The organism is Nitrosarchaeum sp. (assembly GCF_025699065.1).
GTDB lineage: Archaea > Thermoproteota > Nitrososphaeria > Nitrososphaerales > Nitrosopumilaceae > Nitrosarchaeum.
In genome coordinates this window covers 1-55,485 of record NZ_JAILWF010000003.1, presented here as the reverse complement: position 1 = coordinate 55,485, position 55,485 = coordinate 1, and the positions used below count along the sequence as shown (strand labels likewise).

General features: G+C 31.9%; 71 protein-coding genes and 2 tRNA genes (1 of these 73 only partly in view). 45 read left to right on the top strand and 28 right to left on the bottom strand.

What is annotated here, in order from left to right:
* On the top strand, positions 1–340 hold the 3' portion of the coding sequence (gene bcp, locus K5782_RS04090; protein ID WP_297464178.1) for a thioredoxin-dependent thiol peroxidase. Its footprint begins 125 nt before the window's first position; 340 of the gene's 465 nt are visible here — the last part of the coding sequence; its start codon lies off the left edge, out of view; its stop codon occupies positions 338–340.
* A 20-nt stretch (positions 341–360) separates the two neighbouring features.
* On the opposite strand, the gene K5782_RS04085 is transcribed toward bcp, so the two are convergent.
* Positions 361–1,281 carry a trans-sialidase gene (locus tag K5782_RS04085; protein WP_297464176.1) on the bottom strand — a complete coding sequence of 307 codons (921 nt, stop codon included), beginning with the start codon at positions 1,279–1,281 and terminating at the stop codon, positions 361–363.
* Between the two features lie 223 nt (positions 1,282–1,504).
* Positions 1,505–2,158 (bottom strand): trans-sialidase, encoded by a 654-nt coding sequence (locus K5782_RS04080; protein ID WP_297464174.1) that lies wholly within the window; start codon positions 2,156–2,158, stop codon positions 1,505–1,507.
* A 98-nt stretch (positions 2,159–2,256) separates the two neighbouring features.
* On the opposite strand from K5782_RS04080, the gene K5782_RS04075 reads away from it, so the two are divergent.
* A complete protein-coding gene (locus tag K5782_RS04075) occupies positions 2,257–2,631 on the top strand; it encodes a hypothetical protein (protein ID WP_179365999.1) in 375 nt (124 codons plus the stop codon).
* Between the two features lie 5 nt (positions 2,632–2,636).
* Here K5782_RS04075 and K5782_RS04070 read toward each other — a convergent pair whose 3' ends face one another.
* Positions 2,637–2,873, bottom strand: a complete 237-nt coding sequence (locus tag K5782_RS04070) for a hypothetical protein (protein WP_297464169.1) — start codon at positions 2,871–2,873, stop codon at positions 2,637–2,639.
* A 107-nt stretch (positions 2,874–2,980) separates the two neighbouring features.
* Between K5782_RS04070 and K5782_RS04065 the strand changes: the two genes are divergently transcribed.
* The gene (locus tag K5782_RS04065) at positions 2,981–4,423 is read left to right on the top strand and encodes a menaquinone biosynthesis decarboxylase (RefSeq protein ID WP_297464167.1); all 1,443 of its coding nucleotides are present in this window, start codon (positions 2,981–2,983) and stop codon (positions 4,421–4,423) included.
* Here the strand turns inward: K5782_RS04065 and K5782_RS04060 are convergent.
* Positions 4,418–5,536 (bottom strand): CofH family radical SAM protein, encoded by a 1,119-nt coding sequence (locus tag K5782_RS04060; RefSeq protein WP_297464165.1) that lies wholly within the window; start codon positions 5,534–5,536, stop codon positions 4,418–4,420. The genes K5782_RS04065 and K5782_RS04060 overlap by 6 nt on opposite strands.
* 150 nt (positions 5,537–5,686) lie before the next feature.
* On the opposite strand from K5782_RS04060, the gene K5782_RS04055 reads away from it, so the two are divergent.
* The 10 genes from K5782_RS04055 to K5782_RS04010 all read left to right on the top strand — a co-directional run bounded on the left by K5782_RS04055 (position 5,687) and on the right by K5782_RS04010 (position 15,308).
* Positions 5,687–6,475, top strand: coding sequence for a 2-amino-3,7-dideoxy-D-threo-hept-6-ulosonate synthase (locus K5782_RS04055; RefSeq protein ID WP_297464163.1), 789 nt, complete (start codon positions 5,687–5,689; stop codon positions 6,473–6,475).
* Positions 6,462–7,520 carry a 3-dehydroquinate synthase II gene (locus tag K5782_RS04050; protein ID WP_297464161.1) on the top strand — a complete coding sequence of 353 codons (1,059 nt, stop codon included), beginning with the start codon at positions 6,462–6,464 and terminating at the stop codon, positions 7,518–7,520. The genes K5782_RS04055 and K5782_RS04050 overlap by 14 nt, the downstream gene beginning before the upstream one ends.
* A gap of 2 nt (positions 7,521–7,522) precedes the next feature.
* Positions 7,523–8,197 carry a type I 3-dehydroquinate dehydratase gene (gene aroD / locus K5782_RS04045; protein WP_297464159.1) on the top strand — a complete coding sequence of 225 codons (675 nt, stop codon included), beginning with the start codon at positions 7,523–7,525 and terminating at the stop codon, positions 8,195–8,197.
* A gap of 120 nt (positions 8,198–8,317) precedes the next feature.
* On the top strand, positions 8,318–9,139 hold the full coding sequence (gene aroE, locus K5782_RS04040; RefSeq protein WP_297464157.1) for a shikimate dehydrogenase: 822 nt from the start codon (positions 8,318–8,320) through the stop codon (positions 9,137–9,139).
* A complete protein-coding gene (locus tag K5782_RS04035) occupies positions 9,139–9,993 on the top strand; it encodes a shikimate kinase (protein WP_297464154.1) in 855 nt (284 codons plus the stop codon). The genes aroE and K5782_RS04035 overlap by 1 nt, the downstream gene beginning before the upstream one ends.
* On the top strand, positions 9,983–11,251 hold the full coding sequence (gene aroA, locus K5782_RS04030) for a 3-phosphoshikimate 1-carboxyvinyltransferase (RefSeq protein WP_297464152.1): 1,269 nt from the start codon (positions 9,983–9,985) through the stop codon (positions 11,249–11,251). Before K5782_RS04035 ends, aroA begins: the two co-directional genes overlap by 11 nt.
* A gap of 323 nt (positions 11,252–11,574) precedes the next feature.
* The gene (gene aroC, locus K5782_RS04025) at positions 11,575–12,672 is read left to right on the top strand and encodes a chorismate synthase (RefSeq protein ID WP_297464150.1); all 1,098 of its coding nucleotides are present in this window, start codon (positions 11,575–11,577) and stop codon (positions 12,670–12,672) included.
* Positions 12,673–12,676: 4 nt separating this feature from the next.
* Positions 12,677–14,047 (top strand): aminotransferase class I/II-fold pyridoxal phosphate-dependent enzyme, encoded by a 1,371-nt coding sequence (locus K5782_RS04020; protein ID WP_297464148.1) that lies wholly within the window; start codon positions 12,677–12,679, stop codon positions 14,045–14,047.
* On the top strand, positions 14,044–14,898 hold the full coding sequence (locus K5782_RS04015) for a prephenate dehydrogenase (RefSeq protein ID WP_297464146.1): 855 nt from the start codon (positions 14,044–14,046) through the stop codon (positions 14,896–14,898). The genes K5782_RS04020 and K5782_RS04015 overlap by 4 nt, the downstream gene beginning before the upstream one ends.
* 5 nt (positions 14,899–14,903) lie before the next feature.
* A complete protein-coding gene (locus tag K5782_RS04010; RefSeq protein ID WP_297464144.1) occupies positions 14,904–15,308 on the top strand; it encodes an NUDIX domain-containing protein in 405 nt (134 codons plus the stop codon).
* Here the strand turns inward: K5782_RS04010 and thiC are convergent.
* A complete protein-coding gene (gene thiC / locus K5782_RS04005) occupies positions 15,294–16,616 on the bottom strand; it encodes a phosphomethylpyrimidine synthase ThiC (RefSeq protein ID WP_297464142.1) in 1,323 nt (440 codons plus the stop codon). The two genes, K5782_RS04010 and thiC, sit on opposite strands and share 15 nt — an antisense overlap.
* Before the next feature lie 747 nt (positions 16,617–17,363).
* On the opposite strand from thiC, the gene thiD reads away from it, so the two are divergent.
* From thiD to K5782_RS03990, 3 genes are all read left to right on the top strand, one after another.
* Positions 17,364–18,668, top strand: a complete 1,305-nt coding sequence (gene thiD / locus K5782_RS04000) for a bifunctional hydroxymethylpyrimidine kinase/phosphomethylpyrimidine kinase (protein WP_297464140.1) — start codon at positions 17,364–17,366, stop codon at positions 18,666–18,668.
* Positions 18,669–18,729: 61 nt separating this feature from the next.
* Complete coding sequence (locus K5782_RS03995) at positions 18,730–19,431, top strand: nucleotidyltransferase family protein (RefSeq protein ID WP_297464138.1); 702 nt, start codon at positions 18,730–18,732, stop codon at positions 19,429–19,431.
* A gap of 10 nt (positions 19,432–19,441) precedes the next feature.
* Complete coding sequence (locus K5782_RS03990) at positions 19,442–19,879, top strand: GNAT family N-acetyltransferase (RefSeq protein ID WP_297464136.1); 438 nt, start codon at positions 19,442–19,444, stop codon at positions 19,877–19,879.
* On the opposite strand, the gene K5782_RS03985 is transcribed toward K5782_RS03990, so the two are convergent.
* Both K5782_RS03985 and K5782_RS03980 read right to left on the bottom strand, forming a co-directional pair.
* On the bottom strand, positions 19,876–20,316 hold the full coding sequence (locus K5782_RS03985; RefSeq protein WP_297464134.1) for a hypothetical protein: 441 nt from the start codon (positions 20,314–20,316) through the stop codon (positions 19,876–19,878). The genes K5782_RS03990 and K5782_RS03985 overlap by 4 nt on opposite strands.
* A 34-nt stretch (positions 20,317–20,350) precedes the next feature.
* Positions 20,351–21,367, bottom strand: coding sequence for a galactose-1-phosphate uridylyltransferase (locus tag K5782_RS03980; protein ID WP_048109531.1), 1,017 nt, complete (start codon positions 21,365–21,367; stop codon positions 20,351–20,353).
* 247 nt (positions 21,368–21,614) lie between these two features.
* Here K5782_RS03980 and K5782_RS03975 point away from each other — a divergent pair, with 247 nt between their 5' ends.
* Entirely contained in the window at positions 21,615–22,880 is a 1,266-nt protein-coding gene (locus K5782_RS03975) for an alkaline phosphatase family protein (protein WP_297464132.1), read from the top strand.
* Here K5782_RS03975 and K5782_RS03970 read toward each other — a convergent pair.
* Positions 22,864–23,424 carry a DUF309 domain-containing protein gene (locus K5782_RS03970; protein ID WP_297464130.1) on the bottom strand — a complete coding sequence of 187 codons (561 nt, stop codon included), beginning with the start codon at positions 23,422–23,424 and terminating at the stop codon, positions 22,864–22,866. The two genes, K5782_RS03975 and K5782_RS03970, sit on opposite strands and share 17 nt — an antisense overlap.
* An 83-nt stretch (positions 23,425–23,507) precedes the next feature.
* On the opposite strand from K5782_RS03970, the gene K5782_RS03965 reads away from it, so the two are divergent.
* The 3 genes from K5782_RS03965 to K5782_RS03955 all read left to right on the top strand — a co-directional run bounded on the left by K5782_RS03965 (position 23,508) and on the right by K5782_RS03955 (position 24,515).
* Complete coding sequence (locus K5782_RS03965; RefSeq protein WP_048109527.1) at positions 23,508–23,849, top strand: hypothetical protein; 342 nt, start codon at positions 23,508–23,510, stop codon at positions 23,847–23,849.
* Positions 23,849–24,040, top strand: a complete 192-nt coding sequence (locus K5782_RS03960) for a 30S ribosomal protein S27ae (protein WP_007549998.1) — start codon at positions 23,849–23,851, stop codon at positions 24,038–24,040. Before K5782_RS03965 ends, K5782_RS03960 begins: the two co-directional genes overlap by 1 nt.
* 118 nt (positions 24,041–24,158) lie before the next feature.
* Complete coding sequence (locus K5782_RS03955; RefSeq protein ID WP_297464127.1) at positions 24,159–24,515, top strand: DUF6659 family protein; 357 nt, start codon at positions 24,159–24,161, stop codon at positions 24,513–24,515.
* A 54-nt stretch (positions 24,516–24,569) separates the two neighbouring features.
* On the opposite strand, the gene K5782_RS03950 is transcribed toward K5782_RS03955, so the two are convergent.
* From K5782_RS03950 to K5782_RS03925, 6 genes are all read right to left on the bottom strand, one after another.
* A complete protein-coding gene (locus K5782_RS03950) occupies positions 24,570–25,277 on the bottom strand; it encodes a hypothetical protein (RefSeq protein WP_297464125.1) in 708 nt (235 codons plus the stop codon).
* 166 nt (positions 25,278–25,443) lie between these two features.
* Positions 25,444–26,604 carry a tRNA pseudouridine(54/55) synthase Pus10 gene (locus K5782_RS03945; protein WP_297464123.1) on the bottom strand — a complete coding sequence of 387 codons (1,161 nt, stop codon included), beginning with the start codon at positions 26,602–26,604 and terminating at the stop codon, positions 25,444–25,446.
* A 31-nt stretch (positions 26,605–26,635) separates the two neighbouring features.
* The gene (locus K5782_RS03940) at positions 26,636–27,961 is read right to left on the bottom strand and encodes a signal recognition particle receptor subunit alpha (RefSeq protein WP_297464122.1); all 1,326 of its coding nucleotides are present in this window, start codon (positions 27,959–27,961) and stop codon (positions 26,636–26,638) included.
* Positions 27,954–28,643: a diphthine--ammonia ligase gene (locus tag K5782_RS03935; RefSeq protein ID WP_297464121.1), complete on the bottom strand. Its 690-nt coding sequence runs from the start codon at positions 28,641–28,643 to the stop codon at positions 27,954–27,956. Before K5782_RS03935 ends, K5782_RS03940 begins: the two co-directional genes overlap by 8 nt.
* Before the next feature lie 254 nt (positions 28,644–28,897).
* Positions 28,898–29,611, bottom strand: coding sequence for a hypothetical protein (locus K5782_RS03930; protein ID WP_297464120.1), 714 nt, complete (start codon positions 29,609–29,611; stop codon positions 28,898–28,900).
* A gap of 83 nt (positions 29,612–29,694) precedes the next feature.
* A complete protein-coding gene (locus tag K5782_RS03925; protein WP_297464119.1) occupies positions 29,695–29,997 on the bottom strand; it encodes a hypothetical protein in 303 nt (100 codons plus the stop codon).
* Between the two features lie 110 nt (positions 29,998–30,107).
* On the opposite strand from K5782_RS03925, the gene K5782_RS03920 reads away from it, so the two are divergent.
* The gene (locus K5782_RS03920; protein ID WP_297464118.1) at positions 30,108–30,452 is read left to right on the top strand and encodes a hypothetical protein; all 345 of its coding nucleotides are present in this window, start codon (positions 30,108–30,110) and stop codon (positions 30,450–30,452) included.
* Positions 30,453–30,513: 61 nt separating this feature from the next.
* Here K5782_RS03920 and K5782_RS03915 read toward each other — a convergent pair whose 3' ends face one another.
* On the bottom strand, positions 30,514–30,924 hold the full coding sequence (locus K5782_RS03915) for a translation initiation factor IF-5A (protein WP_007549986.1): 411 nt from the start codon (positions 30,922–30,924) through the stop codon (positions 30,514–30,516).
* A gap of 109 nt (positions 30,925–31,033) precedes the next feature.
* Positions 31,034–31,645 carry a hypothetical protein gene (locus K5782_RS03910; RefSeq protein ID WP_297464116.1) on the bottom strand — a complete coding sequence of 204 codons (612 nt, stop codon included), beginning with the start codon at positions 31,643–31,645 and terminating at the stop codon, positions 31,034–31,036.
* 115 nt (positions 31,646–31,760) lie between these two features.
* Here K5782_RS03910 and K5782_RS03905 point away from each other — a divergent pair.
* Positions 31,761–31,887: transfer RNA gene (locus tag K5782_RS03905), tRNA-Tyr, on the top strand.
* Between the two features lie 89 nt (positions 31,888–31,976).
* Here K5782_RS03905 and K5782_RS03900 read toward each other — a convergent pair.
* Both K5782_RS03900 and eif1A read right to left on the bottom strand, forming a co-directional pair.
* The gene (locus tag K5782_RS03900; RefSeq protein ID WP_007549969.1) at positions 31,977–32,168 is read right to left on the bottom strand and encodes a cold-shock protein; all 192 of its coding nucleotides are present in this window, start codon (positions 32,166–32,168) and stop codon (positions 31,977–31,979) included.
* 108 nt (positions 32,169–32,276) lie between these two features.
* Positions 32,277–32,588, bottom strand: coding sequence for a translation initiation factor eIF-1A (eif1A, locus tag K5782_RS03895; protein ID WP_048110302.1), 312 nt, complete (start codon positions 32,586–32,588; stop codon positions 32,277–32,279).
* Between the two features lie 118 nt (positions 32,589–32,706).
* Between eif1A and K5782_RS03890 the strand changes: the two genes are divergently transcribed.
* Both K5782_RS03890 and K5782_RS03885 read left to right on the top strand, forming a co-directional pair.
* The gene (locus K5782_RS03890) at positions 32,707–33,270 is read left to right on the top strand and encodes a YkgJ family cysteine cluster protein (RefSeq protein ID WP_297464114.1); all 564 of its coding nucleotides are present in this window, start codon (positions 32,707–32,709) and stop codon (positions 33,268–33,270) included.
* A gap of 69 nt (positions 33,271–33,339) precedes the next feature.
* Complete coding sequence (locus tag K5782_RS03885; RefSeq protein ID WP_297464113.1) at positions 33,340–33,840, top strand: AsnC family transcriptional regulator; 501 nt, start codon at positions 33,340–33,342, stop codon at positions 33,838–33,840.
* On the opposite strand, the gene K5782_RS03880 is transcribed toward K5782_RS03885, so the two are convergent.
* Complete coding sequence (locus K5782_RS03880; protein WP_297464112.1) at positions 33,829–34,581, bottom strand: response regulator; 753 nt, start codon at positions 34,579–34,581, stop codon at positions 33,829–33,831. The genes K5782_RS03885 and K5782_RS03880 overlap by 12 nt on opposite strands.
* Before the next feature lie 46 nt (positions 34,582–34,627).
* Positions 34,628–35,680, bottom strand: a complete 1,053-nt coding sequence (locus K5782_RS03875) for an alcohol dehydrogenase (protein WP_297464111.1) — start codon at positions 35,678–35,680, stop codon at positions 34,628–34,630.
* A 95-nt stretch (positions 35,681–35,775) separates the two neighbouring features.
* Between K5782_RS03875 and K5782_RS03870 the strand changes: the two genes are divergently transcribed.
* From K5782_RS03870 to K5782_RS03815, 12 genes are all read left to right on the top strand, one after another.
* Entirely contained in the window at positions 35,776–36,450 is a 675-nt protein-coding gene (locus tag K5782_RS03870; protein ID WP_297464110.1) for a chromosome segregation protein ScpA, read from the top strand.
* A gap of 53 nt (positions 36,451–36,503) precedes the next feature.
* Complete coding sequence (scpB, locus tag K5782_RS03865; protein WP_297464109.1) at positions 36,504–37,082, top strand: SMC-Scp complex subunit ScpB; 579 nt, start codon at positions 36,504–36,506, stop codon at positions 37,080–37,082.
* 61 nt (positions 37,083–37,143) lie between these two features.
* Positions 37,144–37,524 carry a 30S ribosomal protein S8e gene (locus K5782_RS03860; protein WP_297464107.1) on the top strand — a complete coding sequence of 127 codons (381 nt, stop codon included), beginning with the start codon at positions 37,144–37,146 and terminating at the stop codon, positions 37,522–37,524.
* Positions 37,525–37,528: 4 nt separating this feature from the next.
* Positions 37,529–37,828: a signal recognition particle subunit SRP19/SEC65 family protein gene (locus K5782_RS03855; protein WP_297464106.1), complete on the top strand. Its 300-nt coding sequence runs from the start codon at positions 37,529–37,531 to the stop codon at positions 37,826–37,828.
* A 74-nt stretch (positions 37,829–37,902) separates the two neighbouring features.
* Positions 37,903–38,169: a Gar1/Naf1 family protein gene (locus tag K5782_RS03850; RefSeq protein ID WP_297464105.1), complete on the top strand. Its 267-nt coding sequence runs from the start codon at positions 37,903–37,905 to the stop codon at positions 38,167–38,169.
* The gene (locus K5782_RS03845) at positions 38,166–39,122 is read left to right on the top strand and encodes a TFIIB-type zinc ribbon-containing protein (RefSeq protein WP_007549954.1); all 957 of its coding nucleotides are present in this window, start codon (positions 38,166–38,168) and stop codon (positions 39,120–39,122) included. Before K5782_RS03850 ends, K5782_RS03845 begins: the two co-directional genes overlap by 4 nt.
* Positions 39,123–39,222: 100 nt before the next feature.
* Entirely contained in the window at positions 39,223–39,993 is a 771-nt protein-coding gene (sufC, locus tag K5782_RS03840) for a Fe-S cluster assembly ATPase SufC (RefSeq protein ID WP_048109510.1), read from the top strand.
* Positions 39,994–40,048: 55 nt separating this feature from the next.
* A complete protein-coding gene (locus tag K5782_RS03835; protein ID WP_297464104.1) occupies positions 40,049–40,261 on the top strand; it encodes a DUF167 domain-containing protein in 213 nt (70 codons plus the stop codon).
* A gap of 44 nt (positions 40,262–40,305) precedes the next feature.
* Positions 40,306–40,983 carry a chlorite dismutase family protein gene (locus K5782_RS03830; RefSeq protein ID WP_048109508.1) on the top strand — a complete coding sequence of 226 codons (678 nt, stop codon included), beginning with the start codon at positions 40,306–40,308 and terminating at the stop codon, positions 40,981–40,983.
* Positions 40,983–41,528: a DUF1802 family protein gene (locus tag K5782_RS03825; protein WP_297464102.1), complete on the top strand. Its 546-nt coding sequence runs from the start codon at positions 40,983–40,985 to the stop codon at positions 41,526–41,528. Before K5782_RS03830 ends, K5782_RS03825 begins: the two co-directional genes overlap by 1 nt.
* Positions 41,525–42,520: an aldo/keto reductase gene (locus K5782_RS03820; protein ID WP_297464101.1), complete on the top strand. Its 996-nt coding sequence runs from the start codon at positions 41,525–41,527 to the stop codon at positions 42,518–42,520. The genes K5782_RS03825 and K5782_RS03820 overlap by 4 nt, the downstream gene beginning before the upstream one ends.
* Before the next feature lie 7 nt (positions 42,521–42,527).
* Positions 42,528–42,866 carry a hypothetical protein gene (locus K5782_RS03815; protein WP_297464100.1) on the top strand — a complete coding sequence of 113 codons (339 nt, stop codon included), beginning with the start codon at positions 42,528–42,530 and terminating at the stop codon, positions 42,864–42,866.
* On the opposite strand, the gene K5782_RS03810 is transcribed toward K5782_RS03815, so the two are convergent.
* Positions 42,863–43,879 carry an Lrp/AsnC family transcriptional regulator gene (locus tag K5782_RS03810; RefSeq protein WP_297464622.1) on the bottom strand — a complete coding sequence of 339 codons (1,017 nt, stop codon included), beginning with the start codon at positions 43,877–43,879 and terminating at the stop codon, positions 42,863–42,865. The genes K5782_RS03815 and K5782_RS03810 overlap by 4 nt on opposite strands.
* Before the next feature lie 106 nt (positions 43,880–43,985).
* Here K5782_RS03810 and K5782_RS03805 point away from each other — a divergent pair, with 106 nt between their 5' ends.
* From K5782_RS03805 to K5782_RS03790, 4 genes are read left to right on the top strand one after another with little or no spacing between them, the layout of a single operon-like run.
* Positions 43,986–44,639, top strand: a complete 654-nt coding sequence (locus K5782_RS03805) for an NAD(P)-dependent oxidoreductase (protein ID WP_297464099.1) — start codon at positions 43,986–43,988, stop codon at positions 44,637–44,639.
* Positions 44,636–45,901 (top strand): glutamyl-tRNA reductase, encoded by a 1,266-nt coding sequence (hemA, locus tag K5782_RS03800; RefSeq protein ID WP_297464097.1) that lies wholly within the window; start codon positions 44,636–44,638, stop codon positions 45,899–45,901. The genes K5782_RS03805 and hemA overlap by 4 nt, the downstream gene beginning before the upstream one ends.
* Positions 45,902–45,932: 31 nt before the next feature.
* Entirely contained in the window at positions 45,933–46,913 is a 981-nt protein-coding gene (gene hemB / locus K5782_RS03795) for a porphobilinogen synthase (RefSeq protein WP_297464096.1), read from the top strand.
* Complete coding sequence (locus K5782_RS03790) at positions 46,910–47,218, top strand: hypothetical protein (protein WP_297464095.1); 309 nt, start codon at positions 46,910–46,912, stop codon at positions 47,216–47,218. Before hemB ends, K5782_RS03790 begins: the two co-directional genes overlap by 4 nt.
* A 30-nt stretch (positions 47,219–47,248) precedes the next feature.
* On the opposite strand, the gene K5782_RS03785 is transcribed toward K5782_RS03790, so the two are convergent.
* Positions 47,249–48,148, bottom strand: a complete 900-nt coding sequence (locus tag K5782_RS03785) for a peptidase (RefSeq protein WP_297464094.1) — start codon at positions 48,146–48,148, stop codon at positions 47,249–47,251.
* Positions 48,149–48,291: 143 nt separating this feature from the next.
* Between K5782_RS03785 and K5782_RS03780 the strand changes: the two genes are divergently transcribed.
* Positions 48,292–48,837, top strand: coding sequence for a YbgA family protein (locus K5782_RS03780; protein ID WP_297464093.1), 546 nt, complete (start codon positions 48,292–48,294; stop codon positions 48,835–48,837).
* Between the two features lie 7 nt (positions 48,838–48,844).
* Here the strand turns inward: K5782_RS03780 and K5782_RS03775 are convergent, their stop codons facing one another.
* The gene (locus K5782_RS03775; protein WP_297464091.1) at positions 48,845–50,224 is read right to left on the bottom strand and encodes an NAD(P)H-binding protein; all 1,380 of its coding nucleotides are present in this window, start codon (positions 50,222–50,224) and stop codon (positions 48,845–48,847) included.
* Positions 50,225–50,478: 254 nt separating this feature from the next.
* Between K5782_RS03775 and K5782_RS03770 the strand changes: the two genes are divergently transcribed.
* Both K5782_RS03770 and K5782_RS03765 read left to right on the top strand, forming a co-directional pair.
* On the top strand, positions 50,479–51,321 hold the full coding sequence (locus K5782_RS03770; protein WP_297464090.1) for a cobalamin-dependent protein: 843 nt from the start codon (positions 50,479–50,481) through the stop codon (positions 51,319–51,321).
* 118 nt (positions 51,322–51,439) lie between these two features.
* On the top strand, positions 51,440–51,622 hold the full coding sequence (locus K5782_RS03765) for a hypothetical protein (protein ID WP_297464089.1): 183 nt from the start codon (positions 51,440–51,442) through the stop codon (positions 51,620–51,622).
* A gap of 5 nt (positions 51,623–51,627) precedes the next feature.
* Here the strand turns inward: K5782_RS03765 and K5782_RS03760 are convergent, their stop codons facing one another.
* Together K5782_RS03760 and K5782_RS03755 are read right to left on the bottom strand one after the other, a co-directional pair.
* Entirely contained in the window at positions 51,628–52,251 is a 624-nt protein-coding gene (locus K5782_RS03760; RefSeq protein ID WP_297464088.1) for an HD domain-containing protein, read from the bottom strand.
* Between the two features lies 1 nt (position 52,252).
* The gene (locus K5782_RS03755) at positions 52,253–52,870 is read right to left on the bottom strand and encodes a hypothetical protein (protein ID WP_297464086.1); all 618 of its coding nucleotides are present in this window, start codon (positions 52,868–52,870) and stop codon (positions 52,253–52,255) included.
* 187 nt (positions 52,871–53,057) lie between these two features.
* On the opposite strand from K5782_RS03755, the gene K5782_RS03750 reads away from it, so the two are divergent.
* Positions 53,058–53,180, top strand: a complete 123-nt coding sequence (locus K5782_RS03750; protein ID WP_007549928.1) for a hypothetical protein — start codon at positions 53,058–53,060, stop codon at positions 53,178–53,180.
* Positions 53,181–53,225: 45 nt separating this feature from the next.
* On the opposite strand, the gene K5782_RS03745 is transcribed toward K5782_RS03750, so the two are convergent.
* Positions 53,226–53,327, bottom strand: a tRNA-Leu gene (locus K5782_RS03745).
* 258 nt (positions 53,328–53,585) lie between these two features.
* Positions 53,586–54,014: a hypothetical protein gene (locus K5782_RS03740; RefSeq protein WP_297464085.1), complete on the bottom strand. Its 429-nt coding sequence runs from the start codon at positions 54,012–54,014 to the stop codon at positions 53,586–53,588.
* Between the two features lie 280 nt (positions 54,015–54,294).
* Here K5782_RS03740 and K5782_RS03735 point away from each other — a divergent pair, with 280 nt between their 5' ends.
* Positions 54,295–54,600, top strand: coding sequence for a DNA-binding protein (locus K5782_RS03735; RefSeq protein ID WP_297464084.1), 306 nt, complete (start codon positions 54,295–54,297; stop codon positions 54,598–54,600).
* Between the two features lie 65 nt (positions 54,601–54,665).
* Here K5782_RS03735 and K5782_RS03730 read toward each other — a convergent pair whose 3' ends face one another.
* Complete coding sequence (locus K5782_RS03730; RefSeq protein WP_297464083.1) at positions 54,666–55,271, bottom strand: hypothetical protein; 606 nt, start codon at positions 55,269–55,271, stop codon at positions 54,666–54,668.
* Between the last annotated feature and the right edge of the window lie 214 nt (positions 55,272–55,485).

The following is a 55,485-nucleotide window of genomic DNA, read 5'->3' as shown; positions in this document are numbered from 1 at the left end:
GGGTTGTACAACAGAAGCAGATGAGTTTTCCAAAGATTATAAAAAATTTCAAAAAGCTGGAATTGAGATCATAGGAGTCAGTCCAGATGATGTGGATTCACATAAGAAATTTTGTGATAAAATGGGAATAAAATATCCACTTCTTGCAGATGTAGATAAAACAATTTCAAAAGGATTTGGAGTTTGGGGTAAAAAGCAATTCATGGGGAGAGAATACATGGGAGTAGCAAGAAGCACATTTTTAGTTGATGAGAAAGGAAAAATTTTCAAAGTATATCCTAAAGTAAAACCGGCAGGACATTCAAAAGAAGTGTTAGATGATTTTTTAAAATTAAATTAAAAAGAAAAAAAGATTAAAAATTAGAATCCTTTTGGCAATGTGCCTTTAGAAGTTTTTGGTGGTTCAGGAGCTGCTTTTGCTTCAAATCCTTTTGGTAAAGCACCATGAGTTTTATTTGTTCTAGTTTTTACTTCTTCAACAACAGCTTCTTGGTATCTCTTCTCGTCTTCAATTCTTTGTTGTTCTATTCTTTGGAGATACTCTTGTTCATATTCTTCTAATTGTTCTTTTCTTGACTTTCCAGAACTTTCAGTTGTAGATGTCACTTTAGCTTGTTCTGTTCCTTTTGGCAAGGTACCTTTTGGTTTTGCAACCTCAGCTGGTTTTGGAGGTGCTTGTTGTGTTTGAGCTTGTGCAACTACTCCATCAACTGTCATTGTCACACCACTGAAACCTCCAAATGTTTTATCTGCTGGATGATATGCAAGTCTAGGTCTTGTTGCAAAGTACTGGTTTGATGGTTGTGTATATCCAGGAACTTTAGCTTTTTGATCATTCCAATTTCCTGATGGTACTTTACCTACAGGAGCAGTTCTTCTTACAAAGTATCTGTTTGGAGCTGGAGAATAACCCGTTACATGTGCCCTATACCAATGAAAATCGGTCATTTTGGCATTTTGATAAGCATTCTCTAAAGCTGCTTGTACAGTAGCTGGTGGTGATGCTTTTGTCTCAGATGGTTTTGGCACATCTGCTGGTTTTGGTTCAGAACCTTTTGGCAATACGCCTTTTGGTTTTGTAACCTCAGCAGGTTTTGCAACCTCAGCTGGTTTTGGTGCTGGTTTTGCAACCTCGGCTGGTTTTGTCTCAGCTGGTTTTGCAACCTCAGCTGGTTTTGGTGCTGGTTTTGCTTCAAGCTGTGTTGCCAATTTATCTAATTTAGCTTCTAATTCGGCAATCTTGTTTTCAAGATCTTGTTTTGTTTGCTTTTTAGTTGCCATTCCTTTCAGTAAATATTACATTGTTTATTTACATTTTGATCAGATAGAATATTTAGTTAAAATTAATTGGAAAAAATAAATCATAATATGTAAAAATTGCATAAATATAAAACGGATTATAAAATAAAAACAAATGAATTTTGAAATCAAATATCAATTAAGACAACAAATGTGGTCAGGATATTGATTTTTATCAAAAATAGAAAATAAAAGAATGATTGAATTAGAATCCTTTTGGCAATGTGCCTTTACTTGGTTTTGGAGGTGCTTGTTGTGTTTGAGCTTGTGCAACTACTCCATCAACTGTCATTGTCACACCACTGAAACCTCCAAATGTTTTATCTGCTGGATGATATGCAAGTCTAGGTCTTGTTGCAAAGTACTGGTTTGATGGTTGTGTATATCCAGGAACTTTAGCTTTTTGATCATTCCAATTTCCTGATGGTACTTTACCTACAGGAGCAGTTCTTCTTACAAAGTATCTGTTTGGAGCTGGAGAATAACCCGTTACATGTGCCCTATACCAATGAAAATCGGTCATTTTGGCATTTTGATAAGCATTCTCTAAAGCTGCTTGTACAGTAGCTGGTGGTGATGCTTTTGTCTCAGATGGTTTTGGCACATCTGCTGGTTTTGGTTCAGAACCTTTTGGCAATACGCCTTTTGGTTTTGTAACCTCAGCAGGTTTTGCAACCTCAGCTGGTTTTGGTGCTGGTTTTGCAACCTCGGCTAGTTTTGTCTCAGCTGGTTTTGCAACCTCAGCTGGTTTTGGTGCTGGTTTTGCTTCAAGCTGTGTTGCCAATTTATCTAATTTAGCTTCTAATTCGGCAATCTTGTTTTCAAGATCTTTTTTCGTTTGCTTTTTAGCAGCCGACATTTAGTTTGGATGAATTTTCGGGGTTTATTTACATTTGGGTCAAGTATCAAAGTAAAATTTGATCAAGTTTTATATGCACAATACACCTAACTGTAACCATGGATGATTTTGAAAAAGAGTATCCAGGATTTGATTGGAAAAATACTCCTGCATACAAACACCCTGGAGGAAAAGACTGTCCTTGTCCAAAACATGAATACATTAGAGAGCAGATCAATTTTACAAGACAGGTGAATCAGAAAGGCAAGGAGCCATCAAAAATAACTCTGAAATTCTGCCCCGATCATTACAGAGTATATACCCAAGAGGTAATTCCAGCTATGCCATTAAAATATAGAATTTTAACAAAAATTGCACTAAAGCTTGGAGCCATTCAAGTAGAGCAACTAAAATACATGGAATCAGAATTATGTTTCTATTGTAAATTTGGTTCTGGTGGACATGATAGAAAAAACGAACTTCCACCAATGTAAAATTTCTATTCAGGACTAAGTAAAATTTTTGGTTTGTTTGGGGTGTCATGATGACATCTCTTTCCACATAATGGACATCGTTTTCTATCAAGAAAAACACATTGACAGATATGTGAGTCAAGATAAGATTTGGCTAATTTGTTTGATTCACCAGTTCCATTGCAAAAAGGACATTGAGAACCTAATAGTTCTATAGTACCAGTTCCCTTACAGACTACGCATTTTTCATCAACCAATGACATAATTTCCCAGTGGTAGGAATTAAATGCCATGTGTTAAAATTATTTTTAAAGTATCAAGCATGCGTAAATCTAGTTAAGCTTATACTAGATTCATTTTTAGTAAAATTATGGCAATCGAAGACATCCATGAATTTGTAACAGAGTTAGAAAAAAAAGGTGAATTAAAAAGAGTCAAAACAGAAGTCGACTCGAATTTAGAAATTGCAGAAATTTTGAGAAGAGAGATGTACTCAAATGGTCCAGCTATACTTTTTGAAAATATAAAAAATTATGACATGCCAGTATTAGGTAATGCGTTTGGTTCAATGAAAAGATTAGAAATTGGACTAGAGATGACAGACTTTACAGAGATAGGACAAAGAATTGTAGATATGACAAAGATGGATATGCCATCAGGATTTCTAAACAAGATAAAAAAACTCCCCGAACTTTCAAAAATGGCAGATTCTTTTCCTAAACTAGAAAACAGTGGACCAGTGACTGAGATTACTTCAAGTGATGCATCTTTTGATAAATTACCTATTTTAAAATCATGGCCAAATGACGCAGGACGTTTTATCACATTAGGATTAGTTGCCACAAAACATCCAGAAACTGGAGTTAGAAATCTTGGGGTATATAGAATGCAAATCATAGATAGTACACATGCAATGATGCACTGGCAAAAACATAAACGTGGTGCACAACATGGAGAGATTTCAAAAGAGCGGGGAGAGAAAATACCTGTAGCTGTAATTATTGGATGTGAACCTGCAACTGTATTTTCATCAATTGCTCCAGTTCCAGAAGGACTAGACAAGTATTTGTTTGCGGGAATTACAAGAAAAAAAGGAATCAAAACTGTAAAATGCAAAACCATTGATTTGGAAGTTCCTGCAAATGCTGAAATTGTTTTGGAAGGATATGTTGACCCCCATGATATCAGAGATGAAGGACCATTTGGAGATCATACAGGATATTACACTCCAATTGAACCATATCCAACTTTCACATTAACTGGAATTATGAGAAGGAAAAATCCCATTTATGTCACAACAGTAGTAGGCAAACCAATCCTTGAAGATGCATATATTGGCAAAGTTATTGAGCAGTCATTTTTGCCATTGATACGAATGTTTCATCCAGAAGTTGTAGATTTCAGTATGCCAGCATCTGGATGGTTCCAAGGTTTTGCAATAATATCAATTAAAAAAAGATATCCAGGACAAGCAAAAAAAGTAATGATGGGATTATGGGGAATGGGACAATTGGCACTAACAAAGATGTTTGTTGTAGTAGATGAGGACGTCAATGTTCATGATATCAATGATGTAATATGGGCAATTACAACAAGAGCTGATGCTGCACGGGATACAACAATTATCAACAACACACCTACAGATACACTTGATCCTGCATCTCCAATGGTGAATTTGGGTTCAAAGTTAGGAATTGATGCCACTCAAAAAACTAGAGAAGAAGGATATCAAAGAGAAATTCAACAGTTAGTTAAGGTAGATAAAGAAACAAAAAATCTAGTAGATTCTAAATGGTCTAGTTACGGACTATAGCAAAGCAATAGAATTATAGAAATTATCTCGTTCTTCTGCCTGATAACCAATTTGATGAATCGCATCTACTATTAGTTTACCAGTTAGTTCAGTAGAACGTGAACCGGTACAAGATACAACCTCTTCACCAATCAATGTACCGCCAAAATCATTTGCACCATATTGAAGAGCAAGTTGCGCCATTCCAACTCCATTTGTAAGCCATGAAGACTGAATGTGTGGAATTAATCCATTAAAAACAAGTCTAGATATCGCTATCATTTTTAGCAGTTGTGTTCCACCGGTTCCATATTCCACTAATTTTTCTTCTTGCATCAAAGTATTATTTGGTTCAAAATTCCAAGGAATAAATGCCATAAATCCACTAGTCTTTTCTTGCAATTTTACAATTTTAAAAAAGTGATCTACAATATCATCATTATTTTCTACATGTCCATACATCATAGTTGCTGATGCTGGAATATCAAGGGAGTGAGCTTCATCCATTATCCTAATCCAATCTGCACTGGATATTTTTTTTGGACTAATCACATCTTTAACAGAGTCTACAAGAATTTCAGCTCCTGCTCCAGGAATTGATTGCAATCCAGATTCTTTTAATCTAGATAAAACTTCTTTTGTGGATGATTTTTCAATTCTAGAGATCATATCAATTTCAGATGCAGAAAGTCCATGGACGCCGACTTCTGGAAATTTTTTTCTAATCATTTTAAATGCATTTTCATAATATTCAATTTTCAGATTTGGATTGTGCCCACCTTGAATCAAGACTTGTCTAATCTTAAACATGTCCCATGCAGTCTTTACTCGAGATTCAATTTGATCCAGAGATAATGTGTAAGCATCCTCAGAACCAGGAGAGCGATAAAATGCACAGAATTTACAATCAGTAATGCAGACGTTAGTATAATTCAAAATAATATTATTTACAAAAGAAACCTTCTTTCCAAATTGCTTTCTTGTCAAATGGCCAGAAACTAGACCCATTAGATGCACATCGTCAGACTCTAATAATCTAAGACAATCTGTAGGACCAGGTCTATTACCATTTAGAGAATCTTCAAGAATATCTCCAATGTCACTTCGATTAATTTGTTCAGTAGTTTGACTCAATTAACTTGTTCAACAACATCTATGATTTCTATTTATTCTTTGAGAGGATGATAAAAAACAACACATCAGACACATTCATGCATAAATAATATAATTTTGAGTTAAAGATTCACGTTATTTTTAAGTAGGGCACTAAAAACAGATTCAGCCATGGTATCGGGTCACGAAATTCGACTAAGTCGAATTCTTAGAAAAGGAAAAATGTTATGCATTCCAATGGATCATGGAATTTCAAATGGTCCTATTGAAGGATTAGCAGATCCGGCATCGATGATTTACAGATGTGAAACACGTGGACTTACAAGTATCATAATTAATAAAGGAATTCTCAAAACATTACCAAAACCAACAAAGATTGGCGTATTAGTTCATTTTTCAAGTAGTACTTCTTTGTCAATGTCTCCTAATCGTAAAATGCTTACAGGTACAGTAGAAGAAGCTTTAAGACTAGGAGCAGATGGAGTATCACTTCACATCAACATCGGAGGTAAAGAAGAACCCGAGATGTTAGAACAGCTTGGAATGATTGCAGACCAGTGTCACAAATGGGATATGCCATTATTAGCAATGATGTACCCAAGAGGTGAAAATATCAAAGATCCACACGATCCAGAAATTGTAGGACATGTTGCAAGAATAGGAGCAGAGTGCGGAGCAGATATTGTTAAAACACTATACACAGGTGATGTGGATTCATTTGCAAAAATTGTAAAGAGTACTCCAGTTCCAATTGTTATTGCAGGAGGACCAAAAACAAAAACAGATTTAGATATTTTACAGATGACAGAAGATGCAATGACTGCAGGAGCTAAAGGTGTAACATATGGTAGAAATATTTTTGCACATAAAAACCCAGAAAAAATAGTAGAAGCATTAGCATCAATAATTTTCAGAAAAGAATCCGCAAAGGAAGCAATGAAAAAACTTGAGCAAAACTAGAGAATTAATAATTTCGCCCAAAGTTTCTCAAGCGCAATTAGCAAAATTTCTTCCACAGTTAGAAGAAGAAGGAATCAAGACAGTATATCTTGATCCAAAAAAACTAAATTCAAAGACAAAATTAGATACAATATATCCATCATCTGCTGCAAATTACATAATAATTGAAAAAGAAGGCTCAGCAAAACCAAAGGGGAAAAAAATAGGCAGGAAATTTGAGGTTTTGTCCAACAAGGACATTGAAGATATTTTGACGGTTGCAAAAAAAGGACTAGATTTTGTAATAGTTGAAGTAAAAGATTGGAAGATTATTCCGCTTGAAAACATAATTGCAAAACTTCACAAAATCAACACAAAAATTTTTGCCATAGCAAATACACCAGAGGAAGTAAGAAAGATGTTTTCAATACTTGAAGTTGGAGTAGACGGGGTTATTTTCAATACAGGATCAATTAATGAAGTAAGAGAAGCTATGGTATATTTAGGAACTAGAAGATTTGATTTGAAATCTGCAAAAATTATCGAGATTAAAGAAGTAGGAGACGGCGAAAGAGTTTGTGTCGATACAGCATCAATGTTACACAAGGGAGAAGGAATGCTTATTGGAAGTAGATCAAATTTTCTATTTCTAGTTCATAATGAATCAGTTGGTTCATCATTTACATCACCAAGACCATTTAGAGTAAACGCTGGAGCGGTTCATTGTTATACACTATCTCCTGATGGAACTACAAACTATCTTTCAGAAGTAGAAACAGGTTCTGAAGTATTAATAATAAATTCTAAAGGTAAAGCAAGAAGAGCTACGGTGGGAAGATCAAAGATAGAAAGACGCCCAATGTTGATGATTAAAGCATCTGTAGGAGTAGAAATTGGAGGAATAATTGCACAAGACGCTGAAACAATTCGCTTTGTAAAACCAAACGGTGAACTTGTATCAGTGACTCATCTCAAGAAAGGAGATTCAGTAATGGTTCATGCAAAATCTGCAACGGGCAGACATTTTGGAATGGAAGTATCAGACGAATATATTTTAGAAAAGTAAAAATGAAATACAAAACTTGTGTAACAATTGCAGAAAATTCTTCAAATAAGATCAAAAACAATCTAAAACAAGCACTAAAAAAATCAGATTATGCAGAAGTAAGATTTGATTTTTTAAAAACAGAAGACATACCACAAACATTAGAAAATATCAAAGAGGATTTAAAAAAAGTAGTATGCACGCTTAGACCAAAATCAGAAGGAGGAAAATTTGAAGGCAATGAAAAAGAAAGAGTGGCAATATTAAAATTAATTTCAGAGTATAATCCGTTTTTACTAGATGTTGAATTTAATACAATTAAAAAAAATAAAGAATTGGCAAAATATCTCAAATCAACAAAGACTAGACTGCTTATTTCATGGCATGATTTTAAAAAAACTCCAAAATTTTCTGAGTTAAAAAACAAAATGACTCAGATGAATAAATTTTCAAATAATGTAAAAATTGTCACTACAGCCAAATCAGCTAAAGATTCTACTACGACTCTTCAACTCTATAGCCAAAATAAAAAAAACAGTTTGATAGCATTTGCAATGGGAGATAATGGAAGATTATCAAGAATTTTATGCCTATATCTAGGAAGCCCATACACATACGTATCACTTGGAAAGCCAATAGCACCTGGACAATTCAGTGTTGATGAGGTAAAAAAAATCATCCGCCTAAAGATGAACTAAATATTAAGAGTCCAACCAAATAAAGAAGATAATTTTAGAATTTATAAAAAACATGCAATCAAAAAGATATCTAACACATAGTTGAGAGTTTAAATCAATCATAGTAATCTAGAAAATAAGATGTCAAAAACATTTGCAGTTATTGGAGATCCTATTGATCATTCATTATCGCCAAATATTCACAGTGCAGCATTTAGAGAATTGAATTTGGATTGCTCATATATTGCATATAAAATAGCAAAAGATGAATTAGAAGAAGGAATAGAATCACTTAAAAAAATTAAGATAGATGGATTTAATGTTACAATTCCACATAAAGTTGAAATGATGAAATACCTGAATAAATTAGACGAGTCTTGTAGTATTATAGGTGCAGTGAATACAGTTACAAACGATAATGGAATTTTAAAAGGATACAATACAGATATGGATGGATTTTTAGAACCATTTAAAAAAAGAAATTTGAACATAAAAGATTTGAAAGTGTTGTTATTAGGAGCAGGGGGTGCTGCAAGAGCTATTGTAGCAGGATTTGCAAAAGAACATGCAAAAAGTATCACCATAGCAAACAGAACTTTAGAAAATGCAGATAAGATCTCAGAGTTTTCAAATAAAATTGGATTAAAAGCAAATCCAATTAGAATAGAGGAGATAGGAGATACGACAAAAAATTATGATGTGATCGTAAATGCAACATCAGTGGGATTGAAAAATGAACCGAGTATTATTTCACTTGATGAAATTAACTCAAAAACAATTGTGTATGATATAGTTTATTCTCCAATAAATACAGATTTTATAAAAAAAGCAAAAGAAAAAGGTGCCATCATAATTTATGGCTATGAGATGCTATTGGGCCAAGCATCTAGAGCGTTTCAAATATGGCATGGCGTAGAAGCACCTTATAATGCCATGAAAAAAGCATTGTTAGGAGGAGTATAATGGCAAAAGCAATGGCTACAGTACACGGTGCAGTATCACTTGTAAATGCAATTGCTACCCACAAGGGTGCAACGTTAGGTATTGAATTGAAAGTAGATGCAATAATTGAAACCAGTCCAGGTAAAGGAATTTTCATTCAGTCAGAAAATAAGAGCCTAAGTTCAAGATTAATAAATAAAACTATAGAAAAAATACTTTCAAAAAAAGAGGTTGAAGAAAACAAGATTGACGTTACGCTAAATTCAGAAATACCTACAGGATATGGATTAAAAAGTTCAAGTGCAATTTCATCAGCAATCGCTCTTGCATGTGCAAAAATATTCAAACCAAAATTAACAGATAAACAAATTTTACTTGCAGGAGTTGAGGCATCATTAGAATCTAAAGTAAGCATAACTGGAGCATATGATGATGCATGTTCATGTTATTATGGAGGATTCAATGTAACTGATAATCTTAAAAAAAATAGAATTCATTTAGAAAAAGCACCTACAAATTTAATTGCAGTAATATTTATTCCTAAAAATAGAAAACGAGGAAATTTAAAAAATCTAAAGATTCTTTCAGATGTATTTAATGGTGCATGGGAGTTGGCAAAAAAAGCAGAATATTGGAACGCAATGAACATCAATGGATTAGCAACAGCTGCAATATTAAATTCAGATCCAAAAATAATCATTAATTTATTGGAGAAAGGAGCACTTGGAGCATCAGTTTCAGGAAACGGTCCTGCAATTGCAGCTGTAACAAAAAAAGAAAATGAATCAAACATAAAAAAAGTATTTTCAGTATTAGAAGGAAATGTAATAGTATCCAAAATCAATAACAAAAAGGCTGAAGTTCATGAATTGTAAAGTAGAAAAATCAAAAATAACAGGTCATGTCACATGCCCTGCAAATAAAAGTTATTCACACAGAGCAATCTTTCTTGCAGCACTTGCAGGCAATGATAGCAAAATTGACAATGTGTTGTTTTCAGACGATACAGTTGCAACAATAGACACATGTAAGAAATTCGGAGCTGAAATTGAAGAGTTAGATTCGTCAATAATTGTCAGAAAATCAATAAAATTTGACATAAATGTACCTGAAATCGATGCTAAAAACTCAGGAACGACCATAAGGATTGCATCAGGGATTGCAGGATTATTCACTAATGAAATTACATTGACAGGAGATGCTAGTCTTCAAAAAAGACCAATGCAACCACTACTTGATGCATTAAAAAGCATAGGAGCAAAATGTACTTCAATAAATGGAATGCCACCAATCAAAATCACAGGAAGAATTTCAGGTGGAGATATTTCAATTCCTGGAAATTTTTCAAGTCAATTTGTATCAGCACTACTAATTTGTGCACCATTAACTGAAAAAGGAATTAACTTAAACATAGATGGAAATTTAGTTTCAAAACCATATCTTGATGCAACTATTGCAACAATGAGAAACTTTGGGGTTACAGTACAAACATTAATTCCATATAGAAAATACAATATTTCACCCCAATTATACAAACCATCTACATTTACTGTGCCAATTGATTTTTCGAGTTTAGCATTACTACTTTCAGCTGCAGTATTAAATGGAGAAAATGTTGTAATCCATGGTAAAATTGGAAATCTACCTCAAGGAGATGAAGTGTTTATCGATATTTTAGAACAAATGGGAGTAAAAGTAACCATAACAGAAGAGCATATCACAATTAAAACACCAGATAAACTTAGTGGGGGAAGATTTGATTTAAACAATTCACCAGACCTGCTTCCTCCTTTAGCAATTCTAGCATTAAAAACAATAAATCCAATTGAAATTATAAATGTAAAACATGCAAGATTAAAAGAAACAGATAGAATCTCCATACTTTATAGAGAATTAGTTAAAATGGGAATTAAAGTACAAGAGAAAGAAGACGGTTTAATTTTAGAGTCATCAAATGAATTAAGAGGGACTTTATTAAATTCCGAAAATGATCACAGATTATTCATGGCATTTTGTATTGCTGGAATGTATGTTGGTAATTGTATCGTAACAGATTATGAGTCAGTATCAGTATCATATCCTAATTTTGTTAGTGAGATGAACAAATTAGGGGCAAAAATCACAGTAGAGTAAAATTTTAAAAAATTATCAAAAAGGGGTAAAAGGCGCGACCCTGTATAGAGTGAAAAGCATTCTCCTCACTCACTTCGTTTTTACGAAGATAACATGCATTTTTCGCAGAGCCGCGCAAATCATTTGTTAGATTTTACACGTTTTTGCACATATAATATACGTTATTTTAATATTTAAGTATTAATTGTAATAATTATAATTATTTTAAAGAAAATATGTAATTTTTAAACACATGTAAATTGAAATAAAATTTGTTAAATTTGAGAAAATTTTTTGTGTTTTTTCATAATGAGGAATTATAAGCATCAATTTACCATCACAATATGTTGCCGGGAAGTTCAATTGGTCAGCGTCTTGTTTTAACCAGTTTTGGTGAGAGTCATGGAAAATCTATAGGAGCCGTTTTAGATGGATGCCCTGCAGGATTAGAAATTGATGAAAAAGAAATTCAACAAATGTTAGATCTTAGAAAACCTGGACAGTCACTGATTTCTACACAGCGAAAAGAAGGAGATATTGTAGAAATTATTTCGGGAGTTTTTAGAGGACATACCACAGGTGCACCAATTACAATGTTAGTTTGGAATAGTGATCAGAAATCAAAAGACTATGAAAATTTGAAAACAAAACTCAGACCTGGACATTCAGATTATCCAGCCATGGTAAAATATAATCATTTTAATGATTATAGAGGAGGAGGTAGATTTTCTGGAAGGTTAACTGCAACTCATGTAATGGGAGGAGCAATTGCAAGAAAATTATTAAAAGTCACACTAGGTGTAGAAACAAATTCATTTACAGCACAGATTGGAAAAATAAAAATGGAAAATAAATTTAATGAAAAAATGATTAACTCAATTTATAAAAATGAAGTAAGATGTCCTGAAGAAAAAACTGCAAAAAAAATGAGAGAGTCAATATTAGATGCAAGAAAAAAAGGAGATTCTCTTGGAGGAATAATAGAATCAATCACAACAAATGTACCAGTTGGAATTGGAGAACCTATCTTTGGATCATTAGAATCAGATTTAAGTAAAGCAATATTTTCAATCCCATCCGTTAAAGGAGTAGAATTTGGTTCAGGGTTTAAAGGCTCAGAATTATTTGGTTCAGAAAATAATGACTTGTACACAATAAAAAAAGGGAAAATAATTACAAAAACAAACAATTCAGGAGGGATTTTAGGTGGAATATCAAATGGTATGCCAATAACAATAAGAATTGCATTCAAACCTGCATCATCAATAGCACAAAAACAAAGTACTGTGGACATTAAAACCAAAAAAGACACCATACTACAAGTAAAAGGAAGGCACGATCCATGTGTAGTTCCTAGAGCCCCACCAGTAGTAGATTCGTTGGTTGCTTTAACTTTGGCAGATCATGCTCTTTTATCTGGAGCAATCAAGCCTGTATTGTAAAGATATGTCAGACATCAACCAACTTCGGAATAGAATCGACGAGATCACCATAGAAATGATCAAGATGCTAAAAATGCGAACAGATATTTCTAAAGAAATTGGAGAAATTAAAAAAAACATAGGAAAAGGAGTAACAGATGAAACTCGTGAAGATAATCTTCGCTCAAAAATAATCACATTATGTAACGAATTAAAATTTGATGAATCAATTGCAACAAAATTTTTAAACTTTTTACTTAATGAATCAATTAAGGTACAGTCAGATAGTAAACAAACACATCTATCAATTTTTCATAAAGCTAAAGCAATGGAACGTGATGGGAAAAAAATCATCCATATGGAAGTAGGTGAACCAGATTTTCCCCCTCCTCAAATTGTTAAAAAAGCTCTTGAAGAAGTTTTTGATAAAGGATTTTTAAAATACGGAAATGCAAAAGGATTACCTTCATTTAGAGAAGCGCTCGCTAAATATTCATCTGAGAAATTTGGAGTCGAAGTTTCACAAGACAACATAATGGTTAGTCCAGGTGCTCGCTTTTCAATCTATACTGCAATTAGTACTTTGTTAAATCCAGGAGATGAATTAATTGTAATTGAACCATCATGGCCAGCATACAAAGAGTGTGCGTTAAATTCCGGAATTAAAGTGAGAACCATAACCACTACATTGGAAGGAAAGTGGGAACCAACAATTGAACAAATTCAAAAAGTTATCAACAATAACACAAAAATGATCATACTAAATTATCCAAACAATCCAACGGGAAAAATTCTTCCCGAAGAATTACAAGATGAAATCGTAAGGTTAGCAATTAAAAATAATTTATACATTTTAAGTGATGAAATTTACTCTCAATATGCATACAAAAAATGGAAAAGCATACTATGTTATAATTATGATAAAAGTATCATCACTCAATCATTTTCAAAATCACATGCAATGACAGGATTTAGGATAGGATACACCATTTCAAGACCAGAAATTATAGAAAAATTATCAAAATTAGAAGCCCTTTGCCTGACAAATGTGTCTGAACCTATTCAATATATTGCCATGAAAGCCTTGGAGGCAGACATATCAGATAATACTAATACAGTACAAACCAGACTAAATGTATTGATTGAAAAGGCAAAAGATATGAATTTGGATTTTATTGCTCCAGATGGAGCAATGTATCTATTTGCTCGCATCAATCAAGATGGTTTTAGCGGAGTACAATTTGCAAACAATCTTTTAGAAAAAGGATTAGCTGTTGCACCTGGAGAAGGTTTTGGAGAATTCAAGAATTTCATTAGATTATCGGCGTGTCAAGACGAAAAAATACTAATGGAGGGAATGAATATACTTGGTAATATGTTGAGAGATAAGCAATGAAGAAGAAAATTACAATAATTGGAGTCGGGGGTCAAATGGGGCAATGGTTTGCAAAATATTTTCTAGCAAATGACTTTGAAGTTACAGGTTATGATAGTGAAAACAAGATACAAGGAAAAGGAATAATCCAATCAGATTCCCTAGTAGGGGGCATTTTAAAAGCAGATTACGTTGTGTTGTGTACTCCAACAAGAAGAACGCCAGAAATAATTAGATTAATTGCAAAAGAGATGAAAAGAGGAACATATCTAATTGAAATATCATCAGAAAAATCCAAAGTAGTAGCATCATTATCAAAAATGCCTGCAAAAATTAATCCCATATGCATTCATCCCATGTTTGGTCCTGGTGCAAAATCAATCAAAGGACAGAACATAATTTCAGTTCCAATAAAAGATGCAAAAAAAGAATTGACAGTTGTAAAAGAACTTTTTGAGGGTGCAAATTTTGTAACAATCGATGCAGTTGAGCATGATAAAAAAATTGCAGTTATTTTAGGATTAACTCATTTGATGAATCTTGTATTTGCAAATATTATTTCAAAAGATGAAAAAATGTCATTAACTGAAAAAATGTCAGGAACTACATTCAGAGTTCAAAAAATACTTGCGGAAAGTATAATGACAGAATCTCCAGAATTAATTGAAACGATTATAGCAAATCCTGAAATTAGAAGAGTTGCAGAAGAACTTTGGAAAGACATAGGCAGACTACTGACAGCAGTACAAGAATCAAAGACGGAAGAAGTAATAGATTACATTAAAAATTGTCAAGAGAAACTTTCTGCAAATACAAATCTGGAGGATTCTTATAAAAAATTGACAAAAATGGTACATGCAGTTGAAAAATAAGAAAAATGCGTGCAACCAAAATTGTTACATCTTTTATTAAAGATGAACAAAAAATACTCATTCTAAAAAGAAGCGATAAAGTAAAAACTATGAAAGGATTATGGGCAGGAATTAGCGGCATCATTGAAAAAAACGAATCTCCTTTAACACGAGCAAAAATAGAGATTTTTGAAGAAACTGGGATTGCAGAAGATAAAATAAAATTAATAAAATCTGCAGAAAAACTTAGGGTAAATTCACCACAATATGAAAATCATGAGTGGGAAATATTTCCATTCTTATTTGAAGCAAAAAATCCAGAAATAAAACTAAATTGGGAAAATTCAGAATATTTGTGGATAACTATTGATGAATTAAAAAATTACAATTCAGTTCCTAGTCTTGAAAAAGTATTACTAAATCTGTTGTAATTTTTCTTCTTTATCATATTTTCTTTGTTGAGGTAGCATAACATAGACACATGCTCCACCACACATTGTACAAGGAACATTATTTCCTGGACGTTGTCCAGTTCGACCATGAATCTTAGCTGCCTCTTCAGGATCAATAGATAACGCAATTTGTTTTTCCCAATCCAATGTTCGACGAGCTTCAGTCATTGCCATGTCCCATTTTATTGCCTTTTCTCGAAGTTTCACCAAATCAGCTGCATGTGCTGCAATTCTATATGCAATTAGACCTTCCTTTACTTCATCAGCATTAGGCAATGCAAGATGTTCAGAAGGAGTAAGATAACATAATAGATCAACACCTTCACTTGCAGAAACAGCAGCACCGATAGCACTTGCAATATGATCATGCCCTGAAGCAACATCAGTCACCAAAGGACCTAACACATAGTAAGGAACATCACCTATCAAAGATTTGGCTAATCGGACATTAGTAGCAACTTCATTTAATGGAACATGCCCTGGTCCTTCAACCATCACTTGAACATCTTGTTCATGAGCACGTTTTGTTAGTTGAGACATGTGTATCATCTCTTGAACCTGAAGTTCATCATGAGAATCAAGAATAGAGCCAGGTCGTAATGCGTCACCTAAGCTAAATGTAACATCGTATTTTTTAGCAATTTCAATGAGGTAATCATAATGAGTCAAATATGGATTTTCTTTATCATGTCGCAACATCCAAGCAGCAGTGATTGTTCCACCCTTGCTCACCACACCGCCATATCTTTTAACTTTTAGAATTTTTTTTGCAATATCTTTTGTAATTCCACAGTGGATAGTAGTATAATCAACACCATCTTTTGCATTATTTTCAAATGCGTTTAAAAAATCATCTTCAGTTAAATTTAAAGGATTTTTATGAACTTCAATGCCATAGTTGTATGCCTCATAGATGGGTACTGTTCCAAATGTAATAGGCGTAACTTCTAATAATGCACGTCGTATTTTTTTGACATCACCACCATCGCTTAAATCCATCAATGTGTCTGCATGGTATTTTACAGCAACCTTTGCTTTTTCAATCTCTTCTTCAAGGTTGACATTTAGTGTAGAAGTTCCAATGTTTACATTCACTTTAGTTTTTAGACCCTTTCCAATTCCAACATTGTGAATTTTTTGAGGTCTAACATTGTTGCTAGGAATTATAATAGAACCATTTGCAATTTTAGGAATAAGCCATTCTAATGTAACATCCTCGTCTTTTGCCACAATCTTCATTTCGTCTGTAGCAATACCCCTTCGGGCAGCAGTCATTTGAGTACCCATGCATAATCTATGTTTTTGCCTGATTTAAACAATCATGAGAGTATCAAACGATAAAAATATTCGAGAATGTTTTGTTACTATAAACGTAAAATTGATCGATCTTATATGCTTAAACCGATAATAGATAGTATGAGAATGGCAAAAGAATGTGTACATTGTGGGAAAGAATTTCAAAGTTTTAAAGATGAGTTTTGCTCATTTGAATGCGCTAACCAAACATCATAATGAATTAGCAATATCATCTGAAAATATCAAATTACATAGTTAAATGTAAAATTATGACAAAATATAGAAATCTAGGCACAACATCATCAGAGTAAAACTATTCATCCCATTTGACAGATTAATTTCAAATAAAAAATATCACATGGTTTTTCGTTTACATGTTAAGTCTACAAATATTAATTTTCATTTAGCAGAACTCCAAGTTTCAGATACACTATAATCAACAACAGAGTTTGAAACAAAATATTTTTTGCCACATTTAAAACATTGCCAAAGAAAAACATTGTTGATTTTCTTTTGATATTGCATCGGTAACAAACACACAGTACAGCTCAATTCAGAGGGAATATCATCAACCAAAGGAATTTTTTCAGTCAAATTAACAATTAAGAACTGAGTTAGATCTATAAATGCTCTATCATAATAGAAAAAAATTAAACAAGAAATACAAGCCCATAAAAATAGAAAAAATAAAAAACAAATGGAAAAACAGATTAGTGTAATCAATTTAGACAACACTAAATGAATTTACTTTCAATAGGGGGCTCTGATCCATCGTCTGGAGCTGGCATACAAAGCGATGTTAAAACATTTGATATGTTAAATGAGTACGGGTTGACTGTCATTACCGCAGTAACAGGACAAAATACATCTAATTTTGGAATGATTCAACCGGTGTCAAAAAAAATATTAAAAAATCAACTTGAATTATTGATTTCAGATTTTAAAATAGACGGGATAAAAATTGGAATGGTATACAATTCAAACATAATAAAAATAATACATAATGAATTAAAACAATTAAAGATTCCAATTGTATTAGATCCAATAATAAAATCAACCACAGGAGGTTTACTAATAGAAAAAAATGCCATTAAAGATTTTAAAAAATATTTAATTCCATTAGCGACAGTCATCACACCGAATAAATTCGAGGCAGAATTCTTATCTCAAATTAAAATAAATTCAAAAAAATCGCTTCTAAAAGCTGCTCTAAAAATTCAAAAGATGGGTGCAAAAAGCATCATAATTACAGGAATAGAAACAAAAAATAAGAAAATCTCAGATTTCATATTAGAAGAAAAAAGGAAATACTCCATATCAAGCAACATAATTCCAAAAACTAATCATGGTAGTGGTTGTAATTATTCATCTGCACTACTAGTTTCATTGGTAAATGAAAAATCATTAAAAGAATCAGCCAAGTTTTCAAAACAATTCACGTACAATTCAATAAAAAATGCCAAAAATATTGGACGTGGAATAGAAATTACACAAATAAAAAAAAGAGACAACATTCAAATTGAATTATCAAATTGGATTAACAAATTCATTGGAATCAAAAATATTTATAAAAATATTCCGGAATGCCAAACAAATTTTGTCTTTTCAAAAATAAATCCAAAATCAATTAAAGATGTAGTAGGAATTGCAGGGAGAATAGTTAAAACTGGGAATAAGGTCATGGTTGCAGGAGATTTGGAATATGGCGGTTCAAAACATGTTGCTACAGCGTTGATTGCTATGAATAAAAAATTTCCAGAAATACGCTCAGCAATTAATTTAAAATATAATGAAGAAAATATTTTAAAATTAAAAAAAACAAAATTAATTATTTCTAGCTATGATAGAAATTCAGAACCAAATAAAATTAAAACTAAAGAAGGATCATCCATAGAATGGGGAATAAAGTTAGCAATAAAAAAATTGGAAACAGCTCCAGATGTGATTTATCATAAAGGAGATTTCGGTAAAGAACCAATGATCATTATTTTTGCCAAAACTCCAGCATCCATTATTGAAAAAGTTTCAAAATTATTTAATTAATTTTAAACTATAAGAGAAATACATACTTGAACATAAATAGTCATATCTCAATTATAGATTTATGAAAGCCGTAATACTTGCAGGAGGTTTAGGTACAAGATTGCAACCATATACAACTTTTCTACCAAAACCGATGCTTCCTTTGGGTGAAAAACCTATTTTAGAACACCTAATAGAATGGACACAAAAAAATGGTGTAAAATCCATAGTATTATGTGTAAGTTACCTAAGAAAAACGATTGAAGATTATTTTGAAGATGGCAAGCGCTTTGGGGTAAATATTGAATATGCGGTATCTAACAAACCATTAGCAACCGCAGGTCAACTTAAAACAGCAGAAAAATTCATTGACGATACTTTTGTTTGCATGTATGGAGATTCTATATTTGATTTCAATTTACGAAATATGATAAAACATCATAAACAAAAAAAATCATTTGTAACAATGAATTTGTATGAATACAAAACAAATCTACCATACGGAGTAATAGAAACCACCAAAACAGGGAAAGTGGTTGCATGGAATGAAAAGCCAGAAATCACTGCAAATGTAAATACTGGATGCTATGTAATGGAGCCAGAAATAATGGAGTTAATTCCAAAAAATGTTCCTTATGGAATGGATGATGTAATTAGAAAAGCAATGTCAAAAAATAAACTAGTTAGCAGTGTTGTGTCTAAAAAAGGGTTTTTGGATATTGGAAACAAAGCAACCTATAGAAAAGCAAATCAAGAATATCTTCAAAAACTAGGAAAAATTTAAAATAATAAAAATGAACGATTTAACAATTAGAAAATTACAAAAAGAGGATCTAACAAATGGATTTTTACAAACATTAGATTCATTACGACAAACCAGCAACATAGATAAAAAAATTATAGAAAAAACATTTGAAAAAATAAATTCAAATCAAGATCAATTAACCATAGTAGCATTATTAGAGGGAAAAGTAGTAGGTGCAACTACATTATTAATTGAAACTAAATTTATCCACAATGGTGGCAAAGTTGGACATATTGAAGATGTAGTAGTAAATAAAAAATATCAAAAGAATGGAATTGGAGAAAAAATGATAAAATATCTCTTAAGATATGCAAAGGAACAAGGGTGCTATAAAACAATTTTAGATTGTGTAGATGATGTCAAACCATTTTATGAAAAATTAGGCTTCAAACATAATGCAAATGCACTAAGATTCGATCATGCTTAGAAATATTCTTTTTTTGGACGTTTCTTGTTTGTTTTAATTAAAATCAGTCCAACTATCATCACAGGTATAGAAACACCCATGAACAAAGGCGGAGTTATGATAACAGCATCAACCATATAAGAATCAGGAATTTTATCTAAAAGAGAATAACAATATGCCATTCCAATTAACAAAATAATTCCACCACTAAGGATCATAGAACCAATTTGCTTAGAACCATAACGTCTTGATAGTAAAAATGCAAGTCCAGATAAAACACATGCAGGAGCCACACCAATTGAGATGAATTGCAATATTTTTGGACTTGGTTCAAATGAAGTTCCAAATTCAAAATTAGCAGGCATATTAATTATAAAATTAAATACAGAAATAATTTCTCCAACAAACATCACATACAATCCAATACTTGCAATTGCTACCCATTTTTCTAGTGCCATTACAATAACAAAATCAAGTTAATAATTAAACTATTCAAACAATACCAACCAAATTGGCTAATTCTTTTCTACAGGACGCACCAAGTTTTTCAGCTGCCTGTTCTGGAGATATGTCATTAAGAAAAATGCCATAACCACGTTCAAGACCAGACCAGGGCTTAGTTATTGGATAAACTTCAATATGCCAATGAATTTGTCTGCTATTTTTCTTTTCAGGAGATAAATGAAATACCATATTATATGAAACATCTTTAACAGTTTTTGACAAACCACCAAGCGTAGCTCGTAAAATAAGCGAAAGATCATTAATTTCTTTTTGAGTTATTTTAGAAAAACTAGTCGTATGTTTTTTTGGAGAAATGCAAAATTCGTATGGATATGATGGAGACCAAGGACAAAATGCAATAAACCCTTCAGTTTGAAGAACTTGTCTTGGCCCACCCATTTCTTCATTGACAATTTGGCACATAGGGCATACACCTTTTTCATTAAGGATTTTGTAGGAAGCTTCTGCTTCTTCTTCAATAACAGGAGGAATTGTTGAAAATGTCAAAATATTCAAATGCGGATGGGGGTTTTTACTGCCTGCAGATTCTCCCTGATCAGCATAAATTGAAACGTATGTCACACCTTTTTGGGTATAGAGCCATCGTAATCTATCCTGTACAACCACAAGAATGTTGGACCATTGTTCAGAATCAATAGTAGCAAGAGTGTCTTTTTCTTTAGGAGATGCAACCACAATGTAATGATAACCGTAAGCTGGTTCACTATAATGAGGTCTATCACTGTATGAATTTTCAGTTTCAATAGAAACTATAGGATTTTTACTCTCAAATACTCTAATCGACCAGCCTTCAACATATTCATCTTCATTATCCTGAAGACGCTGTAGCATACCATCTTTTGCAACTAATGATAGAACAGAAGGATTTGTCATTGATTCATTTCCAGGAGCATAAGGAGATTTTTTTGGATCTACAACTTTGTCATCTTTTTTAGAGACGATCATAAAGCGTTCAGAAACATAATCTTTACGCATGTCCCCCATAATTCATAATTGAAGTTTAAGTATGTTAAAACGTTTTCCAATATACAAGAAATTAAAAATAAAAAACAAATGATGATAAAATATCATTTTGAGATTTTTCGTATTCTATAAACACTAACAAAAAACATAAACAACATCCCTTAAATCAAAACTAAAAATTTCATGATCGCATATTTTTATGTAAGATTTAAAGGAGAGCAACAAAAAATTTGGAAATACGGATAGAATCAACAATTCAGACATTCATATGATTTATGTTCTTTTAGATGGGGTAGGTGATCTTCCACATCCAGATCTAGATGGTAAAACACCACTCGAAGCGGCAACCACTCCTACTCTAGACAAATTAGCACAAAATGGTGTAATAGGAGAAGTCATTTCGGTAGGAAAAGGAATTGCACCAGAATCAGACATTGCAGTTTTCAACATGCTAGGATACAGATTTCACCATGTTGATTACGCAGGAAGAGGGGTAATAGAAGCAATAGGGGTAGGAATTGATTTTAAAGATGGAGATTTAGCGCTAAGAGGAAATTATGCAACATTAAATGATGAAGGAATTATTATCGATAGACGTGCAGGAAGACATATTGAAAAAAATGATGCAGAGGGAGTTGCAAAAGAAATCGAAAATAAAATTAAATTTTCGTTTCCAAATACATCGGTAGTAGTATCGCCTACTATAGGCCATAGAGTAACAGTAAGAATTAGAACTGAGAACGAAAAATTATCATCTCAAATCACTAACACTGATCCTGCATATGCCAGAGTAGAAGGTATGGGAATAGCAAAAGCGGTTGGAGATTTTTTACGAATTGAAAAATGTTTACCGTTAGATGAAACTGAGAGTGCTAAAAAAACTGCTAAATTAGTTAATGAGTTTACGGCACAGTCACTTCAAATTATGAAAGAAAGTCACATTAATAAAAAAAGAATTAATGAAAAAAAGAAAAGTTTGAGTTGCATTTTACTAAGAGATGCAGGAAACAAATATCCAGACGTAAAGCCCATCAATGAAATGTATTCTATGAATTTTTCATGTATTGTAGATATGCCAGTAGAACTTGGAATTTCAGAAGTGTTAAAGATGAAAGCGTTTGAAGCAGGAGGATTAACAGATTATGAAGAAAAAGCAATAGTAGCTGCAAAAGCAATGGAGACTCAAAATGCGATTTACGTTCATCTAAAAGGACCAGATGAATTTGGTCATGATGGAGATGCTATTGGAAAAATGAAAAATATTGAAGAGATTGACCGTAGATTTTTCAAAACACTACTTGAAAATATTGATTTTGATAAAGTTGCAATAGTTATTTCAGCAGATCACTCGACACCGTGTATCAATAAAGGACATAGTGATGATCCTGTCCCAATTTTAGTATCGGGGAATTTTATCAAAAACGATGGAACAACTAGAGTTACGGAAGATCAAGCTAAAAAAGGGAGCATTGGTTTAATTCAAGGAGCAGATGTTGTAACTACAGCTCTTAATTTAATCAAATCTCAAATATAGTTAATTCTTTAGTTTTTTGCATTTCTTTGATTTTATTTCTAATTCTATCGACATCAATTTCACCATAAGTTCCAGGAGAGTCACCCAATTTTTCTAATGCTCGCTGTAACATTCCAATACCTATACGAGCTTCGTTTTTTTGTGCATGAGCAAATGCAACTGCAAGAAGAATAATTCCCTGAACAAGTTCTTTTTCTCTGCCATAGCATTGCTTCCATACACCTTCTAAAGATTCATGACTCTCCCAAAATCGTTCATTGTTAAAATAAAAGACACCATCACGAGTTCCATCTTCTTTCCCAATCTTTTCTTCAAAGATATGTCTTGCATTATCCAAAGGTCCAATTAGAGATAATTTTTCAATTACAAGATCTAAATCGTCAGGATTTACAGAGACATCAAATTCCAAAAATTTACGTGCGACTCGAGCAACTCTTACTGAAGCTGGAATGGTGGAACATATTTTTCTTGCATGATTTACAAGATAAGAGGAATCTTTAGGACTGTAACCATTATTTTTTAAATGAATCATATATCGTTCCATGTGGGAATTAGACTGAATTTTCTTAAATTTGTTCTCTATTATCAATCAAGGTTTATATGAAATATCTTAAGGATTTTGGATACATGTCTATTATTCAGACCGTAACTGACGTAAATAACGCCTTCCTATCAAGAAGAGAACTGATCTGTAATTTTACAGGATTAGGCGGTAAACTCAAAAAACTTGAGGCAGTAGATATGATTACAAAAGAATTCAAACTTTCTGGAAAAATTGTGATTCCTATGAGATTGCAAACTCATGTTGGAAAAGCATTGGTTACAGGAACTTTCTTCATCTATGATGATGAAGGATTGGCAAAAAAACATGTCAATCCAATAATCTTCAAACGAATTGAAAAGACAAAAGCCAAACAAGCAGAAGCAGATAATGCAAATGCCGAAGCAACTGCGGAGAAAACCGAATAATGGCAGCAAAAAAAGCATCTGCAGGAAAAAAAGGCTCTAGTCCAAATGTCTATAAATATTTCAAAGTAGACAAAGACAAAATAACAAGAGGTAGAAAAAATTGTTCTAGATGCGGAAAAGGAGTTTTCATGTCTAAACATAAAGACAGAAACACTTGTGGAAAATGTGGATTAACAGAATTTAATCAATAAAGTATCAATCTAATTTAAATTAAAAATTGGTTTTAATTTTCATAAAATTCTTCATATCAAAATATTCTAAAAAAAATATAATAAGAAGACAGGGTGGAGTTAAAAGGACGGATGAGAAATGGATTTTGAAAAATTATGCAATAAAATATTAGAAATAGACCCACATGTTAGATTCACAGGAATTTTAGATTCAAAAGGTGATTTAATAATTGAAAAAAATCGTGACGATACAACATTACTTAATGAACAAGAAGTCAAAATGTCAGTTCATTATACTTTTGAAAGATGGACCCGTCTTCAAAATTTATCTTATAAATTTGGCAAAGAAAAATTATCAGTTACAGAATATGAAAATGTCATTTTAATTAGCATTCAATTTGGCAAAAATCTCTTTTTGTTAAGCACTGATCCCAACATTGATTATATGAATATAATTAATAAAACTAAATCAATTATTGTTGAATTACAAAATTAGTTCTATATACAATAAGTGTGCCTTAATATAAAAAAAATGCATGAATAAAAAACATCAATAAAGTTTTTTTGTTCTGATTTTAGCACTTTTTTGTTCAAGTTGTGCTATTTTATCTAAAAACAAAGGATCCAATTTTATTTTTGCTAGTGATTCAGCAGATAATTTAACGGTGTTAGAATCAAGTGAAATATTGATTTTTGGAAGATTTTTCTCTATCCAAAATTTCATCACTTTATCTTCTAATTTGTAATCCCTAAAACCTGCTGGAAATCGTTTAGTAATGTGATCTAACAAAGTTCTATCTTTAAACACAGCCTTAGGCTCAAACAATCTTCCCTCATCAGCATAAACACTTTCAAAGAGATTTCCAGTAATTTCATCTGAAAGTAAATCCATTTTAGAAATTTTTCTAGTCAATTCAAGAAAATGTAAAAACTCATGTGCCAGAATTGCATGAATTGTACCCTTTAGACCATATGCAACCAAAGGTGCAGAAATTTGAATCACTACATGAAATTTTTCATCAAAAAATACAGGGATTGTTCTAGCAAATAATATTCCAAACTCATAGGAATTAGGATTTGGAGATGAAACAACAATTGAGGGTTCTACGTAAGCAGTTGGGTAACGAATACCAGATGCTTTTTCAATTCTATTAATTCCCTCTACAGTTATAGGAAATCGTTTTACAATAAGATCATAAACATCATCTGGAATTAGTCCTTTAAGACGGGCTTCTTTTAGTCGTACTAACGGATCCAATGTATCACTTCGCGGAATTAGAATGTAAAAAGGTTGATTCTATCTAGATTTTGGCTTTCCAGATTTTGCAGTCTTTTTTCTACGTCTATCAGCTCGTTGATCGGCACGTCTAGCATGTTTACCTTTTTTTCTCATGGGCATGAATAATCTGAAAAACAGGGATTAGTTAATTGTTATCATTTAGGTTAATTTCAAGAAAATCAAATGCCACACAAGTGCACCTATCACTCATCATTTGAGTGATTCCAGGGGTCACATCATCACCATCAACAAATCGTTTTACAGGTAACCCGCCTTCAGCTTTAATAATTAGATTAAAGAGATTTTTGGATATTTTTTTATATTTTAAAATAGAAACATTCTTTTCAGAACGTTTTCCAGACTTTTCATAAACCACAACAGAATTTGAGAGCATATTTTTTAATTTCTTCAGATTCTCAGGAATGATTTCATGCTCCGTAGATATTTTTAATTCTATTAGTGAGTTGAATTTGATAGGAGTTTTTGGAGGGTCAGATATAATTTTCAAATTATGAATAGTAACTTTATCAGAAATTATTTTTTTGGGGAGTGAAATATTTCTTTTAAATGGGTTTTGAAGTTTGACAAAAAATGGACGACCTGAACCTAAAACTAGACTTGATTGATCTTCGCCTCCAACCCAAGTAAATTTTGTTGTAGTACCGCCAAATTTAGTAAAAAGAAATTCTGAGATTTTACCCTCAATACTGTCATATTCAGAAATGCCATGAAGGTTACAACTCTTACAACCTTTTCCATAACAATTAGTACAAGACTTTTGTTTTTGTGGAAGTCCTCGCTCAGACTTTGTATATCGTCCGTACAACATAATGGATTTTGAGCGTATTTGGCATGATTCATCTTTAAAGTTAATTGTAAATGTGAGATCAGGATTTAAAAAATCAATAATTTTCTTTGTTTTTTTTACAAATTGTTTTCCAAGTTCTTTTGTAATATCAGTTTTAACACTATCAATTCCACGTAGTTTGTATTTTGATTTTATATAATCATCTCTATCTACGATGGATGGTTTGATTAAGGCTCCAATAACTATTGAAGAGTAATTATATTTTGAAGAAGCATCTAACATCAATTTCAAATATGTAGAAAGATTATCCAATAAATTTTTACAAATAAAGCATTTTTTTGTGGATTGTTTTACATGTGCCTTTAATTTTTTTCCAAGTAGTTTATTTGAAGATAAATTTAGCTGTTTAGAAAAAAGCCTACCTAGACAACTATCGCATAGACCGTAATTTTTCATTAATTCATTTGATATAGGAATAATTTCTTTAAGAGTAGTCATTTTAATTTTCAATATTTAAGAAATAAAAACTCTAACCGAATCCCATACGACGAAGAGTACCCTGCATCTGTCTTCCTTTTGATGCTTTCATCATACTTTTTGAATTTTTATAATTTTTTAGTAATTCTTTCACTTCGTGTTCTGGCCAACCAGAACCCCTTGAAATTCTTTTAATCCTAGATGAATTCATTAGATCAGGATCTGCTTTTTCTTCCTTGGTCATACTTTGAATAATAAATCTCCATTTAGAAACTCGTCCTTCCATTTGATCTAATTGATCATCTTTAACCATACCTGAAAGTCCCGGCATGTTATCAAGAAATCCTTTCAATGATCCTACTTTGGTAACTTCTTCCAATTGATAGAAAAAATCATCCATGTTCATTTTTCCACTTGAAATTCTTTTTAGTCTAACATCATCACCCTCATTTTCTAATCTTTTTGCTAAATCTAAAACTGCTTGAATATCACCCATTCCAAGTAATCTGCCAACAAATCGTGTTGGTGAAAACTTTTCTAAATCATCAATTCTTTCACCAGTTCCAATATACATAATTTGAGCACCCGTAGCTGCAGATGCAGCTATTGCGCCACCACCTTTTGCAGAGCTATCTAATTTTGTAATAATAATTCCACCGACGGGAATTGTTTTATGAAATGCTTCTGCTTGATTAAAACACTGTTGACCGATAGTTCCATCAATTACAAGTATTGCGAGGTCAGGTTCTGCTACCTTGTTAATTTGTTCCATTTCAGACAAAAGATCTTTTTCTTCTTTATGTCGTCCAGCAGTATCAATTAATATCACATCTAAAGGCAATGATTCAAAATACTTTAATCCATTTTTCACAATATCTGGAGAATTTTTGTTGCTTGGTTCACCATATACCTCAACATTAGATTTTTCACACATGGTTCTTAATTGTACTAAAGCCCCAGGTCTGTAAGTATCAGCCCCTATAACACCAACGGAATATCCTTGTTTGGTTAAGAATTTAGCAAGTTTAGCAGTTACAGTTGTTTTTCCGCTACCTTGAATTCCAAGCATGATTAACTTGTTTTGTCTATCAGATTTAAAATCAAAATCAGATTCTTTTCCTAGCAGCTTTGCAAGTTCATCATATAGAATTTTTACAATATGATCTTTTCTAGATAGCCCAGGAGGAGGCGTTTCATTTAATGATCGGGTTTCGATTTGCTTTGTAATTTCAAGAACTAATCGTACATTGACATCTGATTGTAATAATGCTCTTTGAACATTTTTTGATAGTTCTTTGATAAGTTCTTCATCTATGCCAGATGATTTTACAATTTTCTTAATTGCATCACGAAGGTTATTCTTAAGACCATCAAGCATTATAGTTTAACCTCGCATCCACTATTTCAAACCTTCCTCTGTATCCATCCCAAATTTTTTCAGATTTAATAATATCAATTGAATGTGAAAAAAGAGGACAGTTAACAACAAATGTTTCTGCTTCACCACCTTCAAAATTTAAATTAAAACCAAATTTTTTAGAAAGATCATATAAAATTGATATGTCGTTTTTGGTAATTATTTTTCCAAGCCATGAATCATCTAATCCTCCAGATGAGACACTGGAAATAATAAATCTGAAATTTGAAGAGATTAATCCATTCATGTATTCAAATGGATTACTATTCCATAATGGAGTAACGGATTCGAGATTTAGTTTATTACATAAATTTTCAAATTTTTCTTTTTGAAATTGGCTTTGTATACCACCGTGTACTATTCCTTCAATTTCATATTGATCAATAGATTGTATTAAAATTTCTTCTAGCAAAGTTATTTCATTGTCAGTTTCATCTGAGTTGGATTCAATTACTAATTGAGGAATTTGCATGGATTGGGACTGGAGTTTAGTCCATTGTAAATTAGGATGATGTAACAAATGACTTTCAGCAGATTTAGGAAATATACTCAATAGACAATTTACTTCATAGCCTTGTTTTTTTGCCAAGAATATAGAATAAAGACTATCTTTTCCACCTGAAAAAAGAGATGCAATCTTCATTTCAATATAAAAAAATCAACAAATCATTGAAAAAGATATGTGGGATGCTTCATTACTCATAATCCTCATCATACATCAGACGGCTTTTCCGCTCATCATCAGCATCCGTATTAATTTTTGAGATGAAGTATTTTAGTTGTGAATATTCCAAAGTATTACTTGAATTCTCAGCAGACATGTTATTGGCATTACTAATGAAGAGACAAATATATCCCATAATGAAAAACTGTCAAAAAAATAAAAAAAGATGGCCTTTAGTTAAAAAGAGCCGTCAATTCGGACGATATATCTACGGATTCAACTACTGGTGGAAGGGTATCACCGATTGGAGTAGTATTTACTTGACCAACTAGTATCAATGGGATTCTGATTTGTGCTTGTTCATTGATAATTGCAGATCTGTGAAATGCAAGTGCAAATGAACCAGTGTCATCAGATACTGGTGCAAAGTAGCCATTGAGATGAATTACTACATTGTCAAATTCGTTAGTTGTTCCTTTAAGAGAAACATGATTTCCTCTTGCATGACCTTGAAGATCAAATGTTATATCTCGATCTCCAATTTCAGCAGTTGCGGTTCCAATTATTTTCCAACCACGTGGACCAATTTTTCCGGCTTCACCAGAAAGATCAAATGTTGCAGGAACTGCCTGACCACCAATAACTGCCCAACCAGATACTTTACCTGTAAATTCCAATGACGGAACTACATCTATCTCAGCATGTGCAGATAATCGGTCATTTCGCAAGTTTTGCAAATCAGTTAACTTTGACTTTAGATCCTGTCTTTGTTCTTTGATTTGTTCACGAACTTGTTGTTGTTTTTCTTTGTAGATTTGTTTGTCAGATTTTTCAGCAGTTATACTAACATCGGCATTAACATCCGTTTGTGCAAATGCTCCAATCGTAGGAGATATTGCAACTGCCATAATAATTGCCAGTGCTGAAAACAATTTTACGTATTTCATTACAGCATAATTTGTTAAATTGTATTAAGTAATTTCGAAGCTTTCTTACTGATGATTTATCGGTGTCAGATTTTTTAAATACACTAATTTAAAAAATAATTAAAGACAACATAACTAACTAAAAGGATAATTCCAAAAATCACTAATCCTTTTATTCCAAATTTTATTACAACAAGCACATATGAGATCCACGGAAGCAGTAGCAACATAATTTCAACAGAACGAAAAAGAGAAACATTATGTTCATTTACAAGTGGCTGAAAAATATCAAAAATCATCAAGCCTATTCCACTGGGAGAAAAATCAATGCCTGTTTTAGTTGCAATTGCTAAAAATAATCCATTAAAGACAGATGGAAGAAATAAAGCATGATAAAAAGAAGCCATGTAATTTTAAGAACATAGTAGTATTTAGTAAACTAATTGTACATATCTTTAAGTTGAAATAATATCAAAATTAGTTATTGTCTAATAATAAATTCTCAGAAATTAATTTCTTGGCAGATAAAGTACATATTCATCATTGGCCACTTGATACTCAAAAATGGCCGGATATAATCATTAGTCAAGTGGATAAGGATATCAACAAAAATAATTTAAAAAAACAGTTAGTAATCAGAGAAAAAACCATTAAGATTGACAAATATGAGTTTAAGAAAATTAAAAAAGTAGGAGTAACCGTACCTTTATTTAAAAAACAATGCACTTTGGTTTTTGAAGGCTATTTTAAAGATGTGTATGGTCACATACATATTACTACTAAAGAAGATAATTATTTGGAAATTTTCAATAAGATAATGTCATGGAGAGATAAATATTTTCACGATAGTATTGAATCATAAATCAACCAAATAAAATAAACACAGAAAAAACTAAAAGAACACAATGAAAATTAATGGAGGATTAACTTTTGATACGCATAATTTTAATTCGGCCCATAACATTCCAGTATTCTACATTTTGGCCATTTGCAACAGTTCCGTTAATCTCCTCATCGATTAAAGTGACGTCAATTGTTTCAAAAGTTTCCGAGTCCATAATTTGAATAGTTTCTCCAATTATTGAAATTACTTGACCTACTCTTTTGTCAATTAACGGAATGTGAACTTGCATGCTAACTGGTCCAACATGTGGTCTTTTTTGACCATCAAATACGCCTACTCCCACGATTCTGGCCTTTGCGGCACCATGTTTTCCAGGTTTAGATGTATCATATTCAACAATTCTACAAGGTTCACCATCGGGTTGATCAGATACTGGAAGTAAAATGTAAGAACCTATTTTCAATGAACCAAGATCAGCTGGCTTACTCATGATGAAGCTGATTTTAGTCGAATATTTAACATTTACACTTTTTCAAGCAATTACAAAAATTGGTAAAAAATTACTAAAATGATCCATCAGTAATTTAAATAGATAGTTTTTACTTTAATTTTTCAAGAATTGAGAGACTCAACAAATTAGTCATCGTTAACCCTTTTCGATTTACATCTCGTTTAGTTTGGTCGCAGTACTTTTTTACGCTTTGATGACCTTTTTCACTAGCAACCTCAATTATTACAACATTGTTTGAGTATGGAAAAGTGAATTTTTGAGGTAATTTGCAATATGTATTCATGTGACCTAATCCACCAACGCGGATTTTTTCTCGTTTTAATAAAATATCTGCAACTTCTTGAAAATCATCATGAGATTCCCCATATTCTAAATAATAAACAGTAACAAAATTTGTCTCCCCCGATACAATTCTTTGAAATAATTCGTTTTGCACATTAAAAATAAAAGACGTTTTTTCTTGATTGTGTTTGATTAAATCATCTATGATAAATTGACTATCTTTGAATTTTCCCAAAATATAATGATTCGATGATTCAGAAAAGTAAGGTTTACTCTCATCTGAAAATGTTCCAGTTACAAAATATAATGCCTCAATATTACTTGAAGACATCCATATGTCTTTTAATTTAACAGACTCATGATTGTGTAGATAAGGAGCACAGACGTAACCAGAGTAAGATAGTTGCTGTTCGGTCAACAAACTTCTTTTCTTAAAAGATGGTATTTATGCCTATACAAAACACATACGATCTCTAATCAGAATAGTTTGGCTTCGATAGTTTTTTAATACTAGAATACTTCGTTGTTTTTGTCCCAAGCTAGCTCAGCCTGGTAGAGCTCCCGGCTGTAGTTGTTGGCTTTAGATGGCTGACTGAATAACAGCATATCAGGCATACAGAAACCGGGTTGTCGATGGTTCAACTCCGTCGCTTGGGACCATGGTTTTTTTAAATTTTAAAAATAATAAAAAAATAGACTAATTTAAGAAAACAATGATGAACTCTTAAATTAATAAAAATATCTATTGTCTATGCTGTTTTTTTGACTTTTTGAGCAGCTGGTCCTTTTTGACCTTCGCCGACTACAAACTCGACTTTATCGCCTTCATTGATGAATCCATCAACATCTGATTTGTGAACGAATAGATCGTCACCAGATTCTCTTTCGATAAAACCAAAGCCTTTCGTGCGGTTGAACCACTTTACGGTGCCTTGTTCCATTTGATTATTTACAGAATTATTCCGTATATTAAGATAAGTTATCAAAATAGATCTGACAAAAGACAACGATATTCAAACCAAAGTTAGCATAAAGACGAATAAACGAATTTAGAAGTCTTTGGCAATGTGATTGTTATCTTTTAACCATTCAACTTGTGGTAAGGTAAATCTCCAAACAATGTCACCCCGTTCAGCCTCATTAAAATCCCAAGGTGCAATTATGACAATGTCATTATCGCGTATCCAAACTCTACGCTTCAGTTTACCTCGAATTCTACCTCTTCGGGTAACACCATCGGTACATTTTACCATTACGTTTTCACCTCCAAGCATTTTAAGAACACGACCAAACATCTCACCTTCTTCAGGCAAACGTATTTCTTTTAAGGCACTTTCGTTTTTGACTTGGCGTTTACCCATAGCATACACTACAGTTATGAGCATATAACTGTGGGGATTATTTGAACAAAAATATTAGAAGTTTTTTATAAATTTAACACTTACAAGGAATTTTATTCGTATAGAATAAAAATATCTCATGGAATTTAGTTGTATTAAGGACTGTTCTCAGTGTTGTATCGAAAGAGAATATTATCCCAATAAAAAATTTGGAAAGATTGGAGTGTTAATACTACCTGAAGAAAAAGAAAGGATAGAAGGTCTTGCAAAAATAAATGGATTAGAAATATCAATTTTACCAAGAATAGGAATATCAGAAAATGGAGAATCTAGTCCAACAAAGATATTAGCATATCAATTAATGGGAATAGAACCAAATGGGAACACATGCCCATTTTTAGATACTAAAACATCAGATAGATCACCTCATGGTGGATTTCCATGCAAAATATACAATAAACGACCTCTTGCATGTATGACTTATCCATTAATAGAATCAGATCCAATAACACTAGATCAAAAATGTAAATTTTGCAAAGAACATGGTACCGCAGATAAAAATTTGAATTCAGAAATAGAATCATTATTAAAAATCAAAACAAAAATGATAACAGACGCGCCTCTCATATGGAGATATGCTACTGGGATCGGAGAAGAATCAGATACAAGTAAAATAAAAACAGGCTGGATTCTAGAAGAATAGATAGAGAAATCAAACATGTTAGTGATGTTTTAAGCAAAAATTCAAAAGCATGTAAAAGATCATTCTTCTATGAGTGATGACGTGTGGTCAGATTTAGATAAAGTAGACCAAAAAATCATTGAAATTCTTAACAACAATGCAAGAACACCATCTAAAGAAATTGCATCAGAATTAAAAAAATCGGGTCATGATGTATCAGATAGAACAATTAGAAAGAGAATAGAAAGATTAGAAAAAAGCGGGATCATCAAAGGATACAAAGCTGTACTAACAGACGTATCTGGAATTAATGAATATCAAACCATCTTAATGAAATTAAAACCATCAAAATCACTAGACTCGATTAAAGATTCAATTAAAGAATTCATTACAAAATTAGATAATTATCTTCTTATTGCAAACATGGATGGAGAGTGGAATATGTTAGTAATTATACAAGTTGATTCTGGAAAGTCAAATACGGCACAGAAAATTGTTGAGAAGTTTTCTGACGAATTAATAGATTACAGAATAAACGTAGTAGATATCAAAGATGTGAATATTTTAAACATGTCATTATTATTGTTGTAATAAGGAATATTCAGATTCAGCAATACTAATTGCTTTTTGTATTTCATCAAGAGTGAATGGTTTTTGAATAAATGCAGATACCCCAGAACTAATTGTCTTATTTACTCGCTGAGTAGTTTTTTCATCCGCTGTAATTACAATAATTTGTAGATCAAGATTTTCTTTTAATAACTTTGTAGCAACCACGTCTCCTTCTAAATCAGGAAGTCCCATATCTAAAAGCACGATTGGATTTTTATTTGTAGAAAATAGTTTTTGACAACCTTTTATTCCATCTTTTCCATTTTCATAAAGTAAAATTTCACCATATCCTAATTTTTCTACATAATTTTTTAGTTTCATCGATACAGCTTTACTATCGTCAATAATTACAACAGGTCTAAAAACTTCAATGGTTGAAGAAATCATCGATTTTGCTTTTTGATATGAAATTTTTGCTTTATCATATTCACCAAGAATTAACAGGCATTTTGCAGCACATAACAATGCGCCTTGAATATTTTTTGACGTTTTATTTTTCGAGTATTCTAAAAATAAGTTACAAGCTTTTTCAATTTCTTCTTTGGATTCTTTACTTTGCCTAGTTTTACATTCTGCAGCTAACATGTACAAGAAAGCAGACTTTAGATATTCAGTTTTTTTCATAGATTCAGCTTGATTTAGAAATAAATTATGAGCGGTGATGAATTGTTTATTTTTCAAATGAGTTAATGCCACTTCATAATTTACCTTGGAAGTCATAATCACGGTATAATTTTTTTATTTTATAACATTTTGTAGTATCGGATCAAGGATTAATCACTGCACGTCCGACAATCTTACGTGCTTTAAGATCCTCTAAAGCAGTGTTTGCAGCATCAAGAGAATATCTCTTCGAAATCATTGGATTAATTGTTCCTTTTCGAGCTAAATCTAACAGTTCAACCATATCAGTATAATTTCCAGTGTAGGCTCCTTGAATTACAATAGATTTTAAAGGAATTGTAACCAGAGACAGCTCCATAGATCCCCCAAACAAACCAACTAAAACAAGATTCCCTCTCTTTCTTAGAACTGCTAATCCCATTTTTGCAGTGGGAGGAGCATTTACAAAATCAACAACACTGTCAGCACCTTTTCCATTACAAGTTGAAATTATTTTTTGAGTAGTATCAGGATCTTTGGAATTGAAAACAAAATCAGCACCCATTTTTTTTGCTATTTCTAATTTTTGATCATCTAAATCTACACAAATAATTTTAGATTTTGTAATAGAGTGTGCAATTTGTACTCCCATCAAACCCAATCCACCTGCACCAATTATTACCAAAAACTCAGGGGAATTTTGATTTGATTTTTTAATTGCATTGTAAGCTGTTAAACCGGAACATGCAAGTGAAGTTGCAGATTCTGGATCCACACCATTTAGTTTTGCCAAATATTTGAAATGAGGAACAAGCGAGTATTGAGAATATCCACCATCTTGAAAAACACCAAGAGATTTTGGCGCATCACATAAATTTTCATTTTCTACTTTACAAGCAGGGCATACACCACATCCGATCCAAGGATAAACTAAAACTTCATCACCTTTTGAATAACCCTTTACATTATTACCTGATTCTTCCACAGTTCCAACAATTTCATGTCCAGGAGTTACAGGATATTTCACTCCCCTATCAGTCACTTTCATAAATTTACCATCACCTAAATCATATCCACCCTCCCAAAGGTGCAGATCACTATGACATACGCCTACGGCTTTAACTTTGACTAGAACTTGATTATCTTTAGGATGAGGAGTTTCTGTTTCAACAAGCACTAAAGGCTCATTAGGACCAGTAATCCTAGCAGATTTCATAATGATATAATTCTGTCTTAACAATATAAGAGTTGACTGGATAAAAGAAAAAAATAGAGCCCTAAGATATTATTGAATAAAGATAGACAAAGTATGTGAATGAAGAACAGACTCCTGATGGCATTTCACAAGCACCTGTAAATATTTTGTTTAATCCGTCATCTGTTGCTAAAAAAGATGTGTGGGATATTGATCTTATTCAAATTCTTGATTTATTAATTAAAATTCTTGAAAAAAGTGGGAAAAAAGATCTTAGAGTTGCAGGAATGGCCGCATTATCATCTTCTTTGATTTATAGAATGAAGGTAGAAAGTATTTTTGCATTACAACGTGCTGCAATGGAGAAAAAACCAATTAGACAAAGAACCGATGTAGACATAGAGTTAATCGATATACCATATAGACACGAATCAACCTATCCTGTTTCATTAGATGATTTGTTAGGATTACTACAAAATTTGATTGGTACAATAGCCAATCCACAATCCAGAAGAAATAAGCTGAATATAGAACCAATAGAAGCTCCAGATTTTCAGGAGTATTTTATTTCTCTTGAAAACATTATTGGAAAATACGAAGATTTGATTATTAAAAAAATTACAGATTTAGGACACGGTATGCTTCAGGACATAATAAAAGATCTTGATGGAGTTGATTCAATTAGATGTTTTTTTGCAATTCTATTTTTGGCAAGAGATGAAAAAATAGACTTGGAACAAATAGAAGACGACATCAAAATCATTCTGATAAAGGAGAAGTTAACAAACTGATCAAAAATGAAGAAAGGATTTCTTTAAGTAGATTTTGTAGGAAAAACAGATAATTGACAAAAAACAATTCAAATGATGAAGCAATAGCTAAAATTGAAGCAGCCCTTTATTCTGCAGGAAGACCCTTAAAAATAGAGGATCTGATCAGAGCTTCAGGCACAGAGTCACGAACAAAAACATACGAAATTCTCAACGAGTTAATGAAAAAGACAAAATCAGCATTTAAGGCATTGGAGATAGTTACACTACCTGACGGTTCATATGTATTTCAATTAAAACCAGAATACAGTTCAACAATCAAAAGATATGCATCAAAACCCATTCTTCCAAATGCAACCCTAAAGACATTATCATATATTGCATATATGCAACCAATTTCATCAAAACAACTTGTTGAAACTAGAGGTTCTGGAGTATACGAACATCTTAAAGAATTAAGGCAGTTAGACTTTATCACTCATCAAAATGTAGGTAGATTAAAAATTTACAATACAACAGAAAAATTCCAAAAATATTTTGGCATACAAGGAGATGTAGAAAATCTCAAACAAAGACTGTTTTCCAAAGTTAGAAAAACAGCAAAGATGTCAGAAACAAACTCCTCACCTGAAATAATCACAAAACTAAACTAAACAAATTATCTAAGCCTATTTTTTGCGTTTTGTATAAATTAGAGTAATTAAAAGAGCATTCGTGCGAAAATCAGTAGAAAATCTTGCAACCAGTAAAATAACTGGAGGTAGAAGAAAGCCAGCAAGGATTAGAAGAAAATACGAAATCGATAGATATCCAAATGAATCAGTCACAGGTGCACAAATAACAATTACCAGAAGAGTAAGAGGAAATAATAAAAAAACAGCTTTGAAAACAATTGATTTTGTAAACTTAGCAACAGGAGATTCCAAAGTTAAGAAAATTAAAATTCTCAAAGTATTAGAAAATGCTACAAACAATGATTATCAAAGAAGAGGCATCATTACAAAAGGTGCGATATTAGAAACAGATGCAGGAAAATGCAGAGTAGTTTCTAAACCAGGACAAACAGGAATAGTTAACGCAGTTTTAATAAAGTGATAAAATGAAAGATTACGAACATGTCGTAATCTGGCTAGATTATTTTAACAAGACATTACCAAGAGATAAAGGAAGGAAATTAGAAAAAGAGAAATGTGTTTTTGATCCTTCACTAAAAGAATTAACAGAAGCTGCACAAGCAGCAGGATTTGAAATCACAGAGACTGATGAAAAAGTAAGATTTCCAAGAAGACCATATGTCAGGTCGGGCTACATAATTTTACCAAAAGGAACTAGTAAGACAAATATTCTTAACAAGATTTCAGAAAAATTAGTTTCAAAAAGAGCCAAGCAAACAAAATAAAATCAAATCTAGCTCTTAGCTAAAGTAAAGTTGACAGAAGTCTATGATAACAATATCATGATTACAATTTCTAATTGCAGGAGGTAGGTGAAATAATGCACTTAGCCGGTAGCGGCAGAGTGATCATTCAGCTAACTGAAAAGTTAGATGAAGGAGTAATACTCTGTGACGAGACAGGAACTAAAGTAGCAAAAATAATGGAACTAATCGGTCCAATAAAAAGACCGTTTGCGTCAGCAACTCCATTAACAAATAACATCAAAAAATACATTGGCAAAAGCGTTTTTGCATTTGAACATTCTCCTGCAAACACACAAAAATTTAGGAGAAGAAGAAAATGAACATATTACAAACCCAAAGCTGTCCTGAATGTAAATCATCATTAGTAGATGACATTCAGAATGGTGAAATAATCTGCTCTGGTTGCGGCGTAGTTGTTGCAGATCAGATGGTAGATTATGGTCCAGAAACAAAGAGCTCAAATCTCGAAGACAAGATGAAGCTAGCAAGAGCAACAGGACAAACAACTTATTCTCAACATGATTTGGGAATAACAACTGAGATATCAATTAGCACAAAGGACTTTAGTGGAAAAACAATCAACCATCAAGTTGCTAATCAAATGCACAATCTCAGAAAATGGCAACAAAGGGTACGCGTTTCTTCACCAAGAGAAAGAAGGTTAGCAAATGTTTTATCAAAAATGGGTGAGACATGTGATGGTCTAAATCTTTCAAAAAATGTCTTGGAAACAGCTTCTATGATTTACAGAAACTTGGATGGACATGTAGAAGTAAAAGGAAAATCTGTATCAAGCATTACAGCTGCTACAATCTACATGGCATGTAAACAATGCGACGTTGTAAGATCATTAGAAGAAATTTGTAGAGGAATATGTGCACCAAAAGATGTCAAGTCAAAAACAAAACTTGCAGCAAAATACTATAGAACCATGGTAATGGAAATGGGTCAAATAAGCGCCCCAGTTGTTACTATGAACAAATACATCTCAAAGATTGCAAACATGACACAAACTGAAGTTAGAGTTGAAAGACTAGCCTTAGAAATAGCAGAAAAAACTAAAGACAGTAATATTGCAGACGGAAAAGCACCAAATGGAATTGCAGCCGCATATCTGTATGTAGCCTCAGTTTTGTTAGGACAAAATGTCCTTCAAAGAGACGTCTCAAGTATTGCAGGTGTCACAGAAGTAACAATCAGAAACAGATGTAAAGAGATTCTAACATGTTATAAACTCAAAATTACTTTGAGACCATCTCTGGCCAAATTTTAATCCCCCCCCCCCTTTTCATTTTATTATTTATTTTAGAAAATTCTATTAGGATTAGCTAAATTTCGTCGGTATTATATATAGAAAGAATCAAAATTGAATTATGGCAGTACTTGAGATTAAAGATCTTCATGTTACTCGTGAGGGTAAAGAAATTCTCAAAGGAGTAAATCTGAAAACAGGTCCAGGAGAAGTACATGCAATCATGGGACCAAACGGTTCTGGAAAAAGTACTTTAGCATATACATTACTTGCACATCCAAAATACGAAGTTACTAAAGGAGATATTTTGTTAGATGGTGAAAGCATTTTAGAATTATCAGCTGATGAGCGTGCAAAAAAAGGATTATTCTTAGGATTTCAATATCCTACCGAAGTTTCAGGTGTTGGTTTTTCACATTTTCTTAGAACAGCTTACAATTCACTAAGTAAAGCACTTCAAGGTGACGATAGAGAAGTATTCATCACAGTAAGAGAATTTCAGAAATACCTCAAAGATAATTTAAACAAGGTTGGATTAAAAGAAGAGTTTCTTTCAAGATATCTAAATGAGGGATTTTCAGGAGGAGAAAAGAAACGTGCCGAAGTATTGCAGATGGCAGTTTTAAAACCAAAGATTTCAATTTTAGATGAACCAGATTCTGGGTTAGACATCGATGCAGTTCAAGCAGTTGCACAAGCAATTAGCAAGGTTGCTGGAAAAGATTCTACAATAATTGTAATTACACATTATGCAAGAATTTTGAAATTTTTAGATAAACTAGATTATGTCCACGTATTTGCAAGAGGTCAAGTTTTAAAGACTGGTGACGCATCCCTTGCAGACAAATTAGAAAGCGAAGGATATGATTGGGTTTTAGAACAAAAAGCATAATCAATCTTAATATATTTTTAAAAAGAATAAACATGAATGATTTTTGATATCATTGTTGCTATTCAAAGTTAATGTAGAGTTTAACAAAGAATTTTTCAGTATTGAGAAAGACCAAATCACCATAGGAATAAAAACAAAACCCATCAAAGGGAAAGCTAATAAAGAAATCATAAAAAAAATTGCAAAACATTTCAAAGTTTCAACATCAATGATTCAAATAAAATCAGGACATAAGTCAAGTCAAAAAATTATACAAATACAAGATTAGAGAATCTAGTTTTTGTTTAAATAGGGTTTTAAAAATGGAAAAGCATGGAATCAAATAATGAAGAGCAGTATTTTTTTAATTTCTCGTTTTTCAAGGTAGATCCCAAATGGAGATGGATGGCAGATTTAGCTAAAGCTGAATCTGCAAAAGAAGTAGAAAATGTAATTAAAAATTCAGGAATAAAATTTAGAACATATTCAACATTAGGATTAAGAGATGATGCAGACTTTTTGTTTTGGTTTGCAGCAAAAACTGTAGATGAGATTCAAAAGGTAATAGAAAAACTATACACAACGGTTTTTGGAAAATATATCATACCAGCAAAAACGTATTTGTCTTGCACTAGACCTTCAATCTACATAAAGTCTGGAAAACCATTAGGGTTTATTGTAGATGAAGAAATGAAAAAACATGTAATAGTTTATCCATTTACAAAAACCAGAGAATGGTATCTACTACCAAAAGAAGAAAGACAATCAATAATGGATGAGCATATTGAAGTCAGTAGGAAATATCCACAGATCATACTTAATACAACATATTCTTTTGGCATTCATGATGAAGACTTCATGTTAGCATTTGAAGTGGACGAAATTAGAGATTTTCAAGATTTGATAATGGATTTGAGAGAAACAAGAGTTTCAAAATATGTACAAAAAGACACTCCAATGATCGTATGTGTTAAAAAAGACATTGTTCCTTTGATAGGAAGTCTTGGATAGTGGAATCTCTAAAAGAATGGGCAACTATTGTTAGTGCACTAGAAAACGGGGATCAAACAGTTCTTTTAAGAAAAGGTGGAATATTAGATGTCACATCAGGATTTAGGATTGAATCAAAAAAGTTTCTATTGTTTCCCACACAAGAACATCAAGAACACAGTCACATAAAACCACAATTTCATAAATATCTTGAACAAGTAAAATCAAACCCACCAAAAAACGGATTTAATAGAATTACATCGTATGCCGAAATATTGGCAGAAATAGACATTTCAGTAGAAGAGACAATAAAAAAATTATCTCCATTTCATATTTGGAGTGATTCCTACATCAATGAAAGAAGAAATTGGAAACCAGAGAATCCTATGAAAGCCATGTTTTTAAAAGTCTATAAGATTCCGGAATTAAGTATACCATTAAAATCTGAATACCAGGGTTGCAAATCTTGGATAAACATAAATGAAGAAATTACAAAGGGAAAAACCGTTTTGAGTAATATAGAAATTGAATCAAAACTAGATGAGTTCAAGGAGATAGTAAATTGAAGTATAAGACATTAGGGAGAAGCGGAATCAAGGTATCTGAAATTGGATTTGGGGCATGGACATTAGGTCTTGATTGGTGGGGTAAGAAGATAGAAGAAGACGAAGGAAAACGAATGCTCAAAAAAGCATACGATTTAGGAATTAATTTCTTTGAAACAGCTGACATGTATGGTAAAGGAATAACTGAGAAATTAATCGGACAAGTTTTCAAAGGAATGAGAAATGAGATAGTAATTTCGACAAAATACGGATATGATTTTGCAAATGCAGAACAAATAGGACATGCAGAACTACCTCAAAGTTTTGAACCAGAGTTTACAAGAAAGGCACTTAGTGCATCACTTGAAAGACTACAAACAGATTATGTAGATGTTTATGGATTACATAATCCAAAATTAAATCATATTAGAGACAACACCACGTTTAATTTATTTGATAATTTAATCCAGGAAGGAAAAATAAAAGCATCACAAGTGGCACTTGGTCCAGCAATAGGATGGACACAGGAAGGACTAGAAGCTATGGAAAGAAAAAGCGTCACAGCAGTTCAAACAGTGTATAATATTTTAGAACAAACACCAGGAAATGAATTAATTGAAAAAGCAGATAAACAAAATGTTGGAATTTTAGTCAGAGTGCCTGATGCATCAGGAATTCTCACAGGTAAAGTAAAAGCAGAGACAGTAATTCCAAGCAATGATCATAGAAAAGACAGAAAACAAGAATGGAGACAAGAGGCACTAAAAAAAGTAGAACAGTTCAGACCAATTGCTGAGCGAAACGGATTAAACATAACAGAATTTGCAATTAAATTCATCTTATCAAAAAAATCAATTGGATCTGTTTTACCCACAGTTGTAAGTGTTGAAGAAATTGAATCATTTGCAGCAATATCAGATGGTAAATATCTGAATTCCTCAGATATGAAAGAGATTGATGACTTGTATAATACCTGGCCTACATACGAATTAAAAGCAACTCAAGCAAATTAGTTTTCAAATGGACAAACCATTGGATGTCATAAAGACATTAGAAATTATAGACAAAATGAAATTTGCAAAGATTGGAGAATATAAAAAATGGAATGCTATAGTTAAAAAAATTAAAAATAATGCTGAACTAAGTCCTTTAGATTTAAAATATTTTTCAAGCATGACAAGAATTTACAAAAATTCAAACAAAACTGTTAGAAGTAAAGCATATCACACAAAACTATCAAAACATGATGAAAAACCACCATGTAAGATTTGTGGGAATAATTCAGAGTATTATTGCAACATGAATGATCAATACTTTTGTATGATTCATGTGGCAGGACACGATGAAAACGAATTCTAAGATGCTGAGATTGTTTCTTCTAAAGTAAAACTATTTTCAACAAAATATTCAACACGTGTCTTTTTAAATTCACGTGTGCTAAACAATATCTTGTAATCATTCACATTGATTTGATTTTGAATGGTTTTTGCAACCTCTCCTGCTTCACTTTCAGATTTACAATGAATCATAGAAAATACACTGTATGGCCAATCAGGATATGTTGGTCTTTGGTAACAATGACTGACTTGAGGGAAAGCACCTAATTTTGAACCAACTTCTGAAATTTTATCATCAGGCACATTCCAAACAATCATGCCATTAGCTGTAAAACCAACTTCTCTATGTCGCAAAATTGCGGCAAATCTTCTCATGACTCCTATTTCCTCATAATACTTTAGTTTATCAAATAATTCATTTTCAGTGAGTCCAAGTTTTTTTGCAGGAATTAAAAATGGCCTATCAACAATATCCATATCTTTTTGTAATTCACGGATGAATTCTTTGTCTTCTTCAGTAGGAACAAATTTTATATTTTTAATTTCTTTTTTTTCTTCAGTTGGTGCAATATCATGTTTTTTTTCATCAACCATATCCAGTTTTACTCCAATTTTGAATAATTGGATTGTGGGAAGCATTCTAACTTTTTTAATTCCTTTTAAAACAGAAAATTTGTCAACTTCAGATTTTAAATCTGAGCCAGGTGGGACTGCTAGAGTAAACCATAGATTAAACTGATGATCTCGTTCATAGTTATGACTTACACCAGGATGACGATTAATTTGATTTGCCACATATTCTAATTTATCAGATTCAATTTCCATTGCCACCAAGGAACTTTTGTAACCAAGTCGTCGTGTATCAAATATTGCACTTAGCTGTCGCAATACTCCGATTTTTTTAAGATTTACTAGTCGTTCTTTGATAATTTCAGGAGTAGTTTCAAATTTTTTTGCAATGTCATCAAAAGGCTTTGGTGTAAGTGGAAAAGTCCATTGAATCTCATTAAGAATTTCCTTATCCAAATCATCCATGGATTGAGTCAATATACCATCAATCTCATTATTCAATTAAAAATGTAGCTAGGATATTACGCATTAGAGTTTAATGTATAAATAGAAACGGTAGTTGTTTTGATCGGTGATAGTTAATCTAAATCTTCAGGGCAAAGTAGTCGTCGTTATCGGAGGAGGAAATGAAGCACTAAAAAGAATTAAATCATTATTAAAAGAAAAGTGCCAGATCATAGTAATTAGCAGCACAATAAATAATGAGATAAAAAATCTAATAAAAAATAAAAAAATTAAATTTAAAAAACAAAAAATTCAAGATACATCTATTCTTTCAATCTATAAACCAGACATAGTAATTACAACAACAAACGATAAAAAACTAAATCAAAAAATAATCCATGATGCTAAAAGTAAAAAAATCATAGCATATAGCTCTGACAATTCAGAATTAAGCGATTTTTCTAATCCTGCAATTATCGATTTTGATAATTTAATTCAGATTGCAATCTTTACAAGTGGGAAAAGTCCAGCAATGGCTAAAAAATTGAGAATTGAGTCAGAGAAAATATTCAAGAAATTAATTACAAAAGAGGAAATTGGTCAAATAAAAATTCAAAATATTGTAAGAGAAATTGCAAAAAACAAGATCGCTACCCAAAATGAAAGAAAAAACTACCTCAATAGTATAATGAGTAATAAAAAGATCAAACAGTTAATAAAAGAAGGTCAACTGAAAAAAGCAGAGAAACAAGCTAGAATAATATTGAGAAACTGGAAATGAACCAAAACATAATCAATGCACGGGTTACTTTTCGTAACGCACCTATTCATATTCTTGAGAGATTTACCATAAGAGATTTAGAAAATGCATATGTTCACTTCAAAAAACATTCAGGTTTGGATGAATGCGTGATTATTCAAACATGTAATAGAATAGAACTATTTGGAAAAGCAAAAAAATACAATATTAGCAAAATCAAAAAAACATGGGCCTCACTAACAGGATTAGAAGAAGAAGCGTTTGAAGAAAACATAGAATTTGTTGAAAACGTGGAAGCTATTCATCATTTACTAAAACTAACATCAGGATTAGATTCGATGGTCATAGGAGAAGAGCAAATTCTAGGACAGATAAAAAACTCTATTACATCAGCAAGAAATGCAAAAGCTTCCGGTCAACACCTGAATAATTTATTTGATAAAGCAATCAGAATAGGAACAAGAATTAGAAATTCTTCTGGAATTAATCGTGGAGGTATTTCAGTTGGGTCAATGGCAGTAAAATTAGCTGAAGAAAACGTAGATGAGTTAAAACTAAAGAAAATTTTGCTAATTGGAACTGGGGAGGTATCAACGCTTGTTGCAAAATCACTTGTACGAAGAGGATATGATTTTGTCGTAACTAGTAGGACAATGGATAGATCTCAGGCATTTTGCGAAACCATGGGAGGCAAACCTGTAAAATTTGAAGATGTTCTATCTGGATTTGAAAATTATGACGTATTATTTGTAGCAACAACTGCTCCTTACTTTTTAGTTACTCAAGAAAGAATAGTAAAAGCGATGAAAATAAAGAAAAGCGGAATGATGATTCTAGATTTATCAAATCCTAGAACAGTTGATGAGAAAGTCGCAACTATAGGTGCAGTGAAATTAATGAATTTAGATCAAATTGCCGAGATGGTTGAAAAAAATATGAAATCGCGATTAAACAAGGTAAAAAGTGTTGAAAATATAATTAGTGAGGAGGTATCTGTACTAGAGGCTTCAATGAAAAGATTAGATGCAGAACCATTGGTGAAAGATGTCTTCAAAAATATAGATTCTCTAAGGGTAAAAGAATTACAAAAAGCACTTCAAATGCTTAATGAAAAAGATGAGAAAAAAATCAAAATAATCGAAGAATTGACAAAGGCCGTAGTAGAAAGCATTGTATCAACACCTATGAACAATATCCGTAAGGCATCAGAACAAGGTGAGCCAGATATTATCGAAATAGCAAGTAAATTATTTGACTATAAAAAACAAAAAGAATTAGACTAGAATTATATCTGACCCAGAATAAATTTTGGTGATGTCATTTCCAACTAGACGGCTTCGTAGATTAAGAACATCAGAGAAAATGAGAGAATTAATTCAGGAGACCACTTTAACATCAAGAGATCTAATTTGCCCAGTATTTGTTCAAGAAGACCTCAAATCTAGAATAAAAGTAGAATCAATGTCAGAAATTGAGAGATTACCTTTAGAAGACATCAATGATGAAATTGGAACAATTTCTGATCTGAATATCCCATCTATCATGCTGTTTGGAATTCCTACAAAGAAAGATGATGCTGGTACTTCAGCATTTGATGATAAAGGAATTGTTCAAAAGGCAATTTCTCAAATCAGAGAAAATTTTGGAGATAAAATAGTAATCATGGCAGATGTATGCTTATGTCAATTTACATCCACGGGTCATTGTGGAATAATCAAGGGAGATAAAATAGATAATGATTCCAGTCTAGAAACACTAGCAAAAATTGCAGTTAGTCAAGCAAAAGCTGGTGTAGATACTGTTTCACCTTCTGCAATGATGGATGGACAGGTATTAGCTATTAGAAAAGCATTAGACGAAGAAGGTTTCAAAGACGTTTCCATAATGTCACATTCTGCAAAGCATCGTTCATCATTTTATTCACCATTTAGGGATGCAGCAGAATGTGCACCAAAATTTGGGGATAGAAAAACGTACCAAGTTCCATTTACAAATGCACGCGAAGCAATGATGGAGGTTGAAACTGACATCAACGAAGGAGTAGACATCGTAATGATTAAGCCAGCTTTAGCATACCTTGATTTGATAGCCGAAACCCGTAGAAGATTCAATGTTCCAGTTGCAGCATACAGCGTATCTGGAGAATATGCATTAGTAAAAGGTGCAGCAAAACAAGGTTGGGTAAATGAAAAAGACATAACAGAAGAGATACTTTATTCAATTAAACGAGCTGGTGCAGACATGATTGTAACATATTTTGCAAAATCTGCAGCAAAGTTTCTTCAAAAAGCATGAGAAACGACGAACGTTTTGAGATAGAAAGGGCTTTTGATTTATTACCGCATATAGTAGGTTCAAGTTGGGCAGTTATTTGGTTTAGATTAAATAAAATTAAAAATCCTACTCGTGAAGAATATAGGAAAAAAGTTTTAGAATACCTAAAAATGATGGAACCTGTCTTTGAATCATACAAAACAGACAATCTTACAGAGATAGTAAAATACATTGAATTAAGAAAACAAGAAGAATATCAAAAAATTATTTCCGGAACAAACATAGAAGTTGAGAAGAGATATAACCGATATATTGACTATGGGTAAAAAAAATAAAAAATATTTAAGAAAAAAAGCCTATGGTAGCCCTAAAGGAATAGATACCTTGCCATATGGTTCAGATATTCTAAAGTAATATTCCTTAGATGCATCATATTCAAACGTAGTTCCACCATATCCAATGTTTGGTCCAAATAACATGTTAAATATTTCAGAGGTACTAGGTTTTACTACAATTTGTCCATTTGTGAAATCCATTCCAGAATACTTGAATGCTTTATCACCATTCCAAACATCATAATTACAGACTGCAGGACCAGTACACATCATAGAAATATTTTCAGTACTGGTGTTAAAAGCTAAAATTCTGAGGGATAAAATGGCTTGTCCACTTTCAGTAATTTCAAATGAATTTCCTTCAGTACCTAGACCTGTCCAATAATATGTCAATGGACCTGCATTGAATGATTGACCATTTGTAATAATTACGTATGATTCAATTTCATGTTTTGCTGCTTTCTCACAGTTTAGTCGTTCGTATGCTTTTTTAATGTCAGCACATTTTTCTAATTCTACCTCAAGGGAAGCAATTTTTGGATCAGTAGTTGAAGAATTTGAAGAATCAGAAGATTTGGCTTCTGCAGAAACAGAAATTACTCCAGTTTTTATCAGATGTTGAATACCATTTACAAATTCTTTATCGGTTATTGTTCCATCTGCCCACCATCCTGCATTATTTTTTACCCAATCAGGAACTGATTGAGATTTTTCTTCAGATACAGTTGTTGGAGGAATTACAATTACACCTTCTTTTATCAAAAATTGAACTCCTTGAATGAATTCAGATTCAGATATGATACCATCTGCCCACCATCCTGCATTATTTTTTACCCAATCTGGGACTCCTTCTGCACTAGCAAATGAAGTAATTGAGCCAACCAATAAAACAGCGGTTATGACGGCAATTGTTGTTTTCATTACGAGATTGTTAGAATTTATAATATTTAAGATGGTGCTAAATTATAACCTAGTGCTAATTATCAAGAAAAAAATTTTAAAAACTAGTGCCAATTGCAAAAAAAAGAAATGGATTATTTAAGTAATGAAATAAAAATGAAAAAGTGGCTAAACTAAATCCATATTTTAATGATAAAGATTGTAAAATATCGGAAAAAGACATATCAGATTATGTAATACAAAGATTTGAAGATGTAAAAAGTTCAAATAAATACAAAAACATGTTAGCATTTCATTCAACCAACAAATTCATGTTAATGGCTCATGATCAAGTAGAACTAAAAAAATTAGGAAATATTGTTGCAAGTCATAAAAAAATACCATTTTCAGAAATACTACAAGAATATGAAAATCATCTAAGACTTGCAATGGGGAAAAACCCAACGATCAAAACACATTCCAATGTAATAATGCATATTTTTGGTTATTTTTTAAAACATTTAGATCAAAATGAAAAAAGAGTATTTTTGAATGGTTTAGAACAATTTAGAGAGAATAAAAAAACAATAGGTGAAATTCTCTTAGAAATCAGCCCAATTACCTATCGTTTTGATAATACATATCTTGCAAGTCAAACGTATTTTTTGCTATATTCAGATATTGAACATAAAACAATATTTCAACCAGTAAATATCAAAGAGCATGAATAATTAAAATCTAAACTGGTTTTCCTTTATTTTGATAATCAATTACCTTGTGAAAAGTGTTATGGGATGCAATTATGGCAATCGATACAACAGGAATTCCTATAAAATTCCTTAAAGTAAACATTTCATTTGGAGATGCGACCAATATGGAAGTATTAAAAATAAGATTGAAGTTATCAAGTGACCAAAAAATCAGAGTCATCCAAGACAAAATACCACTAATCATAAATCCCAATCTGGTTTTACTATTAACAAAAATAATGGCAGATGCAATTCCGACATACCAAATAATTCCAGCTAAAAACCAAATAGGCGCATAAACTTCAGGCCTATCATCAAGCCAATAATATGTAGTTCCAATTATTGCCATCGCAATTAAAGAGCCAAGTAAGAGTTTTTGATTTATTTGAAAACCAGTTTTTTCTTCTCTTGAATTTATTTTGGGAGGATTTTCTCTCATCTCTTTTGTTGCAATATCAATTGATTCTCTAACTGATTTTAATCGAATTGGAATAATTTTAGTAATAGAATCATCATTTACGACAGTATCATGAACTAAACTATCAATTAAAGGTCGTGCTAGTGAAGCCTTCACAGGGGTAATTAGATCCACCCAATAAGATGAAAGCCTAGTTGTTAAAAATGGAATTTGGATTACAAAGAGATTTTTATTTAGATAAGCAGAGTATACACGCATCAATTCTTCATAGGTCATTTTATCTGGACCCCCAATTTCATAGATTTTACCACTTGTTTCAGGATGATTCATGCAGCCTATAAGATATTTTATAACATCATCAACTGCAATTGGTTGTGCAAGTGATTTCACCCATGATGGGGTAACCATTATTCGTAGTCTTTCTACAAGATATCTGAGCATTGCATATGAACCTCCTTGAGCACCAATAATCAGAGATGCTCTTAATTGAGTAACAGGAATAACACCAGAGGCGAGGATTTCACCAACTTCTTTTCTGCTCTGCATGTGAGGAGATAATTCCAAGCTATCATTTACTAACCCACCAAGATAGATTATTCTTTTTACATTAGCTTTGGTAGCTGTTTTGAGAAAATTTTGAGCTTGAATTCTTTCTCTAGCTGCAAATTCTCTCCAGTGATCCTTATCTCCTTCCATTGAATGGAGAAGATAATACACAATGTCAATTCCAGTCATTGCTTTTTCTAATTGTTCAACATCAAAAACATCAGCTTGAACATATTTTACATTATGTGTATTAGAAAGCTTTCTTCTACTCATCCCCTTAACAGTAAAACCAGAATAAGATAATGTTGAAATTAACCTAGAACCAATAAATCCTGCAGCCCCCGTAACCAATATGGAATAAGGACGAAGTTCAGGAGATGTATGATTATCTATTTTTTGAGTCATAATTTATTTAATTTGGTTTTACGTGATGCATCCATTTTCAAACAAGAAAACTGCAAACCATAGAAAACATACATACAAACGCTTAATCAAGTTAATTATTTAAACTAGTGCTACAGTATAGTACTAGTGCCAAATACTAAGAAAAATTGAAAATATGTTTCAAAACAAGGCTAAATTGATCAGAAGTATAAAAAATTTAGCACTAGATATCAAGGTTAGCATTAATTAAATAGTTTGTAGCATCAAATTTCAACATGGTATACATTAGAGCTAAAAAAGTAAAATCAGATAATTATCTATACTTAGTAAAAAGTGTCTGGAATTCTAAAAAAAATACATCAAAACAAGAAATTGTAAAATATTTAGGAAAAGCATCTGAAGTGGTTAAAGATGACATACCACTAGACTATAGAAATGATCCAAAAATATTAGCAATTTTGGCATCACATAATCCAAAAGACATAACAAAAAGAGAGGAATCAACAAAAAAATTAAAGCAATCACTTTACAAAAAATTAACTGATGGTGATATCCAATCATCTGTAAAAATTTATGAAGAATATATAAAAATTTTCGAACCAGTTGATTTTTTTGATAAGATTTTAAGGCCAGTGATGTATAAAATAGGAGAAGACTGGGCAGACAATACAATCAGCATAGCAACAGAACATGTTGCAAGTAATGTTGCCCAAACACTAGTTAAAATCATAATGGATAAAGTGTCAGGTAGTGCAAACAAAAAGAAAATCCTAGTATGTGTTCCACTTGGAGAAGAGCATCATTTAGGATGTGATGTGTTAGAGACATATCTTTCAATAAAAGGATTTAAAGTATACAACATAGGAACAGCAATACCTACAGAATCAATACTTAGTTTTATTGAATATAACAAACCAGACATAGTATTGCTTTCAATAACTTTGGAAGACAATATACCAGCAGGTCAAAGATTAGTCAAGAAAATAAAAGATCAATACAATATTCCAATATTAGTAGGTGGATTTGCATTTCAATCTGAAAAAACTCATAAATTTAATGCCAAAGTTATTCAGGATGTAAATTTAGATGAAATTCCAAAAATTATCAGAACGACATAAAAACAACATAATTAAAAATTAGCACTAGTCTCATATTCAATTTCAGTTTATATCAATATAACACGTAAATGAAATATGCGAAAAAAGAACCAATTACGAATCATTATGGTGAAATTTAATGGGTAGAACATGTAGAGGAATTTGTCAGATGCATAAAGCAGAGCCAGTTCCAAATAAGATCAGATATGAAATTGGACAAAAAAGATGTACTTTTTGTGGCATATTTTTGTCACTTGACGATACTCGATGTATTTGTTGTAAAGCGGTTTTGAGAACTAGAGCCAGAGGCAAGAAAAATTGAATTAACTATTGAATTTCATTTTTTAGTTGATTCAAAAAATTAGTCAAAATTTTGGTTCTTTTTTTGGCCTCAATTTTACCAGATTTTGTATTCATGAGGGATTCCAATTTGAGTAGTTTTTGATAAAAATGGTCCAGGGTCCAAATTTTATCGTCTGGAAGTCTATTTTTACAAAATGGATCTTTTACATTATAGAATGGTCTTTTTTCAAAACCACCGACTGCAAAAACTCGAGCAATTCCTATCGCACCAATGGCATCCAATCTATCAGCATCCTGAAGAATTTTACCAACCATAGTTGAAGGAACTTTATTTTGAGAGAAACTATGATCACGTATGGCATCAGAAATTATTTGAATTTCTTCATTAGTAAAATTAAATTTTTTTAAAATTTTTTTTGATTTTTCAGCACTTTGTATTGAAGAAAGCTTTGAACGTTTATCAGACTTTGGATATGAAACAATATCATGAAGCAAAACTGCGCAGAGAACAAGTTTTTTGTTTACTCGTTCTTTTTTACAGATCATTTGAGCATTTTTATACACACGCATTATATGAGCAAAGTCGTGTGCAGAATCATTATCCATTAACCCCCGTACTTTCTTTTTTAACAAAGTTACAACATTCATATTAAAATCTCCACAATCTAGGCCTTACAAATTTTAATTTTTTATATGTAATTAAATGAGCCCAATTAATGGACATGAAAAATATAACACTTCCAATACTTATTCCATCTAATAATAAAATTCCAACATAGCGTTCTTCAAAAATTTCAAGAAGTGGGGTTAAAACAATATTACTGATAGACAACATCACATAATAAGATAAAGCTCTTCCAAACCAAAATCCAACATATAGTCCAAAACTTTTTGCCCTCATCAAACCATATGTAATAAATAACATATTACTGGGAAGTGGGGTAGCTCCAAATAGAAAAGATGCAATCAAGTATCCATGTTTTTTTCTATTAAGAAAATCACCAATTATATCAAGATTGGATTGTTGTTCAGAACCCACAAATTTTCTAAAATAACTGCTTATGTTTTTTAAAATGAATCTTCCAATTGTTGCTCCAGTCGCTCCAATTATTGAAAGTGTTATCAAATTCAAACTTGGATCTAATGCATAAAATGATGATAGAATAATCCATGTCGGCGGTACTAGTATTGGAGAAGCGTTTACTCCAATGAGAATAAGAAAAATTCCAAAATAAGAAAACTCGGTAATAATTTCTAAAATATCCAACTTATCTTCGATATAATCAGGATTTTTTTATTTCTAAACCCTTGGATTGAACTTTAAGCATGAAAATACATCAAAATGATCGTAAAAAGACAAAAAATTACAAAAAAAACAGATCAATGATCAGAAATTGGAAGAAATTGCATAAATCGTTCAATATACTTATAAGCAAATTACGTATATACAACACATGGCAGAAGGAAGATGGAAATGTTTTAGATGCAATCTTACATTCAAAGATGAAAATATTGCAATGATGCACAAGAAAATTTCAAAACATTCCATTACCAAAGTAAAACAAATCGTAGCCTAAATTTTTCAAAAAACATCGAATATTTTCAGAATTTTAAGAGGATAGTGCAGAGGGTGGGATTTGAACCCACGAACTCCTGAGAGAAAGGATTTCCTATTTTTGAGGATCTTGAGTCCTTCTCGGTTGACCGGGCTTCGATACCTCTGCAATGAGACTCAATAATGACCGATATTTTTCGATTGCTATTGGATTAAAATTTGATAAAAGATCGTAAAATGTCAAGAGTTTTTTAGAATATATTTTCCAAGTAGGAAACATTACAAAAATAGTCTAAAAAATAAAGATAACACGTTTTGTGAAAAAATAAAATAGGATAAACCAAAAATCTCACTCGGTAATTAGTGATTACCAGGGTAAAAGATCATAAAATAAGATGTAAAAAATAAAAAAGAAAAATCACTCACACTAGTTTTTTACTTGTGTGAATGGAGTTATCCAAGATTGGACAATGTTTCTATTCAAGTCAGCAAAAGCGCTTACGTTATCATTGAATGTTTTGATATTTTGTACTGTTGCATCAATTGTGGTTTTTACAATTTGATTTTGGACAGTATTTGCTTGAACAACTTGCTTGTTAATATCTACAAATGTAGTTTTCATTGCATCTGGAATTTCAGTTGAAAGACCATTCTTTTTTGCAAATTCTTGCTGCATTGAGAGTGAAGCATCGATTGTTTTTTCGCAAGCTTTGACACATTCTTCTTGCAAATGGGTCATTGATTGAAAATACTGTGGTACATTTTTTGTAACGTTTTCAAAGTATTTTTGAACATTTTGCTTGTACAATGAATATGCATTGCCCGACTGATTTGATTGTGGGTTTTGTGTATTCATGACATTGATTTCATATTGGGATATATATACTATTGGTAATAAATGGTAATTAATGGTAATAATTGGGCATAATCGTCATTTATAACAAAAATATGAAATTATTCCAGATCGAACATAAAATACTAAAATCAACATAATTTTCACATATTTTTATTGTTCATACTACCAAATCAGTAGGTTTGGAAAATCTCAAGATATTTTTTGAGATTAATTTGAACTTTTTTAATCAATCAAAAATATTTAAAAAAGCTTATAATTGTCCAAACTAGAGTCAAAACACATGGCAGAATTTCAATCAGTAGCAGAAGTAAAAAAAATGCGAAGTGGTATTAATCTTAAAGCTGAAGTAAAAAGTAAAGGAGAATCAAGAACAGTGAATCTCAAAACAGGAGGTACTGTTGATGTATGCGATGCAATAATATCTGACGGTGCAGATGACATGAAACTAACATTATGGGGAGATGACATTAAAGCAGTAAATGTAGGAGATACAGTAGTAATTACAAACGGATACACAAATGAATTCAAAGGAGAAGTTTCCTTAACAAAAGGCAAATTCGGCAAGATGGAAATCAATCCACAGTAATTTTTAATGTAGATTTTTTATTCATCAACTAGTTTCAAAAATTATGATTTAAGCAAAATAATCATTCAGAAACTTCGTTTATTGTTTTGAATATTTTTCCAGTCTATAAAGTATAAAACAATCCCTATAATTAACATAAAAATACCGAAAATCAATAAAATACCAGATATTGCTAAAGGTAAAATTATATTCATAAATGGAGAATTTGGATTTGATAACCCATTAGAGTTATCAGGATCTTCAGAAATCATCACTACAATGTCAACCATTCTAGAACCACGATTTTGAATTTCAAAGTTTAATGTGTCAGATTTAGTAATTTCTAGCATTTCAAAAATTATTGGACCATCTTGTGGAAATACACCGAAATCATCTCCATAAATGTTAGAAATAGAAATAGAAAGATTGTCCCCATTATGGTAATCGAGTATTTGAACTCCCCATAACAAAGGAATATCATAAGATTTTGGACTGTAAGAGTAATATCCTAATCCACCAGGATGAATTGAGATTTTTTCAGATATTTGATTAAACATTCCTTCAAACATAGAAGGAGCATAAAAATCGCCATCAGTAAAACTAGAAGTTGGAAAAACAGATACGATAATCAAAAGAGATACAATCACTAACACTAAACCAGAAATCCCAATTATAGGACCACGTTTTTTCATTTTAATTAAAATTCTAAAGATAAAGCCTACTTTAACACTAACGATATTTCTGAATGTTATCTAAATGAGATAAAATTATCTTCTAGATTTGGACTTTTTCTTTGAGGCCTTCTTTGATGGAGCTTTGGACTTTTTCTTTGAGGCCTTCTTTGATGGAGCTTTGGACTTTTTCTTTGAGGCCTTCTTTGATGGAGCTTTGGACTTTTTCTTTGAG

Coding starts and splice junctions, on each gene's coding strand:
- K5782_RS04015 (WP_297464146.1), top strand. CDS start 14,044: ATGAAGAAGAAAATTACAATAATTGGAGTCGGGGGTCAAATGGGGCAA.
- K5782_RS03965 (WP_048109527.1), top strand. CDS start 23,508: ATGTCTATTATTCAGACCGTAACTGACGTAAATAACGCCTTCCTATCA.
- K5782_RS04080 (WP_297464174.1), bottom strand. CDS start 2,158: ATGTCGGCTGCTAAAAAGCAAACGAAAAAAGATCTTGAAAACAAGATT.
- K5782_RS03880 (WP_297464112.1), bottom strand. CDS start 34,581: ATGACTTCCAAGGTAAATTATGAAGTGGCATTAACTCATTTGAAAAAT.
- K5782_RS03945 (WP_297464123.1), bottom strand. CDS start 26,604: ATGACTACTCTTAAAGAAATTATTCCTATATCAAATGAATTAATGAAA.
- K5782_RS03750 (WP_007549928.1), top strand. CDS start 53,058: ATGGCAGAAGGAAGATGGAAATGTTTTAGATGCAATCTTACATTCAAA.
- K5782_RS03915 (WP_007549986.1), bottom strand. CDS start 30,924: ATGAGTAAGCCAGCTGATCTTGGTTCATTGAAAATAGGTTCTTACATT.
- K5782_RS04075 (WP_179365999.1), top strand. CDS start 2,257: ATGGATGATTTTGAAAAAGAGTATCCAGGATTTGATTGGAAAAATACT.
- K5782_RS03740 (WP_297464085.1), bottom strand. CDS start 54,014: ATGAATACACAAAACCCACAATCAAATCAGTCGGGCAATGCATATTCA.
- K5782_RS03815 (WP_297464100.1), top strand. CDS start 42,528: ATGGACAAACCATTGGATGTCATAAAGACATTAGAAATTATAGACAAA.
- K5782_RS03730 (WP_297464083.1), bottom strand. CDS start 55,271: ATGAAAAAACGTGGTCCTATAATTGGGATTTCTGGTTTAGTGTTAGTG.
- hemB (WP_297464096.1), top strand. CDS start 45,933: ATGTCATTTCCAACTAGACGGCTTCGTAGATTAAGAACATCAGAGAAA.
- K5782_RS04035 (WP_297464154.1), top strand. CDS start 9,139: ATGGCAAAAGCAATGGCTACAGTACACGGTGCAGTATCACTTGTAAAT.
- K5782_RS03810 (WP_297464622.1), bottom strand. CDS start 43,879: ATGGATGATTTGGATAAGGAAATTCTTAATGAGATTCAATGGACTTTT.
- K5782_RS04010 (WP_297464144.1), top strand. CDS start 14,904: ATGCGTGCAACCAAAATTGTTACATCTTTTATTAAAGATGAACAAAAA.
- aroA (WP_297464152.1), top strand. CDS start 9,983: ATGAATTGTAAAGTAGAAAAATCAAAAATAACAGGTCATGTCACATGC.
- thiC (WP_297464142.1), bottom strand. CDS start 16,616: ATGGGTACTCAAATGACTGCTGCCCGAAGGGGTATTGCTACAGACGAA.
- K5782_RS03955 (WP_297464127.1), top strand. CDS start 24,159: ATGGATTTTGAAAAATTATGCAATAAAATATTAGAAATAGACCCACAT.
- K5782_RS03760 (WP_297464088.1), bottom strand. CDS start 52,251: ATGAATGTTGTAACTTTGTTAAAAAAGAAAGTACGGGGGTTAATGGAT.
- K5782_RS03790 (WP_297464095.1), top strand. CDS start 46,910: ATGAGAAACGACGAACGTTTTGAGATAGAAAGGGCTTTTGATTTATTA.
- K5782_RS03980 (WP_048109531.1), bottom strand. CDS start 21,367: ATGGGGGACATGCGTAAAGATTATGTTTCTGAACGCTTTATGATCGTC.
- K5782_RS03885 (WP_297464113.1), top strand. CDS start 33,340: ATGAGTGATGACGTGTGGTCAGATTTAGATAAAGTAGACCAAAAAATC.
- K5782_RS03875 (WP_297464111.1), bottom strand. CDS start 35,680: ATGAAATCTGCTAGGATTACTGGTCCTAATGAGCCTTTAGTGCTTGTT.
- sufC (WP_048109510.1), top strand. CDS start 39,223: ATGGCAGTACTTGAGATTAAAGATCTTCATGTTACTCGTGAGGGTAAA.
- K5782_RS03845 (WP_007549954.1), top strand. CDS start 38,166: ATGAACATATTACAAACCCAAAGCTGTCCTGAATGTAAATCATCATTA.
- K5782_RS03930 (WP_297464120.1), bottom strand. CDS start 29,611: ATGAAATACGTAAAATTGTTTTCAGCACTGGCAATTATTATGGCAGTT.
- K5782_RS03970 (WP_297464130.1), bottom strand. CDS start 23,424: ATGGAACGATATATGATTCATTTAAAAAATAATGGTTACAGTCCTAAA.
- K5782_RS03900 (WP_007549969.1), bottom strand. CDS start 32,168: ATGGAACAAGGCACCGTAAAGTGGTTCAACCGCACGAAAGGCTTTGGT.
- aroC (WP_297464150.1), top strand. CDS start 11,575: ATGTTGCCGGGAAGTTCAATTGGTCAGCGTCTTGTTTTAACCAGTTTT.
- K5782_RS03765 (WP_297464089.1), top strand. CDS start 51,440: ATGGGTAGAACATGTAGAGGAATTTGTCAGATGCATAAAGCAGAGCCA.
- K5782_RS04065 (WP_297464167.1), top strand. CDS start 2,981: ATGGCAATCGAAGACATCCATGAATTTGTAACAGAGTTAGAAAAAAAA.
- K5782_RS03785 (WP_297464094.1), bottom strand. CDS start 48,148: ATGAAAACAACAATTGCCGTCATAACCGCTGTTTTATTGGTTGGCTCA.
- K5782_RS03940 (WP_297464122.1), bottom strand. CDS start 27,961: ATGCTTGATGGTCTTAAGAATAACCTTCGTGATGCAATTAAGAAAATT.
- K5782_RS03995 (WP_297464138.1), top strand. CDS start 18,730: ATGAAAGCCGTAATACTTGCAGGAGGTTTAGGTACAAGATTGCAACCA.
- aroD (WP_297464159.1), top strand. CDS start 7,523: ATGAAATACAAAACTTGTGTAACAATTGCAGAAAATTCTTCAAATAAG.
- hemA (WP_297464097.1), top strand. CDS start 44,636: ATGAACCAAAACATAATCAATGCACGGGTTACTTTTCGTAACGCACCT.
- eif1A (WP_048110302.1), bottom strand. CDS start 32,588: ATGGGTAAACGCCAAGTCAAAAACGAAAGTGCCTTAAAAGAAATACGT.
- K5782_RS04070 (WP_297464169.1), bottom strand. CDS start 2,873: ATGTCATTGGTTGATGAAAAATGCGTAGTCTGTAAGGGAACTGGTACT.
- K5782_RS03855 (WP_297464106.1), top strand. CDS start 37,529: ATGAAAGATTACGAACATGTCGTAATCTGGCTAGATTATTTTAACAAG.
- K5782_RS03735 (WP_297464084.1), top strand. CDS start 54,295: ATGGCAGAATTTCAATCAGTAGCAGAAGTAAAAAAAATGCGAAGTGGT.
- K5782_RS04055 (WP_297464163.1), top strand. CDS start 5,687: ATGGTATCGGGTCACGAAATTCGACTAAGTCGAATTCTTAGAAAAGGA.
- K5782_RS03890 (WP_297464114.1), top strand. CDS start 32,707: ATGGAATTTAGTTGTATTAAGGACTGTTCTCAGTGTTGTATCGAAAGA.
- K5782_RS03975 (WP_297464132.1), top strand. CDS start 21,615: ATGATTTATGTTCTTTTAGATGGGGTAGGTGATCTTCCACATCCAGAT.
- K5782_RS03830 (WP_048109508.1), top strand. CDS start 40,306: ATGGAATCAAATAATGAAGAGCAGTATTTTTTTAATTTCTCGTTTTTC.
- thiD (WP_297464140.1), top strand. CDS start 17,364: ATGAATTTACTTTCAATAGGGGGCTCTGATCCATCGTCTGGAGCTGGC.
- K5782_RS03985 (WP_297464134.1), bottom strand. CDS start 20,316: ATGGCACTAGAAAAATGGGTAGCAATTGCAAGTATTGGATTGTATGTG.
- K5782_RS03990 (WP_297464136.1), top strand. CDS start 19,442: ATGAACGATTTAACAATTAGAAAATTACAAAAAGAGGATCTAACAAAT.
- K5782_RS03960 (WP_007549998.1), top strand. CDS start 23,849: ATGGCAGCAAAAAAAGCATCTGCAGGAAAAAAAGGCTCTAGTCCAAAT.
- K5782_RS03775 (WP_297464091.1), bottom strand. CDS start 50,224: ATGACTCAAAAAATAGATAATCATACATCTCCTGAACTTCGTCCTTAT.
- K5782_RS03925 (WP_297464119.1), bottom strand. CDS start 29,997: ATGGCTTCTTTTTATCATGCTTTATTTCTTCCATCTGTCTTTAATGGA.
- K5782_RS04020 (WP_297464148.1), top strand. CDS start 12,677: ATGTCAGACATCAACCAACTTCGGAATAGAATCGACGAGATCACCATA.
- aroE (WP_297464157.1), top strand. CDS start 8,318: ATGTCAAAAACATTTGCAGTTATTGGAGATCCTATTGATCATTCATTA.
- K5782_RS03935 (WP_297464121.1), bottom strand. CDS start 28,643: ATGAAGATTGCATCTCTTTTTTCAGGTGGAAAAGATAGTCTTTATTCT.
- K5782_RS03770 (WP_297464090.1), top strand. CDS start 50,479: ATGGTATACATTAGAGCTAAAAAAGTAAAATCAGATAATTATCTATAC.
- K5782_RS04085 (WP_297464176.1), bottom strand. CDS start 1,281: ATGGCAACTAAAAAGCAAACAAAACAAGATCTTGAAAACAAGATTGCC.